This window comes from Kribbella italica (assembly GCF_014205135.1).
GTDB lineage: Bacteria > Actinomycetota > Actinomycetes > Propionibacteriales > Kribbellaceae > Kribbella > Kribbella italica.
The window spans coordinates 8,104,987-8,162,024 of the sequence record NZ_JACHMY010000001.1 but is presented as its reverse complement, the minus strand read 5'-3'; the positions used below and the strand labels follow the sequence as shown (position 1 = coordinate 8,162,024).

Genomic DNA, 57,038 nt, shown 5'->3' with positions numbered 1-57,038 from the left:
GGCCGCCCGGTCGGCGTGGTCGCGAACCAGCCGATGCAGTTCGCCGGCACGCTCGACATCGACGCGTCGGAGAAGGCGGCCCGGTTCGTCCGCACCTGCGACGCGTTCAACGTGCCGATCCTGACCTTCGTCGACGTACCCGGCTTCCTGCCCGGCACCGACCAGGAGTGGAACGGCATCATCCGCCGCGGCGCGAAGCTGATCTACGCGTACGCCGAGGCGACCGTGCCGATGATCACCGTGATCACCCGCAAGGCGTACGGCGGCGCGTACGACGTGATGGGCTCCAAGCACCTCGGCGCCGACATGAACATCGCCTGGCCGACCGCCCAGATCGCGGTGATGGGCGCGCAGGGCGCCGTCAACATCCTGCACCGCCGCGAACTGGCCGCCGCCGAGGACCTCGAGTCGCGCCGCCAGCAACTGATCACCGAGTACGAGGACCACCTCGCCAACCCGTACATCGCGGCCGAACGCGGCTATATCGACGCGGTGATCAAGCCGAGCGAGACCCGCGCCGAGATCGTCCGCGCGCTCCGCCTGCTCCGCACCAAACGCGACACCCTGCCCCCGAAGAAGCACGGCAACATCCCCCTGTGACGGGAGCCTCGAGATGACCGACAACACCGCTGCCGCCCCAGTCCTCCACGTGGTGAAGGGCGACCCTACCCCCGAGGAACTGGCCGCCCTCGTCGCCGTGGTCGCCGCCCGCGCCGCCGCGCCGGCCGCCGCCGACACCGAACGAGCCAGCGACTGGGCGACGTACTGGCGCCACGCCAAACGCCCCCTCCACCCCGGCCCGGGCCAGTGGCGGGCGTCCGCCCACCCGTAACTGCAACTACTTGGTCGGCTCCGGCCGCCGGCCTCAGCCCCGACCGCCGGGCTCGTCCTTGCCTCTGGGCAAGCGATCAGCCGGGCGCCCGCCGGGCTTCGTCTGATCGTTGCCGGAGGCACCCTGCGTGGGGCCGGCCACAGGCGCGATCCCACGGTCGAACACCAGACCACCGAAGTCCGCCATCTGCGCGAAGAACTGCTCCCCCGTACGAACCTTCTCGATCGCCCCCGCGGCGATCTCCTGCCCCCGCTGCCGACCGGCCGTGCGAGCGGTCGGTAAGTCTCCAAGGCTCGCAAACCCATCGGCGAGGGCCCGGCCGAGGTCCGTCCGGAGGGCGGCCTTCCGCCGAGGATCCTGCACCAGCTCGGGCAGCCGGGTCTGGTCGATGATCAGCCGCGCCAACGCCTCCGGCCGGCGCGACGCCGATTCGCGAGCACCGGCCCGCAGTACGTCGATCGCCCGCAGCTCCTCGAACTCGGCCGCGAGCTCAGCGGAGAACATGCCGACCGCACTCGTCCACCCCGGATAGGACGGCAGCAGCGGCTCCGGTCCCGCCGCCACACCCCGGGCCAGCGGCCCAGCAAGCTCGGCCGGCAGGACCCGGTCGACCAGGCCGGGCATCTCCACCTGCGTGAGCGCCTCGATGAAGCCCTCCTCCGCCGGGTCCTGCTCCTCGCGGTCGAGGTCTCGGATCCGGTCCGCCAAGGTCCAGTCCGCCGGTGCGGTCAGGTGCCCGAACTCGTGGGCGGCGGTCTTGATCCCACGCCAGCACACCTGCGCGAACTTCGGGTCGGACAGCGCCCGCGGGCCTTCGGCGTACAGGCGTCGCAGTGGTTCCACGACCAGCGGACGGCTGAGCAGCAACCGCCCGTCCGCGGTCGCCTGACCTCTGACGCTCTGCTCGCGATCGGCCGGCAGGTAGTCGATCCGGCCGTTCCACAGGGTCGCCTCGGCCCGGTGGTTGCTGACCACGTCGGCCGCGATCCGATCCCACAGGCCGTCGAAGTCGGGGACCTCACTGGCCGGATCGCGGCGCATCACTGCCGCTCGATCCGCTCCAGCACCCTCAGCAGCACCGCGTTCATCTCCAGCGCGGCGTCCCGTTCGCCGTCGGTCGGCGCAGCGGCCGCGATCCCGGCGACCTCGGCGATCCCGGCCTCGACGTGGGCGCGCTGCCCGTCAGCCGGACCGGCGGGAAGCCGCCTGGCCCGCAGCATCGCCTCGAACGCCCGGCCGACCGTCTCGCTGTCCGGCGCGGTCGCCTCCAGCAGCATGCGTTCGGTGGCCTCCAGGTACCGCTGGGCCTTGGCCGGGTCGTCGTCCACCGTCGCCACCAGCCCACGCAACCGCTCCACACCGGCTTTGAAGGCAGGTACGTCGTCAGCCGCGCCGACGACCTCGGCCCGCTCGGCGTAGAACTCCTCGAATCGCATGCGAGCAGGATTCCACTCCGCGCGGTCAACGGCCACCAGGTGGCGCGTGAACGCTCATCCGTCAACACTGGGGGTATGGCCAAGTACGAGGTGAATCCGGCGGCGGTCGAGTACGCGCGGAAGTTGATCGAGGGTCGGCAGTACGTGCTGGACAGCGACTGGGGTGCGTCGCAGCCTGATGCCGAGGCGCAGAACGACTACCTGAGCGGGCACGGGTGGGACGAGTACGGCGCGTGGCACCTCGGCTTGACCGACGGCGCCAACGACGAGACCAAGGCCCGGCATGCCTTTGTCTACGGGGACTTCCGGCGGGTGCACCGGACCGGGCTGATCGCGTGCGTGTACCGGGCGGCAGAATGGCGGCACAAGGACGTGGAGCTCGCGGCACACGAACTGCTGCAGCTTCTTGACGCGAAGGCTGGGATCAAGTGAAGCGGCTGGTCGGGTGTTTGGTGGCAGGAGTCGTGCTGGCAGGGCTGATGGGCTCACCGGCGTCGGCGACCGAGCTTGGGGGCTCCGGGCAAGCAACTCTCGGACGAGCGGGCCTTGGGCAACTGACCGGACTGGTGGCGGACCGGATCGAGGTCGGGGACCTGGTCGCGGCGTCGAAGTTCGGGACGGACAAGCCGATCGACGACCCGGCGCGCGAGCAGGTCGTGCTCGACCAGGCCCGCGCGTCGGCGATCCAGCTCGGGATCGACCCGGAGGAGACGGTCGTGTTCTTCCGCGACCAGGTCGAGGCGAGCAAGGTCGTGCAGCGTGGGCTGTTCGCGCGCTGGACCGCCCACCCCGACGAGGCGCCGACGACCCGCCCGGACCTCAACGAGATCCGGGCGACCCTCGACCGGCTGACCACCGACCTGCTGCAGGCGCTCCGCAGTACGACGTACGTCCGCCACGCGGGCCTGCGCTGCGCGGTCGACCTCACCACCAGCAGCATCCTTACCGTCGCCGAGCACCGCCTGGATCACCTGCACACACAGGCTTTCCGGGGCGCTGTCGCCGACGTCTGCCGCTAGATCCGGCGGAAGCGCACCAACGGATAGACCGGAACACCCGGACCACCGCGAACCGGTCCCTCGAAGGTCGTCGCGCCGTCGAGCACCAGCCCGTGCTCGGCACCGCGCGCGACCAGGTGCGAGAGCGCGTCCCCCGAGCGAGCCTCCTTCGGCGACCGCCCATCGGCGTACCGGCTCGCATCGGACTTCTCCGTCGTGGTGATGAACACTCCACCCGGCCGCAACACCCGCGCCGCCTCGGCAATCACCCCTTCGGTGTCGTCGAGCAGATGCAGCAACCAGATCGCCACCACCGCATCACACCGCCGATCCGCCACCGGCAACCGCCCGGCATCAGCCGCCGCCACATGCCCCGGCAACCGGTACCGCGCATGCTTCAGCATTGCGGTCGACAGGTCGACCCCGTGCACAAGATTGCCCAGAGCAACAAGCTCGGCCCCGACCAGCCCAGTGCCCACAGCAAGTTCCAGTACGCGCAGCGAGGAGGCGGAGCCGAACTCGCCCGGCGCGGAGGAGGCGGAGCCGAACTCGCCCGGCGCGGAGGAGGCGGAGCCGAACTCGCCCGGCGCGGAGGAGGCGGAGCCGAACTCGCCCGGCGCGGAGGAGGCGGAGCCGAACTCGCCCGGCGCGGAGGAGGCGGAGCCGAACTCGCCCGGCGCGGAGGAGGCGGAGCCCAACTCGCTCGGCGCGGAGGAGGCGGAGCCGAACTCCCCGGGGGCGCCGCCCCTTTCCTCCCCCTCCGGGCCGAGGTCGCCGGAGGCGACGAGGCCGGTCGGTCGGAGCAACCGGTGGACCGCTTCGGCGGCGGCTTGGGCTCGCGCTTCCCCGCCGCGGGTCTCGTCGTAGATCGCCGCTTCCGCTTCGTCGTACGCGAAGTGGGGCGGCTGCCACAGGGACGGCCACGGGATGCCCACGTCCGCCAGCATGCGGCGGAGCAGTGGGAGGGAGAGGCCTACGACGTTGTGGTAGTCGCCCTCGATGCCCGTGACGAACGGGCCACCGATGCCGTCGACGGTGAAGGAGCCGGCGACGACCAAGGGCTCGCCGGTGGCGACGTACGCGTCGATCTCGTCGTCGGTGAGGTCGGCGAAGTACACCTTGGTGGAGGCGAGCTCGCGGAGTTCCTGCTTGCTGTTGGTGTCGAACAGGCAGTGCCCGGTGTGCAGTACGCCGCTCCGCCCGCGCATCGACCGCAGGCGTTCGCGCGCGATCTCCGGCGTACCGGGCTTGCCGTAGGCAACACCGTCGATCTCCAGCACCGAGTCGCAGCCGAGGACCGTCGCGTGGTCGTCCAGCGTCGCGACGACCGCGCGGGCCTTCAAGCAGGCCAGCAGGCGGGCGAGCTCGCCAGGGTTCTCGGCGGTGACGTTGTCCTCGTCGACGCCCGAGACGATGACCTCCGGCTCGACCCCGGCGTTGCGCAGCGTCTTCAGCCGCGCCGGCGACTGCGAGGCGAGAACGAACCGCGGCCGCGGAGCCACCGGTTCCCTCGCATCATCCTCAGCACCGCGACGCGCATCCATCGGCGCGCTCACAGGCGGGCGAGGGCGCGACGCAGCGGGTCGAGCCCGATCGAGCCGAGGTCGAGGGCCTCGCGGTGGAAGCCGCGCAGGTCGAACGAAGCCCCACGCCGCGCGCGGACCTCCTCGCGGGCCTGCAGCCAGATCCGCTCACCCACCTTGTACGACGGCGCCTGCCCCGGCCAGCCCAGGTACCGGTTCAGCTCCGCGCGCAGGAACTCGGTCTCCATCCGCGAGTACGCGCGCAGGAACTCGAACCCGAGCTCCGCGTTCCACCGCTCCCCCGGCCGGAACCCGAGCGGGTTGTCGCGCGGGATCTCCAGCTCCAGGTGCATGCCGATGTCGACGATCACCCGCGCCGCGCGGAACCCCTGCGCGTCGAGCATCCCGAGCCGGGCGCCCGGCTCCTCCAGGTACCCGAGCTCTTCCATCAGCCGCTCGGCGTACAGCGCCCAGCCCTCGCCGTGCCCGGAGACCCAGCAGCCGATCCGCTGCCAGCGGTTCAGCGTCTCGCCGCGCAGCATCGTCTGCGCGACCTGCAGGTGATGCCCGGGCACGCCCTCGTGGTAGACCGTGGTGACCTCGCGCCACGTGGCGAAGTCCTCGATGCCGTTCGGCACCGCCCACCACATCCGGCCCGGTCGCGTGGTCAGGTCCTCGCTCGGCCCGGTGTAGTAGATCGACCCGTCGGAGGTCGGCGCGATCATGCACTCGATCGTCCTGATCGCGTCCGGGATGTCGAAGTGCTCGCCGGCGAGCTCGTTGACGGCGGCGTCGGCGAGCTGCTGCATCCAGTCCCGGAACGCCTCCTTGCCGTGGATCTTGCGGGCCGGGTCGTTGTCGAGCAGCTCGGCGGCCGCGTTGATGCTCCGGTCGCCGCCGTTCAGCGAGGCCGCGATGGTCTGCATCTCGGCGTCGATCCGGGCCAGCTCCTGCCAGCCCCAGGCGTAGGTCTCGTCGAGATCGACGGCAGCACCGAGGAAGTTGCGTGAGGCAAGCTCGTAGATCTCCCGGCCAACCGCGTCCCGAGCCCGTCCCCGCGGCGCCACCTCGGCGGTCACCCACTGCCCGAACTGGTCGTACGCCTTGCGCGCCGACCCGGCCGCCGCCTCGACCGAAGCCTTCACCGGTCCTTCCGGCGCCCGCGCGGCCAGCCCGGCGAAGAAGTCGTCGCCCTCGGCACCGGTCCAGCTGGCGATCCGGGTGGCCAGGTCGTTCAGCTGCCGTACGGCGGACACGCGGCCCTGGCCGGCCTGGTCGAGCACGGTGTCGCGATACCCGTCGAGCGTCGTACCGACCTGGTTGAGCCGGATCGCGATCCGCTCCCAGTCCGACTCCGACGCGGTCGGCATCAGGTCGAACACCTGCCGGATCTCGGCCGGGATCGAGGTCAGCGCGTTCAGCTGCGACTGCGGTACGCCGGCCTCGAGGTTCTCCACCTCGAGCCCGAGCCGTTCCACGAACGCGTCCTGGGCGACCTCTTCGCGCGGGCTGCCCGGCGCGATCGCGCGCGCCTCGGCCAGCGCCCGCCGGTGCAGCTCGAGCAGGCCCTCGAACCCGTTCGGCGAGAAGTCCGGCAGTTCGTGGTCGTGGCCCTCGACTCCCATGAAGGTCGCCGCGGTCGGCATCAGCTCGAGATACTGCTCGAGGAACCGTTCGGAAACCTGGTCGATCGGGCTGTTCGGTGTGGTCGCGTCCGTCACGCCACGACCCTACCTGCCGCCGCACCACCGATCCCGCCCATTTCCCGGCGCTGTGTGGGTAGCCTCAAGCACTTCCACTCTCGACAGGACGTCCGATGCCTCAGTACCTCGACGGTGTTCGGCTGCTGCACCACCAGGAGCCGCAGTCCACTACCGACGCCACCTTGACCTTCGCCGTCGGCGCCCGCGACGAGACGCTGCCCACGGTGGGCGTCGCGCACGCGCTGGAGCACCTGGTGATGAACACGATCCGCCGGCTGCCGATCCGGATCGACGCGACGGTCTCGACGACCACCACCACCTTCGAAGCCTCCGGTACGCCGGAGCGCGTCGGCGAGTTCCTCACCGGCATCTGCGCGGCGCTGTCCGCCCCGCCGGTCGAGCGGCTGGAGGTGGAGGCCGGCGTACTCGCTGCTGAGGACGGGTGGGTCACCCATCCGATGGCCGCGCTGCTCTACTACGTCCGGTACGGCGCCCGCGGCGCGGGGCTCGACTGGCTCGACGGGCCTGGGCCGGACGGGATCACGGCCGAGCAGGTGAACGCGTTCGCCCAGAAGTGGTTCACCGCCGACAACGCAGTACTGCAGGTGACCGGACCGGTCCCGGCCGACTTGAAGCTCCCACTGCCCGCCAGGGCTGAGTCGGCGAGCGCCGAGGCCGCCAGGCCGCAGGCCGGCACTCGGCCGCGGCACGGGCACTACCCCGCCCGGCAGTTCCCCGGCCCGTCAGTAGTCGGCTACGGCATCCCCGGTGCCGCCGTACTGCTCTCGCTGCCCGACGGTGACCCGGCCCGCATCGCCTCGCTGGCGACCGACGTCCTGCAGCAGCGCATCGAGGAGAGCGCCCGACACGGCGGCGGCCACAGCTACGTGGTCGACTGCGACTCCGTGCACCAGCCCGACGGCACGACCGACTGGGTCCTGTACGCCGAGGCCCGCGAGGGCACCGAGGAGGCGGTCGCCCTGGCAGTCGTCGAGGCGCTGACCGACCTGGCAGCCAACGGCCCGTCGGAGGACGAGCTCCGGCTCGCGCTGGACCGGTTCGAGGAGCAGACGGCGACCAGCGACGCCGACCTGGCCGCCGAGTTCGCAGTACTGCGCCGGGAGCTGTTCGACGAGCCGGTGGGCGAGCCGCTCGACCCTGAGCGGGTGCGGGCGGTGCGGCCGGAGGACCTGGCCGCCGTACTGCGTGCTGCGCTGCCGACGGCCATCGGGTACGCCGAGGAGGATGCGGTCGAGCAGTGGACCAAGCACGGGTTCACCGAGGTGTCGCTCTGCCCGGTCGGCGGAGAACTGCCTGCTGGGGAGGAGTTCCGGCCGCCGCGAGTGGCGCGGCTCTTCGTGCGGGAGGCGCGGGAGCAGAAGCTCGTGCTGACTCCGGACGAGCTGGCGGTGCGCGATGAGGACGGCGTGCACCACGTGCCGTGGGACGAGGTCGTCGGCGTGATGCGGGCGGGCGACGGGACGTCGGTGGTGTTCGGGGCGAACGGGTGCGTGCTCCCGGTGTCCGGGGATCTCTACCGCGGCGGCAAGAAGGCCGTCGCCGAGCTGGAACGCCGGGTCGACCGGTCCCTGTGGTTCAAGGAGTCCCGCTTCAAGGCCGAGGAGGACTAGGGCTCCAGGGCGCTGGACGGGTCAGGCCTCCAGCCCGTCCGGCGCGGTCTGCTTCCAGGAGTCGAGCACGATGTCGTACAGTTCGTCGGTGCCCTCCAGCGCCGACAGCCGGGCCCGGACCCACGCCGAGCCGGCCTCGTGCGGCGGGACCCAGAACTTCTCCGGCTCGGCCGCGATCAGCTCGTCGCGCTCCAGCCGGGGACAGCGGACCGCGAACGACGTCTGGTCGTCCGGCACGGTCAGGAACATCCGCCCACCGACGTCGAAGGTCGGGTGGTTCCACCGCTGCTTCTCCACCGTCCCCGGCAACGACAGAGCGATCCGTCGTACGTCCTCCGCATCCAGCACCTTGCAAGCCCTCCCAAGCAGAACAGTCCCCTCACACCGCGAGGGGACCATCCTGCCGTACGGAGGGGACACTCAGCGGGTCTTGCTCGGGCCCGGGATGAGCAGGGCGACCACAGCGCCCACGGCAACCACCGCGGCGCCGACCCAGACCGCCGGGACCAGCCCGTCGACGAACTGGGCTGGCGACTCGTACCCACCGGCCGAGGCGAACACCGACGCCAGCACCGCGACGCCCATCGCCACGCCGACCTCGCGGACGGTGTTGTTGGTGCCCGAGGCCACTCCCCGGTCGTTCTCGGCCGCGGCACCCATCACCACGCTCGCCGTCGGCGCGAAGGTCAATCCCATCCCGACCCCGGCCAGCACGAACGGTACGACGTACGAGCCGTACACCACGTCCACCGTCGTCACCACAGCCATCCACCCGAGCGCCACAGCCAGCAGCGCCTGCCCGCTGGCGATCAGGACCCGCGCACCGACCCGGTCCACGATCAGCCCGGCGATCGGCGCGACCACCATCGGCGCCGCGGTCCACGGCAGCGTCCGCAGCCCCGAGTCCAGCGGTGAGTAGCCCTGGACGACCTGGAAGAACTGCGCCAGCAGGAAGACCGCCCCGAACACCCCGAGCGAGAAGGTGAACGACGTCGCGTTGACCACGCTGATCGCCCGGATCCGGAACAGCCGCAGCGGCAGCATCGGCGCCGGCGTCCGCCCTTCCCAGACCAGGAAGGCGATCAGCAGGGCAGCGCCACCGACGAGCCCGCCGAGCACCGGTCCGGACGTCCATCCGTCGTCGGCGCCGTGCACAACACCCCAGACGACGCCCAGCAGACCGGCCGCCGACAGCACCAGCCCGACCGGGTCGAACCGGCGGCTACCGCCGTACGACTCCGTCAGCACGCGCGCCACGAAGGGCAGCACGAGGACGCCGATCGGCACGTTCAGCCAGAAGATCCACTGCCAGTTGAGCCCGTCGACGACCGCGCCGCCGACCACCGGTCCGACGGCGACGCCGAGACCGGAGATGCCACCCCAGATGCCGATCGCGGCGCTCCGCTTGTCCGCCGGTACGGCGGCCGACAGCAGCGTGAGCGACAGGGGCATCACAGCCGCCGCACCGACCCCCTGGATCGCGCGGGCGCCGATCAGCATCCACGGCTCGGTCGCGAGCGCACAAGCCGCCGAGGCGACGGTGAACAGGGCCAGCCCGGCCAGGAAGATCCGCCGGCGGCCGAGCCGGTCCCCGATCGCCGAGGCGGTCAGCAGGAGCGCGGCGAAGGACAGCGTGTAGGCGTTCACGAACCACTGCAGGTCGGTCAGCGAGGCGCCCAGGTCGTTCTTGATCACCGGCAGCGCCGTGGTGACCACCAGGTTGTCCAGCGTGACCATGAAGACGGGAATGCCCACCACAGCCAGCACGGTGCCGAGCGAGCGGCTCGCTCGGACCTCGGGCTCGAGGACGGTCGATGTCATAGCGCATCCTTAGTTGTTATCGACTGATAACAAGCACTGTATGCATTGACTGATAACATTGCAACCATGACCAGAACCAGGCTGACCGCGGCCGAGCGCGGCGAAGAGGTGCTGCAGGCGGCGATCATCGCGTTCGGCGAGTCCGGGTACGCCGGGACGAAGACCGACGAGATCGCCCGGCTCGCGGGCGTCTCCCAGCCCTACGTGATCCGCCTGTTCGGCACCAAGCAGCAGCTGTTCCTGGCCACGCTGGAGCGGGTCTGCGACCAGATCGAGCAGGCGTTCCGGACGGCCGCGGCCGAGCGGGCCGACCTGGAGTCGCTCGGGGACGCGTTCAACAAGCTGCTCGAGAAGCGGGAGCTGCTGGTCGTGCTGCTGCACGGGTTCGCCGCGAGCGCCGAGCCGGCGATCGGCGAGGCCTCCCGGACGCGCTTCGGCCAGATCTACCGGACGGTTCGCGACCTCACCGGCGCGACGCCGGAGGAGACCCGCGAGTTCATGGCGACCGGCATGCTGCTGACGGTGATGGCCGCCATGCAGGTCGTCGGCCCGAACCCGGTCGCCTGCACGTGGGCGACCGACCTGCTGGAGAACCTCTAGTCGTTCACCGACTGCCCCGAGGCGAACCAGACCGCCGCTGTCGCAGCCGCGAGCGCGGCGACGGTGACGACCAGCGAGCCAGGCACGTCAGCACCACGCACGACCGATGCCCCGACCGCGACCAGCGGCGCGAGCAGTACGGCGATGCTTGCCGGGAGCAACCACCTGCGGAGGGACCGCGGCCCGACCGTCGCGTACGACGGCAGCTGCGCCGCGTACGCCGACGCCAGGTGCAGCAGGAGCAGCCCGAGCGCGGTGACCACGGTCGACCAGCCGACGTCCCCCGGCGCCCTGAGCAACCACCCGGCCAGTACGACGACCAGGAACAGCAATCCGGCCGCAGAGTCCGGCAACACCAAACAGGCCAGCAGCAAAGGGATTCCCGCGACCCAGATCGCGTCCATCTGGTCCCACGGCTGCAATGCCGGCACCACGAGAGCGACCACTCCGCCCACCGCAATCAGCAGCCGAGCAATCAACGGCCCCCGGCCGAAGGCGCGCAGCTCCCCCAGCCACCGAGTCAACCGATCCGCGATGCTCATGAGCGCATCCTCGGCGCCGCGGCTACTCGGGCTGCATCCCGCAGTACCTCGTCCAACGTGCCCGCACCTCGCCAGCGAACAGTCGGCACACCCAGGTCCCCAAGACGGTCCAACTCGCGACGTCTCTCAAGTAGTCGCAGGCGCCACGCCAGCGGCCACGTCTGCGAGTCGTGCTGATCCAGGTCGATCACATCCGCCACGTCCTCCGGCAGCGTGTCGACAGCGATCACCGTGCACCCCGAGTGCACCAGCGTCACGACGTACCCGAGCACAGCCGGCCGCAGCAGCGGGCTGAGCACCAGCACCAGGCTGTCCGCCCGAATCCGGTGCCGCCGAGCCAACGCATGCTCGTCCTGCTGACGCCCCTTCTGGCCGGCGTGCACCAGCACGTCAAGGATGCGCCGCAGGTGCGCCCGCCCACTACCGGCCCGCACACCACCAACCGTCGTACCGGTGTCGACCAACCGCACCCGGTCCCCGTGCCGCAGGTAGTGCTCAGCAATCGACGCAGCAGCCCGCACAGCCGTGTCCAGGCTGCTGGAACGCCCGTCGATCCCCTCACTGATGCCGACCTCACCACCGGTGTCCAGCAGGATGACGACCTCGGTGTCCCGGTCCGACCAGGTCGACGTCACGTGCAGCTCGCGCGTGCGCGCCGACACCGACCAGTTGATCCGCCGCAGCCGGTCACCGGTCCGGAACGGCCGCACACCCGACAGCTCGGTCCCCTCACCCGGCCGCCGAGACCTGTGCAGGCCGACCAGCCCAGCAGGACGCGGTACGGCGTCAACAGCCTCGAAGCCCTCCCGCAGCGGCAGCGTAGTGACACTCTGCGCCGCCGCATCCGGCAGCTGCACGCGGTACGCCCCCAGGTCCGACGTGGCGATCACCTGAGGCCGCTCCAGTCGCCGCAGTCCCCACCGCTCGGACCGTACGCCGACCTCCACCGACACAGTCCCGTCAGCCGCCGACTCGGCCACAGCCGCCTGCGGCGGGTCGTACCGGAACCACTGCGTCCGTGGCACCGCGGCAACGACCAGGTCGATGTCCGGGTCGACAGCGCCCGGCACCAGCACCCGGTACGTCGTCGCCTGCCCCTCGAACAGCACCTCCGCGTCCAGCTCGGTCACCACCTGCGGAACCGTCCGCGGCCGGAAGAAGCGTCCCCAGACCGCGACGAAGGCCAGCGGCAACCCGAGCACGGCCAGGTCCGGCCGCCGGGCGACGACCGCGACCACCAGCAGTCCGGCGGCCACGCAGACCACCCGGACCTGCGCGTGGGTCGGCCGCCAGGTCACTGCCGGGCGCCCACGACAGTCGGCGGCGCCGGCACCTGCGCGAGCACAGCCCGTACGACGCTCGCACCGGTCACGTCGTGCAGCCACAGCTCCGGCCGCACGGTGATCCGGTGGGCCAGTGCAGCCACGGCGACAGCCTTCACGTCCTCCGGTACGACGTAGTCGCGGCCCTGGATGACGGCGTACGACCTGGCGGTCAGCAGCAGCGCCAGCGAGCCACGCGGCGACGCACCGACGAGCACCTGCGAGTCCCGCCGGGTAGCGGCGGCCAGCTCCACGCAGTACCGGCCGACGGTGTCGTCGACGGTCACTGTCTCGACAGCACGCTGTGCGGCGAGCAGACCGGCCGCGTCGGTGACCGGCTCGACGTACTGGTCCTCCTGGCGGCGTGCCATCCGGCGCTGGAGGACCTGCCACTCCTCGTCGGCGCTGGGATAGCCGAAGCCGATCCGCAGCATGAAGCGGTCGAGCTGGGCCTCCGGCAACGGGTAGGTGCCCTCGTACTCGACCGGGTTCGCCGTGGCCAGCACGTGGAACGGCACCGGCAGCGGGAAGGTCTGGCCCTCGACGGTGACCTGGTGCTCCTGCATCGACTCCAGCAGCGCGGCCTGGGTCTTCGGGGGCGTCCGGTTGATCTCGTCGGCGAGCAGCAGGCCGGTGAAGATCGGCCCGGGCCGGAAGACGAACTCGCCGTTCTTCTGGTCGTACACGAACGCGCCGGTGACGTCGGACGGCAGCAGGTCCGGCGTGAACTGGACCCGCCGGAACTCCAGCCCGAGCGCCTGCGCGAACGACCGCGCGGCCAGCGTCTTGGCCAGGCCCGGGTAGTCCTCCAGCAGGACGTGCCCACCGGCCAGGATCCCGGCCAGCACCAGCTCCAGCGCCTCGCCCTTGCCGACCACGGCCTCGCCGACCCGCTCCAGCACCCGCCGGCTCAGCGCCGACACGTCGTCGGGGGTCAGCCCGGCTCCGGGGCCCGTACCTGGAGCTTCTACGGAGTCAGTCACAGTTCCTCACAACTTCTCGATGGTCTGGACAGCCTGCTCGAGCTCGGCGAACGACGCCGTCGCCGCCTCGGTCCCGGTGATCAGGGTCCACACCTGGTCGCCGACCAGCGCGCGGGCGCGGTCCGGCTCCAGGTGCGGGTCGATGCCGTGCCGGTTCACCAGCCGGTCGGTGGTCAGCTCCAGCAGCATCGGCCGGATCCGCCGGGTGAAGGTCATCGACCCCTCACCGACCCGCCGCTGCCGCGAGGACTCCTGCACCCAGGTGGCCAGGAACTGCGTCCGGTTGTCGTTGCTGCGGCTCCGCAGCTCGGCCCACTTCTCGTCGAACCGCGACGGCCAGGTGGTCTCGACGATCTGCGGGAACACCAGCCGCACCGCCACCGACACGAACCCGACGGCCAGCGCCAGCCCGACGAACCACATCGGCCGGGGCGCCATGCCGGCGATCCCGAAGGCCGCGATCAGCAGCAGCACGGCAACGACACAGATCAGCAGGTGCCCCAGGAGGACCCTGTTCAGCGCCCGGGCCCGATCAACCGGGCGGCGCTTGGCGGGCGGTGGGCTGGTGGGAGTCGTCTCCTCGGTGGGCCACGTGCTCATCGCGCCGCCACCGCAGCAGCCAGCTCTTCCCGCAGGTTGACCAGTGCTGCTCTTGCTTGGGTACGGGCCTCTTCGGTCGAGCCGTGGGTCGAGTAGCGCGCCTCCCGGTACAGCTGGGCCAGCCGGAGCAGCTCCGGCTCGGAGATCCCGCCCACGCCGAGCACCCGTACGGTGAACTCGGCCGGCGTCTCCGACGGCTCCCGCGCGACCCCCGCCGAAGCAGCGGCCTCCTCCAGGGCGACCCAGCACGCGATCACCGCGTCGGTCGCCGTACCGGAGTCCATCGCCGACAGACCGGACTCCACCGCCTCGGCAAGCCGGTCCACCTTCACCCGCTCCCAGTCCGTGTCGCCGTCCTCGGCCTGCGGCAGCTCCACCTTCCGCAAGATCCGGTAGACCAGCCGCAGCAGGAACAGCACGAGCAGCACCCCAGCGGCGTACACCAAGGCCATCCACAGCGCCTTGAGCCAGTCCGGGAACTCGATCGGCTTCACTTCCTTGGGCGACGGCGTCGGAGCAGCAGTCTGCTCCGGCACCGACTGGGTCACGCTGATCGTCGGCGGAGTCCGCGGAGCCGCCGTCCGCGTGCTCTCACTCAGCGGCTGCACGCTCCCGCCGGCCGACGCGAACACCACCAGCACGACGGCCGCAACCCCCAGGACGAGGGCAGCAGCCACTGCCACCACACTGCGTCGCGTCGGCTGCATCCGGGAAGAGTAGCTCTGAATCAGAACCCCGTGTCGAGCCAGGGGAGGCGCTTTCCGAGGAATGCGCGCGAAGTTGCAGCAAGTGCCCCTTCGGTCCGCTCCTCGACCAGTCCGGCCGCGCCCAGCAGCTCCAGCGAGGGCCTGCCGAGGTACACCGCGCCCAGCTCCCGTACGTCGACCAGTACGTCGGCCGGCCGGTCCGTCGGCTCACAGGTCGCCCCACCGGGCCCACCGGCCAGGTGCCACTGCCCGGCGTTCCACGGCAGGAACTCGTCGGTGACACCGAGCACCATGTCGATCTCCTCGGCGTACGTGCGGCTTGCGAGCGCCTTGCCGACGTCAGCCAGCCGCACCCACAGACCGTCCGCGGTGACCGGCTTCGGCGCCCGCGGGTCGACCAGCAGCGCCAGCAGCGGGTCGTCGGACGGCAACTGCTCGTACGTCGTCTCGCTGAGCAGGTCCTGGTTCAGCAGGAACTGCCAGAGCGCCGCATGCGAGGGCAGGTCGCGCGCATGGACCCGGGACACGTCGACGAAGCCCTTCGTCGTACGGCGGGTGCGGAAGGACGCGTACCCGGTCACGTCGCCGTCCACCGACGCGAGCACACAGCGCAGCGGGGAGGCGCCGCTCGTACTGGTCACGACGTTCTCGCCGCCGACGTAGTCCTCCCACCGCTCGTCGAACTGGAACATCCCGGGCCGGCCGAGCGCCTCGTCGTTGTGGATCTTGGTCGTGACCGGCCGAGCCTCGACCGGATCGGCGTACCGGATCCGGACGTTCTCGACGCCCTTCACGGGCCGCAGCGCGCGGGAAGCCTTCGGCACGGTGATGCTCTGATGGTCCGACCCTAGGCCGTAGCCGAAGCGCCCGTAGATCACCGGCTCGCTGGCAGTCAGCACGGCGACCGGCTCGACGCCGGTCTCGTGCAGCTCGGTCAACTGGGCCCGCATCAGATCCCTCAAGATCCCGCGGCGAGTGTGGGTCGGACTGACACACACCATGCTGACCCCCGCCACCGGCACCTGCCCACCCGGCACGGTCATCACCATCCCGAACGATGCCGTGTGCCCCGTCAACTCGTCGCCCTCCCGAGCCACGAAGCTCCGCGCCGGGTCCCACATCTTCTGCTCGGCCGCCAGCTGCGCATCACTCCAAGGCTCAGCAAACCCCAAGTTCAACAGCCGAACCAGCTCGCCCCACTCACCGTCGTACCGCCCGATCACGTTGGTCATGGCCCCCTGCCTACCAGAACCATCCGTCCACCGCCCCCGGGTTTCAGGGGCGGTGGACGGGGGGCCGGGACGTGTCCCCACTACGTCCCAGCCCTGCTGGTGGTCAGAGGGTGATGGTCCAGTTCGTGAGAGTGCCGGTGTCGCCTGGGCCGTTGTCTCCGATGCGGAGGGTCCAGGTGCCGACCGCGTTCTCCGTGGTGGGGACCGAGTAGGTCTTGCTCGCAGGCAGCGGGTGGCAGGTGTTGCCGCCGTACCGCTGCAGGTAGTACCAGCGGCCGGTCGGCGAGACCAGGCTGATGTTGAGGTCCTCCAGGCAGGTGTGGCTGCCCTCGACGGTCACCTTGACCGGGCTGGCCGCCCGGCCGGTCGCCGTCGAGCGGACTGCGCTTACGACGGTCTGGTAGTCGCGGATCGGGTAGTCGGTGCCGTTGCTGAACGTCCGGCCCCCACTGCTCCCGGGCTGCGTCCGCGCCGACACAGCTGCACTCGCCGGCGACTTGTTGCCCGCAGCGTCCTTCGCCTGAACGGTGAACGAGTACGCCGTGTCAGCGCTCAGCCCGCTGACCGTGGCCGAGGTGCCGGCGACAGAGGTGGCCAGTGTGCTGCCGTTGTAGACGTCGTACCCAGTGACCCCGACGTTGTCGCCGGCAGCATCCCAGGCGAGTGACACCGAGTTGCTCGTCGTACCGGTCGACCGGACATTGCCCGGCGCGGTCGGCGCCTCGGTGTCGTCCGGGTCGCCCGGTCCGCCGTCGCCGATGAGCAGCGTCAGGTTCCCCTTGGCCAGCGCCTCGTTGACGGGCTGGAAGATCGAGTTGTCGTCGTTCGACACGCAGCTGGAGTTGCCACCGGAGTGCAGCCCGACGGCCTTGTCGCCGCGCAGCCAGGCACCGCCGGAGTCGCCGCCCTGCGAGCAGCCGTCGGTGGTGGTCAGCCCGTCGATCACCACGTTGCCGTAGTCGATCGACTGGTTGACCGCACGTACCTTCCCGCACTCGAACTTCGGCGCGGTGTTGCCCGAGTGGCAGACCGTGTCCCCGACGATCGCCTCGGCCGAACCGGTGACGGTGACCGCGGGCTGGCCCCACGTGTTCACCTCCGGCGAGATGTTCCACCCGGGATCGGTCACCGCGACGACACCCATGTCACCCTCGCGGGCGTTGACGCTGCGGCTCCCACCGACGTTCGACGTCCCGAGCTTGTTCTGCTGGCTGATCGCGCCGTACGCCGCCTGGTTGGCGTCGTTGGTGCAGTGCCCGGCGGTCAGGAAGTGCTTGTTGCCCTGGGCATCGGTCGCCGGAAAGCCCACCGAGCAGTAGGTCTCGGACCCCGGCCACCACGGATCACCCGGGTGCACGTCCCCGGCCTGCTGCCGGAAGTCGGACTTGGTCTGCACGACCTGTACGCCGTCGCCGAGCCCGTTCAGCGCGCCGTACGCGCCACGCACCTTGACGACCACCTTGTTGGACACCGGATCGATGCCCCAGCTCTGCAACCCCGCGGGCCGGTCGGCCCGCACGATCTTGTCGACTGTGGCGAGCAGATCATCCAGCTGCCGCTGACTACGCGCCACCAGCTCCGGCGAACCACCTGCCTGCCGAACCCGATCAGCGGCAGCCGCGCCGGTCACCGCAACATGCAGCTTCCCGTCGTCCGCGATCCACCGTCCCGCCAGATCAGATGCCTTGGGCAACCGCTCCGACACCTGCTGCGGGCTGACGCCCTGCGGACCCACCGGCGACGGCTGAGCCGCCTTCGCCGGCCCACCGATCGCGATGAGGCCGGCCACCAGGCCCACCACCGCCGCCGAGCCGATCACCGCTGTCCTGCGTCGTTTCATGGGGTTTGCTCCTTGTTCATCCGGGAGGGGTGGCCCGACCCTAGGAGCGAACGGCAACGACGAACATCGCCCAGATCCCTTTCACACTTAACAAACTGCGGCTCAACGCTTCACAGCTGAGGGCCCCAGCGGAAGCCGTAGCGGCCGGGGCCGAAGTTGAGGGCTACGCCGTGCACCGCGGGACCGGGATCGACCGCACGGACCTGCTCGGCGTCGTCGTCGAGCTGCGAGTACTGCTCGCACCAAGCCGGCGGGTGCTCGAAGGAGATCTCCAGGACGTACTCACGCACCGGCAGCCGGAACTTGCGCTCGTAGTTGTCGGCCGGCGGGTACGGCGGGGAGTTCACCAGCTCGTGCTCGGTGATCACGGTTTCGCCCTTGCGAAGCGGGCGGTCGAACAGCAGCTCGGCGACCAGCAGGCCGTCGGCCGGGCGCGAGACGACGCGGCCGAGGTGGCAGTGCCTGAGCGGGCGGATCGCCGGCAGCGGCCGGTCGTGCTCGTCGAGGTGCATGATCACGACCCAGCGGTCCGGGCCGTCCGCCTCGGCGCGGAGTACCTGGCGTGAGTGGTACGCCAGCTCACCACCTTCCGCCCCGACGTACACGCGGTCGTGCTGGCTGATGCGGGTCAGCCGCTCGTCCCAGCGGATGTCGACCTCGCTGACCGCGTCCTCGACCGGGTCGGGCTCGGCCCAGTACGCCGCCACCTCCGACGACGGCACCGTGCTCAGCCAGCGACCACGGCGACGCGGCGGGCCGAGTGAGGACGACAGCGTGCCGGCCGGGACCTCCAGCACGGACTCCAGCAGCGCGACGGCGACCAGCGAGTCCCGTCGCTCGGGCCGCGAGCGGCCGGACTGCCAGTAGCTCAGCGTTGCGAGGCTGACCGTCACGCCCTGCGCGCGGAGCCGATCGCGAATCCGCTCCAGCCCGAGCCCCCGTGCGCGAATCGCGGCCCGCAGCACGGTCGCGAACTCGTCCGACGCCACCTCCGACCGATCCGGCACAGCGCCTCCTAGGTCTCCATCGGAGGCTAGCCCGCGGCCACCGCTGCAGGGAAGCGTCGGCCCGACCTCGACCGGAGGGTGACCGGATTAACAGTTAACAGGCGGCGGCACCACGATTCCGCGCCGTACCGCGGAAATTTCCCGCCCTTCCGGGAAAGTCTGACCCGTCAACCTCTGGACTGATGAAAACCGTTTTCATATACTCGATCCATGGCCGCCCACCGGAAGACCCCGTTGTCCTTGCTCGTAGGGCTCTCGACGACCCTCCGCGGGCCAGTCCTCGATGCCGTGATCGACGCGACCACCGTCGCGATCGTGGTCGACCAGGACGAGCTGCGCAGCCGCGGCGTCCTGACCTGGCAGGTCGTCGACGCCGGCGGCCGGCTCGACGCGGGTGAGTTCACCGTCGACGACGACTGCGGCGCCTGCCAGCTGATCGAGTCACTGCTCCCGCTCCTGGAGACGCTCGTCGCGCGCGGCCACTGGCAACACCTGGTGCTCGCGACCCCGCCCGCGATGGAGGCGCGGCCGCTCGCCAGTGCGCTCGTCGCGACGATGCCGGAGATCGAGGTCGACACCGTGACGTGCGTCGTCGACGCCGTACTGCTCGTCGAACAACTCTCCGGCGACGAGCTCCTCGACGAACGCGGCCTCGCCCTCGGCCCGCCCGACCGGCGGAACGTGGCCGAGCTGACCGCACGGCAGATCGAGTACGCCGACATCTGCGTCCTCGCGAACGCGCATCGCAGCCAGGCGCCCGAACGCCTGCAGAACCTCCTGCTCCACCTCAACCCGCGGACGACAGTCGTAGCCGCCGACCCCGCCGGCGTACCGGCCGCGCCGGTGGCTCGGACGGGCTGGTTCGATTTCGCCGCCGCCGAGGCCTGGGCCGGCGACCTCGCCGAGAGCGATCGCCTCCAACCCAGCGGCGACGGCGTCACCACCGTGCTGTGGCGCTCCACCCGCCCACTCCACCCGGCCCGCCTCAACGACGCCCTCGAAGACATCGTCAACGGCGTGGTGCGCAGCCGAGGCGTCGTCTGGCTCGCCAACCGCCCCACCCAACGAGTCCGCTGGGAATCCGCCGGCTACAGCGCCTCCCTGGGCACCCTCGGCGAGTGGTCCGACACCAACCACCTGGCCGAATGCACAGTCGTAGCCACCGGCGTAGGCCTCGACCCCGCCCGCCTCCAGTCAGTCCTCGACGCCTGCCTCCTCACCGAGTCCGAACTGGCCACCCTCGACTGGCAGTCCCTGGAAGACCCCTTCGCCGGGGTCCTCCCCTAGCCCTTCACCGTGGCGAGATGCTCGGCAGCGACGCCCTGCAGGTGGTCGATGTCCGAAGACACCGTCGCATACGTATACCCCTGCGCAAGCCGAGCCTTCGCCGACGCCCCGTCCGGGTTGTGGATGCCGGCGGCAACGCCCGCCGCGGCGGCGACCTCGGCGATGTGCCGGATCGCGGCCTCGAACTCGTCGGCCACGTCCGGATCACCGGGGAACTTGCCGCCGATCGCCAAGCACAGATCCGACGGCCCGACATAGATCCCGTCCAGCCCCGGAGTCGCGCAGATCGCCTCGACGTTCGCCAGCCCGGACGCGGTCTCGATCATCGCCAGTACGACGGTCGCCGCGTCCGACTCGGCCGGCACCGGCCCGATCCGCAGCCCGGCGCGCGTCGGCCCGTAGGAACGGATCCCACTCGGCGGGTACTTGGCCGCCCGTACGGCGTACGCCGCGTCCTCACCGCTGTCCACCAGCGGAACGATCACCCCGGCCGCCCCCGCGTCGAGCGCCCGCCCGATCGGCGTCGCGTTGTTCGCCTCCACCCGCACCAGCCCAACCGTCGCGCCGCCGGCCGCGTCGATCGCCATCAACCCGTCGAGAATCCCCCGCGTGCTCAGCAGCCCGTGCTGACCGTCCAGCACCACGTAGTCGTACCCCACCCGCGCAATCCGTTCGGTGGACGGCGGCGCGTCGAGCACCACCCAGTAGCCGACCAGTTGTTCCCGGGCACGAAGACGAGCAGCAAAGTTGGTCACCCGACTGTTCTACCCGAAACAACCCAGCCCCTACCCGATCAGCGGCAACCGCTCCACGTGCGCGCCCAGCATCTCCCGATCAGCCGCATCCAGCGGCTCCCGGCCCGTTGCCTTCAGCACGTACGTCGTGGTGTCCCACCCGATCACGTCCCACGCGTCCGGCCCGAACAGCCCGTCCAGCGTCCGCGCGGTCACCTGCAGCGCCTCCGGATCCGGCTCCGGCGCATCCGGCAGGTCGGCGATCAGGTCCAGATGATGCACCGTCGCCTCGAGAATCAGCGTCGCCACGAAATCCTTGGCCGCCAGCACATGCCCCTGCGTCGCGACCCGCTTCCCCTTCTCCACCAGCCCGAACGCCGCCGCCCGCACCGCCGCCTCGGACAGCTCCCGCCAGTGCCCGACCAGTCCGACCGAGGGCCGTTCGTACGCCGAGGCAACCACCCGTACGAACGTCGTCTCCCCGTCGGCGCCCGGCGGAAAGTCCTTCCAGTACGACACGAAGTCCCGGTCCGGCTCGTCCACCGACGGCGTCGCGAACGCCGCGAGCGCCCGCTCCGCGTCGTACAGCAGATGCACGAGCAGCGGCCCGACCGCCATCCCCGGGCACCGCGTCGGCCGCGCGAAGTCCTCGTCGGTCAGCCCTTGGACGACCTCGGTCACCCGGCCGTACGCCCGCCCCAACGTCGTAGCCGGCCACAACGGCAACGCCCCACGCTCAGGAGCCCTCATACCTCCGAGCGTAAAACCGCTACACCCCCAAACCAACCTCCGGCACAATTCCGGCCATGCCCGGTACCGAGGCCCTCCTCCACCAACTCGTCGCCGACGCCGGCCTGCCGCCGGTCACCACCGCCACTCCCCTCACCGGCCACGGCTTCGACCACGAGATCCTGCACGCCGTACTGGACGACGGCCAAGAGGTGGTCCTCCGCCACCGCGCAGGAACCCCACCGCTCGACCAACTCACCGAGTTCCTCAGAGCCCACAACATCCCAACCCCCGCCCTGCTGGCCGCAACCAACGACGCGACCCTCCACGCGTTCGCCCCCGGCGAGATGCTCCTCACCCTTATCGACCACAACCGGATGACCGACACCACCTGGCACTCAGTCGGTACGACGTTCCGCCAACTCCACGCCGTCCGCTTCCCCAAAGCCCTGACCGGCGCCTTCGGCAACGGCACCTTCGACCTGCACTTCACCGACCCGGTCCGCACCCAGCACAAGCTCCTCGACGAAGCCGCTCTCGACCTCGTCTCCGACCACCTGCCGCGGCTCCACGCAACCATCGACCAGTACGCCGACCAGCTCCGCGCAACCCCGACAGCCCTGCTCCACCGCGACGTCTACCCCGCCAACGTGATCGTCGGCCCCGACCGCACACTGCTGATCGACTGGGACTCACCCCAGGTCGGCGACCCCGGCATCGAGATCGCCGCCCTCGAGGAGCACGTCTATCTGCTCGGCGCCGAAGTCCCGCCGGCCTTCTACTCGGCGTACGGACCTCGCCCGGCGACCACCGCGCTGCACCGCCTCACCGGCGCGATCGGCTGGCTGGCCGAAGGCTGGCTCGACGACTGGATCGCCGGCGACGACCCCAACCGCAGCTCCAAGGCCAGGAGCTGGCGCGACGGCCTGCAGGCCTACCTCACGGAGCAACTGCCCACGCTCTAGACCGGCGGCACCCCGTGCCGCTTCGTGCTGAAGTGCCGGTCCTTGGTCTGCGCCGCCGCCAGCCGCGCGATCAGTTCCTCGCGCAGGTTCTCCGGCTCGACGATCGCGTCGATCACCAGGTCCGCGGCCAGCCGCAGGATGTCGATGTCGGTCTCGTACTCCTCGCGCAGCTTCGCGACGTACTCGACCCGCTCGGTCTCCTCGGCGATCTCCTGGATCTTGTTGTAGTACACGGCGTTGATCGCCGCCTCCGGCCCCATCACCGCGATCTTCGCCGTCGGCAGCGCGATGCACGCGTCCGGCGAGAACCCCGGCCCGCACATCGCGTACAGCCCTGCCCCGTAGGCCTTCCGGACGATCACCGACACCGTCGGCACGGTCGCCTCGGACACCGCGGTGATCATCTTCGCGCCGTGCCGGATGATCCCGGCCCGCTCGACCTCGGACCCGATCATGAACCCCGGCACGTCGCACAGGTACACCAGCGGCACGTTGAACGCGTCGCACAGCCAGATGAACCGGGCCGCCTTGTCGGCGGAGTCGACGAACAGCACGCCACCCTTGACCGCCGGCTGGTTCGCGACGATCCCGACCACCTGCCCGGCGAGCAGCCCGAACCCGGTCACGAGCTCCGGCGCGTACGCCGGCTTGAGCTCGAAGAACGTGTCGGCGTCGAGCAGCGCGTCGATCACGTCGTGAATGTCGAACCCGACCGACTCCTCGGCCGGCACCAGGTCGCGGGTGAAGTCGCGGCCCGGCGCCGAGGCGTCGTACGACGGCGGCCGGACCTGCCACGAACCGGGCAGGTAGGAAAAGTACTGCTTGGCCAGCTCGATCGCCTCGGCGTCGTCGCTCGCGAGCAGATCGCCGCAGCCGGAGACCGACGTGTGCATCCGGGCGCCGCCCATCTCCTCGAGCGTCACCTTCTCGCCGACGACCATCTCGGCCATCCGCGGTGAGCCGAGGTACATCGAGGCGTTGCCGTCGACCATGATCACCAGGTCGCAGAACGCCGGGATGTACGCGCCACCGGCCGCCGACGGCCCGAACAGGCAGCAGATCTGCGGCACCTTGCCGGACAGCGCGACCTGGTTGTGGAAGATCCGGCCCGCGCCGCGCCGGCCCGGGAACAGGTCGACCTGGTCGGTGATCCGGGCCCCCGCGGAGTCGATCAGCCAGAAGATCGGCAGCTCGTCGCGCAGCGCGACCTCGGTGATCCGGACGATCTTCTCGACCGTGCGCGCACCCCACGACCCGGCCTTCACAGTCGGGTCGTTCGCGACCAGCAGCGCCGGCCGGCCGTCGACGAGCGCCCGCCCGGTGACCACGCCGTCCGCGGGCAGGCCCGGGTTGAGCGCGTTCGCCAGCTGCGCGTCCTCGACGAAGCTGCCCTCGTCGACGAGCAGCGCGATCCGGTCGCGCACGTACAGCTTGTTCTGACTCGCCAGCTTGGCGGCAGCCTTCTCGGGCGGAGCCAGCGTCGCCTCACGCGCGACCTTGACCTCGGTCCAGTGATCCCTGCTCATGCGGTCATCCTGTCACTCGACCGGGAGACCAAGGCCGCGGGCGATCAGCATCCGCTGCACCTCCGACGTGCCCTCGCCGATCTCCAGGATCTTGGCGTCGCGGTAGAACCGCGTCACCGGGTACTCCTCCATGAAGCCGTACCCACCGAACACCTGCGTCGCGATCCGCGTCGCGGTCACCGCCGCCTCGCTCGAGTACAGCTTCGCGACCGCCGCCGCCTGCTTGAACTCCTGGTACGGCGCTCCGGCGTCCTTGAGCGCAGCCGCGCGATAAACGAGCAGCTCCGCCGCGTCCGCCATCACCTTCAGGTCGGAGATCTGGAACGCCACGCCCTGCTTCTGCCCGATCGGTACGCCGAACGTCTTGCGCTCCCCGGCGTACTGGACCGACATCTCCAGGCAGGCCTTGATGCAGCCCAGCGCGACCGCGCCGATCGCGACCCGGCCGTCGTCCAGCGTCGCCAGGAACTGCGCGAACCCGCGCCCGCGCTCGCCGAGCAGGTTCTCCCGCGGCACCCGGCAGCCCGCGAACGACAGCGGGTGGGTGTCGGAGGCGTGCCAGCCGAGCTTGTCGTACTGCGCCTCGGCGACGAACCCCGGCGTACCGGTCGGGACGATGAGCGTGGAGATCTCCGGCCGCCCGTCGGGACGGTCGCCGGTCCGCGCGGTGACCGTGACCAGCGACGTGATCGCCGAGCCGGAGTTGGTGATGAACTGCTTCGACCCGTCGATCACCCACTCGTCGCCGTCCAGCACCGCGCGGGTCTTGGTCGCGCCGGCGTCCGAGCCCGACTCCGGCTCGGTCAGCCCGAACCCGGCCAGCGTGCGCCCGGCGACCAGGTCCGGCAGCCAGGTCTGCTTCTGCTCGTCGGTGCCGTAGGTCAGGATCGGGTTGATCCCGAGCCCGACCGCGGCCTCGAGCGTGATGCCCATCGACTGGTCGGCGCGGGAGATCTCCTCGATCGCCACGCACAGGCTGGTGAAATCGCCGCCGGCGCCGCCGTACTGCTCCGGCGCGGTCAGCCCGAACAGGCCGAGCTGGCCCATCTTCTGCACGGTCTCGACCGGGAAGTGGTGCTTGCGGTCCCACTCGGCGGCGTACGGCGTGATCTCGGCCTGCGCGAAGTCGCGCACGCTGGCGCGGAACTCGCGGTGCTCCTCGGACAACTCGAACGACATCTCTGCTCCCGACTGCTGGTTGACGCTTACGTAAACGTAAAGCACGATGCCGTAGGTGCACAATATTCCGGTGAGTGCCGAGTCAGGGTCCTGGACGATCACCGAGCTGGCGTCGGAGTACGACGTCACGCTGCGCACGATCCGTTTCTACGAGGACCGTGGGCTACTCACCCCCGAACGCCGCGGCACGGCCCGCGTCTACCACCCCCGCGACCGCGTCCGGCTGGCCCTCATCCTGCGCGGCAAGCGCCTCGGCTTCTCGCTCGACGAGATCGCCACCATCGTCGACATGTACGACGCCGAGCCTGGCGAGGAGGGCCAGCTCGTCTACCTCCTGCAGCAGATCGCCATCCGCCGGGCCGACCTCGAGCAACGCCGCCGCGACCTCGACCAGACCCTGGACGACCTCTCCGAGGTAGCCCGCCGCTGCCAGGCCGACCTCGACAAGCTCCGCAGCGCCTGATCAGGTCTGCAGATACATCCCCGGCACGATGCGTGACTCCGCCGCACGCTCGACCAGCAGAGTCACCCGATCGCCGGCGTACTCGCTGACGAACTCAACCGCGAGCACTCGTACCGGCCTGTCGTTGTAGGTGAGCAGGGTCGCCTGCGGAGTGAGGACCCCACCGAACAGCCGCCCCGACACCAGCACGCCATCCCGGGCCGCGATGTCGAACACAGCCTCGACCAGGAACACCACCGGGCCGTCCTTCGCGTCCTCGGGCGACCAACCCGGCGGATACTTTCGCGGGAACCCAGGCTCCTTCGCGGGCTCGTGCTCCAGACCGGTCAGCTCGTAGTTTCCGCACCGACGGCAGGCGAACCCGTCGCCGAACATCAGCCCGTCTTCACCGCCGTACATGTCCTCCAAGCACTCATGCGCCAGTTCGTCCCCGCAGCACGGGTCGCTCCCACCGTGGGCGTAGCACGCGACCGCATCACGCTCCGGACACGAATACGCGTAGTCGCAGCAGTACTTCACACCCCGACGCTATCCAGGCAACGGGGCACTCAGATGGCGACTTCGACGCCGTGCTTGGCGAAGAACTCCGGGTCGGGCTTGGCGACGCCGAGGTCGTAGGAGTAGCAGCTCACGTCGAACAGGTCGTCGTACCCGAGCACCGTCCGCATGTGAGCACCCCGGTAGCACTCCTGATTCGTCGCCAGGTGAACGCCGTAGTCGCCGCGCCCGGCGAGCATCGGCAGCTCGTCGATCCACGTCCGGTGCAGGAACTCGCGGGCGCGCTCCCCGACGTACGGCTCCATCGCCGCGTACCACCCTCCGGGCAGGTCCTGCAGGACGCCGTCGGCGTCCAGCAGCACGTGGCGGATCTCGGGCTCAGATCGCATCCTCATAGGTCCTCAAGGTCTGGACGAAGAGCCGGCGCTGGTCGTCGGTGAGGGGCTCGAGGGCCTGGCGCCAGGCGTGGGCGCTGCGGGCGAGCCAGTTGTCGATGGCGGCGCGGTGGGTGTCGGCGAGGGTGACGATCGCGCGGCGGCGGTCGTCGGGGTGTTCGCGGCGTTCGAGGATGCCCTGGCGGGTCAGGTCGCCGACCATCAGGCTGACCGTCGCCGGTGTGACCTCCAGGCGTTCGGCCAGGTCGTTGACGCCCAGCGGGCCGTCGAACAGCAGGTACGCGAACAGCGACAGGTGCCGTGGCGCCAGATTCATCCCCGCGAGCTCGTCGGGGATCTTCATCCGCTTCGCCCGGCCGACCAGCCGCGGCATCAGCAGCAACAACGTCCGAATACTCTCGTCGACGCTTGACATACCTTTGTCCTCAAAACTATTTTGCTTGCAAAGCTAACACTCCTGCCACCGTGAGGGTATCTCCGTGAGCGACTTCAACCGCCCGGTCATCGATGAGTTCCGCGCCAACCGAGGGCGAGTGGGCGGCCCGTTCGAGGGCGCGCCGCTGATCCTGCTGACCACCACCGGCGCCCGCTCGGGGCGGCCGCACACCACTCCTGCCGTGTACGCCGCTGACGCCGGCCGCCTGATCGTGTTCGCCACCAACGCCGGCAGCCCGTCCGCGCCCGCCTGGCTGCACAACCTGCGCGCCCACCCGACCGTCACCGTCGAACTCGGCACCGCCCGCTGCGAAGCCACCGCCACCGAACTCACCGGCTCCGAACGCGACCGCCTGTACGCCGAGCAGGCGCGCCGCAACCCCGCGTTCCAGGCCTATCAGGACGGCACGTCGCGCCGCATCCAGGTCGTCGCCCTCGTCCCGACCCGCCTGGACGCCGCGGCCCTCCAACTCCGCGAGATCCACAACGGCCTCCGCCGGCAACTCGCGACCCTCCGCGCCGCCGTCGACGGCGGCCTCGAACTACCGGAGAACCTCGACGACCTCCAGCGCAACTGCCTCACCTTCTGCAGCGCCCTGCACGCCCACCACACCCACGAGAACGGCGTCTTCCCCACCCTCGCCGCCGACTTCCCGCACCTCGAGCCCGCGATCGACCAGCTCCGCGCGGACCACGAGGCCGTCGCGGCCCTCAACACCGCCTTGATCGCCACCGCCCAGAACCTCGGCGCGGCCCCCACCGAAACCCTCCGCGCCCAGCTCCACACCCTGACCGAGGCCCTCGAGTCCCACTACCTCCGCGAGGAGATCGAACTCGCCTATCGCCCGGACGCGCCGATGCCGGTCTCGTCCAGCGCGTAGACCACGGCCGCGCGACCTCAGGTCAACCGACGACGCCAGCTGATGGGACCCACTGAGATCCGCTGAGCCGAAGAACCGTCCCACTCCACCGGCAGATCCTGCGCGAGCAACGCAGCCCGGATCCGCTCACCCACCGCCTGGTCCTGCTCAGCGACCCGCCCCTGCTCCGGGTCGAGCGTCCCGTACGCCAGATAGAGCTGCGCCGGCTCCTCAGCCAACCGCTCCGCATCCTGCTGGTGAAAGAACACGTACCCACTCGACGGCCGATCCGCCGGCCGCTCGTCGTCGATCTCCGACACACCGCAGTTCTGGCAACATGTGAAGTTCATCCGGGCCACCACACCGTTCGCCTCCAGCTCAGCAAACGCCGCCGCCACCCGATCGGCATCCGTGTACGCCGGCCACGAACCCTGCTCAGCAAGCCGAGCCTGCCACACGTCCTCCACCAGCAGCGTCAACTGCTCGTCGTCCAGCGGCACCTCGTCGTCATCCCGAAAGTCGCGCGCATACTCCAGCACGTCGGCCCGACTCAAGAACCCCGGCCGAACCCAAAGCTCGACCTGCTCCCGCAGATCAGCAACCTGCTGAGCAGCATCAGAAGGTGCCTCAGCCGGCGGCGGTACGGCGACCGGCGCCGGTTCCGGTTCCGCAGCGGCGGCTGCTCGCTGGTCGTCCGTGGCGTTCGGGCGGCGCTTGAACTTGTCGAAGATCCCCACGGGCAAACAGTAGGCCCTCGGTCAGACAGTCAGCGCTGCAGTCCGGAGCGCCTCGTCGTACCGGTGAAGAGCCAAAGCGGCCAGGCGCGGGTCGGCGCCGAGCGGCTGGGTGGCGACGGCACCCGCCTGTGCGGCAAGACCGGCGACCCGGTCAGCAAAGAAGCCAGGCGCGAGCAGGTAAGTGGCAACAGCAACCCGCCCGGACGTCCGAGCCAGTACGGCGCCCAACCGCTCCCCGGCGCCCGAGACACAGCCGACCTCAACCGGTCGATCGACCACCGCCGCCAACTCCGCAGCAACCCTGGAGCAGGCAAGCAGAGCCCGATGGTCGGAGGATCCCGCCGCCGCCAACACGACGCTGTCGACCCCACGAAGCCGATCGGCGAAGCGGCGTCGCCCGTCGCCCAGTGCGTCGGCGACGCTGCCGGTCGTACGGTCGCCGCCACCAGCCAGACCCTCGATCAGCCGGTCGGCGAGGATTTGGGCGAGGACTGGGTGCGGTCCCAGCGGACCCGCCGCGCTGACCTGGTGCGGACGGCGGTGGGCTTCGGCCTGCACGTCGGTGCTGACGTGGTAGCCGGAGCTGAGAAGCAGCGGGACGATCACCGTCTGGTTGCTGTCGGCAACCACCCGGTCGACCAGCGACGGGAGCGCCGGCCTGTCGACGTCGACGAAGCCGAGGGAGACCGGAAGCCCCGGGCGCTGGCGCGCGATCTCGCGGGTCAGCGCATGGATCACCCGGATGCCGCGCGGGTCCGCGGTGCCGTGTGCGGCGGCGATGAGGTCGGTCATCGGCAGCCTCCGAGGGTCGGTACTTGGGGCCTAGGGTCGGCGCCGAAGCGGTTCAGAGCAGGCGACAACGAGCAGCCACGAACCGACTGGCCAGTGCCATGCGGCCCGATCACGTCGGGACCGCCGCAGGTTCCACTGCCAACCGATAACCACGTCGTACAACAGTCCGGACGAGCTCAGGCCGGCCCACAGCCGTGCGCAAACGGTTGACGGTGACCTCCACCGCATGGACGTCCTCGGCGCCGGGGAGGACGGCGAGCAGCTCCGGGCGGGAGACGACATCTCCGCCCGCGTCGACCAAGGCGGAGAGGACCGCCCGGGGACCAGGGCCGAGCGGGAGGACCACGCCGTCCAGTACGGCGGCCCCGCCTCGGATGACGAGTTGGCCGAAGGTGGTTTCGATGGAGCGGGCGTTGTCGTCGGTGAGGCGGTCGGTGACGCTGCGGATCAGCGCGCCCAGGCGGTACCGGTCGGGGACCAGCGGATCGAGGCCCAGGGCAACGAACGGCCCCGCGGTGACCGGGCCGACGCAGGCGTTGAGGACTCGACCGGTACGGAGTACGGCAACCAGAGCGTCGTACTGGGCATGCAGCGCGGCCGCATCCAGCAAGGCCTGAGCGGCCGGCGCCGAGGTGTGGACCACGGCGTCGACCGCTCCGCCGATGATCTGGCCGAGGACTCGCTCGACGACCGCCGGGTCCGGCGCCGGGCCCCAGCGGTACACCTCCAGCCCGCGCACCGACGCGCCGGCCTGCCGCAAGGTGTCCTGCAGGCCGGGGTCCGACAGACCGTGCAGCTGTACGACGATCTTGCGGCCGACGACCCCCTGGTCGCGCAGCCACTCGACGACCTCGGCGGTGGTCTCCGAGCGGGCCGACCAGTGTTCGACCAACCCAGCGGCCCGGATCGCCCCACGCGCCTTCGGCCCGCGCGCCAGCAGCCGCGACTGTTCCAGCGTGCCGAGCAGGTCCGCCGCCAGCCCGGCGGTGTCGGCCGCCTCGACCCACCCTCGGAAGCCGACCGCGGTGGTCACCACCACGTCGTCGGGCGGGTTCGCGATCACCCGCCGGGTCGCCTCGATCAGGGCGTGGTCGTCCGGCGCGGGCACGATCTGCAGCGTCGGCGCGTGCAGGACCTTCGCACCGCGCCGCTCGAACGACGCGATCAGGTCGTCGGCCCGCCGGTGCGCCGTGACCGCGATCGTGCAGCCACTGAGCGGCCCCGGCTTAGCCTTCACCGAGACCACCACGGACAGCATCCCCCAGCAAAGCCGGCTGAGGCTCACCGGGCACTCCCACCCCAGCCGCCCCCAAGCCCACCAGCACCTGCCCGTCCACGACCTCCACCGCGTACGCCGCAACAGCGACCGCCGGATCGTCCAGACACACCCCGGTCCGCAGATCGAAGACCTGCTTGAACATCGGCGACGCGACCGTCGGCACCTCGCCCCGGCTCCCGACGATCCCCCGCGACAGCACGTTCGCCCCGCTGAACGGGTCGGTGTTGGCCAGCGCGTACACGTCGCCGGCGTAGGTCCGGAACAGCGCGACCTGCCGGTCGCCGACCAGGGCGGCGACGCCGCGCTCGGGCAGCAGGTCCTCGTAGGCGCACACCGCCACGGCGGCGGTGGTCGTCGGAACGGTCATCGGCGTACCTCCAATCGCGGGCCGGCCAGCAGCACCGGCTCGAGTTCTCCCCGTTCGGACGGCGTCGCCGGCCGGGGCTGACTGCGTTCCACCACGTACCGCAGATCGGCGTCCGGCTGGTCCGGCGCGTTCACGAACGACACGAACCGCGCCAGCTTCGCCGGGTCGTCCAGCGTCGCCCGCCACTCGTCGACGTACGAGTCCACGTGCGCGTCCATCGCCGCGTCGAGATCGGCACCGATCCCCAGGCTGTCGTTCAGTACGACGTCGCACACGTGCTCCAGCCCGCCGTCGATCTCGTTGATCCAGACGGCCGTGCGCTGCAACCGGTCGCCGGTGCGGATGTAGTACATCAGGAACCGGTCGATGGCCCGCAGCAACTGGTCGTCGGTCAGGTCGGACGCGAGCAGCTGCGCGTGCCGCGGCGTCATCCCGCCGTTGCCGCCGACGTACAGGTTCCAGCCGGACTCGGTCGCGATCACCCCGACGTCCTTGCCGCGGGCCTCCGCGCACTCGCGCGCGCACCCGGAGACGCCGAGCTTGAGCTTGTGCGGCGACCGCAGCCCGCGGTACCGCAGCTCCAGCGCGATCGCCATCCCGACCGAGTCCTGTACGCCGTACCGGCACCACGTCGAGCCCACGCACGACTTCACGGTCCGCAACGCCTTGCCGTACGCGTGCCCGGACTCGAACCCGGCGTCCACGAGCCGCGCCCAGATCGCCGGCAGCTGCTCGATCCGCGCGCCGAACAGGTCGACCCGCTGCCCGCCGGTGATCTTCGTGTACAGCCCGAAGTCGCGTGCGACCTCGCCGATCGCGATCAGTCCCTCCGGCGTCACCTCGCCGCCGGGGATCCGCGGGACGACCGAGTACGTGCCGTCCTTCTGGATGTTGGCCATCACGTGGTCGTTGGTGTCCTGCAGCGTCGCGCGTTCGCCCTCGAGCACGTGCCCGCCCGGATCGAGGCTGGCCAGGATCGACGCGACCACCGGCTTGCAGATGTCGCAGCCGCGCCCGGTTCCGTGCCGTTCGACGATCTCGCTGAACGTCCGCAGCCCGGTCACCCGGACGACGTCGAACAGCTCGGCCCGCGACAGCGCGAAGTGCTCGCAGAGCGCCTTGCTGACCTCGACACCGGCCGCGGCCAGCTCGGTGTTCAGCAGGTTCTTCACGATCGGCAGGCACGAGCCACAGCTGGTCCCCGCGCGAGTGCGAGAGCACAGCGACTTCAGATCACCGCACCCCTCGTCCCGGACGGCGCACCGAATGGTGCCTGCAGCAACGTTGTTGCACGAGCAGACCGGCGCGTCGTCCGGCAGCTCCAGCTTGACCGGCTGCGCGCCCTCGGGCAGCAGGTACGACGCCGGGTCGCCCCCGAGTTCGCGGCCGACCATCGGACGCAGTGCCGCGTACGCCGACGCGTCGCCGACCAGGATCCCGCCGAGCAGCGTCCGCGCGTCGTCGGACAGCACGAGCTTCTTGTACACGCCCGCGACCGGGTCGGCGTACACGATGTCGAGCGCGCCCTCGGTCGCCCCGAACGCGTCTCCGAAGCTCGCCACGTCGACGCCGAGCAGCTTCAACTTGGTCGACGAGTCCGCACCTGGGAAGGTCGCCGCACCACCGAGCAACCGGTCGGCGACGATCTCGGCCATCGCGTAGCCCGGCGCGACCAGACCCCAGACGCGCCCCTCGATGCAGGCCACCTCGCCGATCGCCCAGACCCCCGGCACCGACGTACGGCACGAGTCGTCGACCACCACACCACCACGCTCACCAACAGCCAGCCCCGCTGCCCGAGCCAGCTCGTCCCGCGGCCGTACGCCGGTCGCAAACACCACCACATCAGCCGGCAGATCAGGGCCCTCGGCAACAGCCATCGCCCGCGCCGACCCCTGCGAGGTGAGCTTGACCCGCGTCGTCTGCGTCGACGTACGGACCCCGACATCAAGCCCGCGAATCAGCCGAGCCAGCGCACTACCGCCACCCTCGTCCACCTGCAAAGGCATCAACCGCGGCGCAAACTCCACCACTTCGGTGACAGCACCAAGCGCTCGCAAGGCGCCCGCTGCTTCGAGCCCGAGCAAACCACCGCCGACCACGACCCCGTGGACCGGCCGAGTCTCGCGGGCCGCCTGGCCACCAAGTCCCAGCCGGAGCGGCGTCTCTCCCCGCGGTTCACGCTCCGTCCGCAGGCGCTCCACGTACGTCCGCAGCGCGGCGACATCGTCGATCGTCCGATACACGAAGCACCCTTGCGCATCACTGTTCTTCACCGGCGGCACAAACGCGCTCGACCCCGTCGCCAGCACCAGCTCGTCGTACGCGATCACCTCGTCCCGCGTCGTCCGGACCGTCTTTCCCCCGACATCCAGCGACGCAACCACCACGCCCTTGCGCAGGGTGACCGCCGGATCGTCCCAGAGCTCGGGCTCGCCGAGACTGAGGTCGTGCGGGTCGCGGCCGGAGAAGTAGCTGGTCAGCGCGACCCGGTCGTACGGCAGCCGCGGCTCCTCGGCGAGCACCGTGACCCGCCACTCGACGCTCGTGTCGCGCGAGCGCAGCGCCTCGACCAGCCGGTGCGCGACCATGCCGCCGCCGACGACCACCAGGTGTTTCGCCTTGCCGAGCTCTGTCATCGTTGCCCTCCTGGTCGGGACGGGATCGGCCTCACCACGCCGAAGCCGCTCGAGAAGCTCACCCACCGAACCGGTGCAACTGCCGCACCCGGTGGTCGCTCTGGTCCGTGCCGCGATGCCGTCGACACTGTCGGCACCGGCCTTCCACGCCGCCTCGATCACGGCCCGCGTCACCCCGTTGCACCGGCAGACGGGCTTCGCCTGCCGCGGCGCCTCTGTTGCCTCCAGCAACATCTCCGGCACGACCGCCGTACGCCGGTCCGCCAGCAGGACCAACTCGGCCGCGACCTCCGGCGCGTTCACCGCCACGGCAGCCCGTACGACGCCGTCGACCAGCACGGCTCGCACATACCGCTCACCATCAGCCAGCCGTACGACGTGCCCGTCGGCCTCGCGATCGCCGAGGACCATCACATCCAGCCCACCGGCCGTCAGCCGCAGCACCTCCGGCGCCAACTCGCGCACCGGCCGCTCGTTCAGCACGTCAGCCAGCACCTCGGCCTGATCCCACGCCGCACCGACCGTCCCGCTCACCACACCGTCGACCTCGGCGCAGTCCCCGATCGCATGCACCCGGGGATCCGCCGTCGTCAGCGACGCGTCGACAACGATCCCGCCCGCCACCGCAAGCCCAGCCGCCTCGGCCAACTCGACCCGCGGCCGAACCCCACAGGCACTCACCAACAGGTCACCGAAAACCGTCTGCCCGCTCGCGAGCTCCAGAGCCCGGAACCGCCCGTCTTGCGTCTCAGTCACCTGCACTCGGGCCTGCAGGATCGCCTCGATCCCCAGCCGCCGAACCATCCGCGTGATCTGCCGCCCGGCCGTCGCCCGCACCCGCTTGTCGAGCAACGTCTCTCCGTCGTGCACCAGCGTCACCGCCAGCCCCCGCTCCCGCAGGGCACACGCCGTCTCGACGCCCAGCACTCCACCACCCAGCACGACGACCCGCCGAGCCCCCACCGCGGCCTCGACCAACCGCCGAGCATCACCCACCGTCCGCAACGTGTTCCCACCGACGGGCGCGGCCCCGGTCGCGAACACCAGGTGGTCGTAGGCGTGCTCGACCCCAACGCTGTCCACGACAACCCGACGACCACGGTCGACGCTCACGGCAGCCCGAAACTCTCCCTCCACCAGAGGTTCCGAAGCCCGCCCAGCGACGTACTCCGTCAACCGATGCCGCTGGTAGTACGGCTCGTCGCCCAGCACCGTGACCTCGTGTGACCCCAGCAGCTCCGCCAGCCGGGTCGCGGCCATCCCCGCGCCGACGATCACGACCTTCATGCCGGCACCTCGGCCCGTCCGACAGCCGTCGCCTCGACCGCGCACGCCTTGAACTCCGGCATCTTCGAGACCGGGTCGAGCGCGTCGTTCGTCAGCTCGTTGACACCAAGGAAGTGGAACGGAACGAAGATCGTGTCCGGCCGCACGTCGAGCGTCACCCGCGCCGGGCACACCAGAGAGCCACGCGCAGTGCGGAGCCGGATCAGCCCACCGTCGGCAACCCCGAGCGAAGCCGCCACCCGCGGATGGATCTCCGCGAACACCTCCGGCTCCGCCTCGAGCAACTCCGGCACCCGCCGCGTCTGCGCACCACTCTGGTAGTGCTCGAGCAACCGCCCGGTCACCAGGTACAGCGGCGCGTCCGCCCGCAGATCATCAGCAACCGCCTGATGCTCGACGGCAACGATCCGAGCCAGACCAGAAGGCGTACCGAAAGAATCGGCGAACAACCGCGGCGTCCCCGGATGACCGGAAGCCGGCACCGGCCAGTACAACACCTCCCCGGCATCCAGCCGCTCCCACGAGATCCCCGAGTAGTCCGCCACCCCACCAGCACTCGCCCGCCGCAGCTCCTCGAACACCTCCTCAGGCGACACAGGGAACGAAGCCGAGCACCCCAACCGCGCAGCCAGCCCAGCGAACACCGCCAGATCACTCCGCGCAGTACCAGGCGGCGCCACCGCAGCACGCCGCCGCAGTACCCGGCCCTCCAGCGACGTCATCGTGCCGTCCTCCTCGGCCCACTGCGTCACCGGGAACACCACGTCCGCCAGCAGCGCCGTCTCGGACGGTACGACGTCCGCAACCACCAGCAGATCCAGCGAAGCCAGCCGCTCCCGCACCGACGCCAGCCGTGGAGCGGACACCAGCAGGTTGCTCCCATGCACCAGCAGCGCCCGCGGCCCACCATCCGTCCCCAGTGCGTTGACCAGCTCAACAGCACTCTTGCCAGGCCCCGGCAACGACGAGGGGTCAACACCCCACACTCCAGCCACGTGGGCCCGAGCAGCAGGATCAGCAATGCTCCGGTACCCCGGCAGCTGGTCCGCCTTCTGCCCGTGCTCCCGCCCACCCTGCCCGTTGCCCTGCCCGGTGATGGACCCGTAGCCACTACCAACCCGTCCAGGCAGCCCTAGCGCCAGTGCCAGGTTGATGCAGGCCGTGACCGTGTCCGTCCCCTTGCTGTGCTGCTCGGCCCCGCGCCCAGTCAGCACGAAAGCCCCAGCACCCCCATGCACCGGCGCAGCAGCCGCCAGCACCCGCGCAGCCTGCCGGATCAGTCCAGCCGGTACGCCGGTCACCCGCTCAGCCCGCTCGGGCCACCACGCCGCCGTCGACCGGTACAGCGCCTCCGCCCCTGAGGTCCGAGCAGCCAGGTAAGACGTGTCCGCCAGCCCCTCCTGCAACACCACATGAGTCAGCGCCAGCACCAGCGCCAAGTCGCTCCCCGGCGTCGCCTGCAGGTGGAGCCCGAGCTGCGCAGTGGCCGAACGACGCGGGTCGACGACCAGAAGCCCACCCGCGTCGCGCGCTGCCGCCAGATGCGCGACGGCCGGCGGCATCGTGTCGGCCAGATTGCTCCCCACCAGCAGGATCGCCCCGGCACCCCCGAGGTCCGTCAACGGAAACGGCAGCCCCCGATCGACCCCGAGCGAGCGGTTGACCGCCGCGGCCGCCGACGACATGCAGAACCGCCCGTTGTAGTCCACGTTCGCCGTCCGCAAGGCCACCCGGGCGAACTTGCCCAGCGCGTAGGCCTTCTCGTTGGTCAGCCCACCACCGCCGAACACGGCCACGGAGTCGTCGCCGTACGACGCCTGCAACGCCTTGATCCGCTCGGCGACCACGTCGAGTGCGTGGTCCCAGGTCGTCTCCACCAGCACGCCGTCCGCGTCCCGCACCAGCGGAGCCGTCAACCGGTCCGGCGCAGTCAGCACCGCCGCCGACGTCCAGCCCTTCCGGCACAGCCCGCCGCGGTTGGTCGGGAACTCCCGCGGCGTCACCGTCACCGTCACCGGCGTCGGCGTCAGCGTCGGTGTCAAAGTCATCGCGCACTGCAGCGCGCAGTACGGGCAGTGGGTGGCCGTCACACGCGCACCCCGCTGAGTGGGCCACTCCTGCGCAGGTAGCAGAAGTACGTGACGACCAGGCAGACGACGTAGAACCCGCAGAAGCAGTACAGCGCCGGCACCAGCGATCCGTACGCGCCGCTCGACATCGCGAAGCCTCGCGGTACCAGGAACCCGCCGTACGCGCCGATCGCCGAGGCGATCCCGATGCACGCCGCCGCCTCGCGCCGGGCCCGGACCAGGTCGACGCCGCCGTCCAGGTCGCGGGTCGTCGAGCGGAACACCGCCGGAATCATCCGGTACGTCGAACCGTTGCCCGCGCCGCTGGCCACGAACAGCACCAGGAAGCTGATCAGGAACCCGGCGAAGCTGCCCGCGTTCAGCGAGACGATCGCGGACAGGATGCCGACGCCCATCACCACGAACGCGCAGACCGTCACCCAGGCACCGCCGACCAGGTCGGCGAGCTTGCCGCCGAACGGCCGTGACACCGAGCCGACCAGCGCGCCGAGGAACGCGAGCTGCACCCCGGCGATGTCCGGGAAGGTGGTCTTGATCAGCAGCGGGAAGGCCGCCGAGAACCCGATGAACGAGCCGAACGTCCCGATGTAGAGGAACGAGATCACCCAGGTGTGCGGCCGCTTCGCCGCGGTGATCGAGGCCCGGAACGACGAGGTCGCGGCGGACAGGTTGTCCATCGTCTTCCAGGCCAGCACCGCGGCCAGCCCGATCAGCGGCAGCCAGATCAGCCCGGCCCGCTCCAGCGAGAGCCCGGCGCCGATCACGATCACCGCCGGTACGACGAGCTGCACGACCGCGACTCCGAGGTTGCCGCCGGCGGCGTTCAGACCGAGCGCGAACCCCTTGTCCCGCTCGGGGAAGAAGAAGGAGATGTTGGTCATCGAGCTGGCGAAGTTGCCGCCACCGGCACCCGCGGTCGCCGCGACCAGCGCCAGCACCCAGAACGGCGTGTCCGGCCGGCTCACGAAGTACGCCAGGCCGCAGGTCGGGATCAGCAGCAGGAGCGCGGACACGATCGTCCAGTTCCGGCCGCCGAACTTCGGGACGGCGAACGTGTACGGCAGGCGCAGCGTCGCTCCGACCAGGCTCGGCAGCGCGACCAGCCAGAACATCTGGTCGGTGCTGTAGCCGAACCCGGCGGCCGGCAGCGACACCACGACGATGCTCCACAGCTGCCAGACCGAGAAGCCCAGGAACTCGGCGAAGATCGACGGCCACAGGTTGCGCCGGGCCACCCGGCGTCCCTTCCCGGCCCAGAACGCGGCGTCCTCGGGGTCCCAGACGTCGATCCAGCGCCCGCGCCGCGGCGCCTCGACGGTACCGACCGCGCCGGCGCGTTCGCGCAGGGTGACCGTGTCCGGTCGTGCCTCGAGCGTCATCGTTCGTCTCCGATCATCCGACCTCACTGATTAGGCCAGGACGCTATGACCGGGGTGTTTCCGAGCGGTCATCTCGTTGTTACGCCGCCGAAACGGCCTCCGCACACTGCCCGGCGGGTGGTGAGAGATGTCAGCCCCACCGCTGGGTACTGTGCCGGTCAGACAGCTGGCGGCAGACCGATGAGGGGAACCACGGTGAACCAGCAGGACAGCACCGACCACCACGCCGAGCACGCGGCGCCGCGCAAGAGCGGGCGGTGGATCTGGCGGGCGGCGATCGCCGCCGTCCTGGTGGCCTGGCTGCTGGTCGGGTCGCTCGGTGGACCCACGGTCGGCCGGCTCAGCGAGGTGCAGGAGAACGACAACGCGAACTTCCTGCCCAAGCAGGCCGAGTCGACGCTGGTCGCCGACCAGTCCGCCAAGTTCGTCGACTCCACCGCGCTGCCGTACTTCGTGCTGATCGAGCGCGACAGCGGGATCACACCGGAGGACCTGGCCAGGACCAACGCTTTCCTGGCCGAGATCCCGAAGGTTGACCTCGGCAACGGCAAGACGATCGGCGAGTACCTGGCCGCGCCGGTGAAGACGGTGATCCCGTCCGAGGACAAGCAGGCGCTGCTGGTCACCGTCGAGCTGGACGGCGACCGTGCCGACGAGGTCGTCAAGGAAGGCGAGACCGTGCTGTTCGCGGTTGCCGACAAGCTGCGGGGTGAGATCAAGGAGTCGCTGACGCCGACCGGGCTGCAGGTCTACGTGACCGGGCCGGGCGGGGTGTTCGCCGACTTCGTGGTGGCCTTCGGCGGGATCGACGGGATCCTGCTCGGTGTCGCGCTGGTGGTCGTCTTCGTCATCCTGCTGATCGTCTACCGCAGTCCGGTGCTGCCGATCGCCGTCCTGCTGACCGCCGTCTTCGGGCTCGCGCTGGCCGCGCTGGTCGTCTACCCGCTGGCCGAGGCCGACGTGATCGAGCTGAACGGCCAGAGCCAGGGCATCCTGTTCATCCTCGTCGTCGGTGCCGCGACCGACTACTCGCTGCTGCTGGTCTCCCGGTACAAGGAGGAGCTGCACGACTTCGAGAACAAGTACGACGCGATGAAGGTCGCGTGGCGGGCCTCGATCGAGCCGATCGCCGCCAGTGCCGCGACCGTCATCCTCGGTCTGCTCTGCCTGCTGCTGTCCGAGCTCGGCAGCACCAAGGGCCTCGGCCCGGTCGGTGCCATCGGCATCGCCGGCGCGCTGATCTCGGCGATGACCTTCCTGCCCGCGCTGCTGCTGGCCTTCGGCCGGCGGATCTTCTGGCCGTCGATCCCGCGGGTCGACCACGTGCACGCCCGCGACCAGGTCGGCGGCCGCAAGCTGTGGGGCCGCGTGTCCGGGCTGGTCGGCCGCAGCCCGCGCAAGGTGTGGGCACTGAGCGCGCTCGCGCTGCTGATCTGCGGCGCGTTCCTGCCGACGTTCAAGGCCTCCGGCATCTCCCAGGAGGAGCTGTTCCTGGACAAGGTCGAGTCGGTCACCGGCCAGGAGGAACTGGCCAAGCACTTCGACGCCGGCGCCGGTACGCCGGTGCAGATCCTCACACCGGAGGACCAGGCGGCCAAGGTCGTCGAGACCGCGATGAAGGTCGACGGCGTCGGGACCGCCTCGGCGTCGGTCGCACCTGGCATGCCGCCGAAGGTTGTCGAGGGCAAGGTTCTCGTCCAGGCGACGCTGAAGGTCGCCGCCGACTCCCCCGAGGCGACCAAGGTGGTCGAGCACCTGCGCACCGAGCTGGACACCGTCAGCCCGGACATCCTGGTCGGCGGCACCACCGCGATCAACCTCGACGTCCTCGACTCCAGCGAACGCGACCTGAAGGTGATCATCCCGACCATCCTGGCGGTGATCTTTGTCGTCCTGATGCTGCTGCTCCGGTCGGTCGCCGCCGCGCTGCTGCTGGTGATCTGCAACGTGCTGTCGTTCGGCGCGACCGTCGGAGTCAGCGCGCTGTTCTTCAACCACGTGTTCGACTTCCCCGGCGCCGACCCGTCGATCCCGCTCTACGCGTTCGTCTTCCTGGTGGCCCTGGGCATCGACTACTCGATCTTCTTGATGACCCGGGTCCGGGAGGAGTCGATCGAGCAAGGCACCAGACCGGGAATCCTGGTCGCCCTGGCCGTCACCGGTGGCGTGATCACGTCGGCCGGCGTCGTCCTGGCGGCCACCTTCTCGGCGCTCGCGGTCCTGCCGATCCTGTTCCTGGTCCAGATCGCGTTCATGGTCGCGTTCGGCGTCCTGCTCGACACGACCGTGGTCCGCTCGCTGCTCGTCCCGGCGCTGTCCCACGACATCGGCCGCCGCATCTGGTGGCCCAGCAAGCTGGCCAAGGCCGAGCAGCCGGAGCAAGCTTGACCCCATGGAGACCTTCGAAGCCGTGATCCAGGACGCCGGAGGCGGCGGCGCGTACGTCGAGATCCCCACTGACGTGCTCACCGCCCTCGGCGGCGGCGCCCGGATCCCCGTCCAGGCGACCTTCGACGCTGTCCCGTACCAGGGCTCGATCGTCTCCATGGGCGGCTGCCAGGCGCTCGGCGTCCTCAAGGGCATCCGTACGACGCTGTCCAAGTCCCCCGGCGACACGGTGACCGTCACGCTCACCCGCGACACGGCCGAACGCACCGTCGAGGTCCCGTCCGACCTCGCCGCCGCACTCGCGGAGGCCGGTCTGCGGGAACCCTTCGACCGCCTGAGCTACTCCCACCGCCGCGAGCACGTGACCGCCGTACAGGACGCCAAGAAGCCGGAGACCCGCGGACGCCGGATCGCGAAGACCCTGGACCTGCTGCGCGACTGACTGTCGATCTGGCCCGTGGCCGTTCGTGTAGGGGTAAACCTACGAGAACGAGGTGATGGTCATGGAGGTCTTGCTGAGCGGGCTGGGGATTCCGGAGTCGCCGCGGTGGCACGACGGGCGGTTGTGGTTCGCGCACTGGATCGAGAACCAGATCGTTGCCGTCGACCTGGACGGCACGGTGGAGACGATCGACGCGCCCGTCGAGCGGCTGATGGGATGGTCGATCGACTGGCTGCCCGACGGCCGGCTGGTGACGACGGGTGACAAGCTGCGGCGGCGGGAAGCCGACGGGACGTTCACCGTGCTGTCCGAGCAGGGCGGGAACGAGATCGTGGTGGACGGCCAGGGCAACATCTACCTGAACGGTGCCGACTTCGACTTCGCCGGCGGGGAGGCCCCGAAGCCGGGGTACATCAAGCTGGTGACGCCGGGCGGTGAGATCCGGGAGGTTGCCGGTGACATCCAGTTCCCGAACGGGATGGTGATCACGCCGGACGGGAGGACGCTGGTGATCTCGGAGTCGTTCGCGGGGCGGCTGACCGCATTCGACGTCGAGGCGGACGGTGGGCTGAGCAACCGGCGGGTGTTTGCCGACGGCCTCGGTCCGGACGGGATCTGCCTGGACGCCGAAGGCGCGATCTGGGTCTCCACCGGCGGTTCCGGCGTCTTACGGGTGGCCAAGGGTGGAGAGATCCTGCAGCGGGTCGACCTGCCCGAGGAGCGGGCGCCGTTCGCGATCGCGCTCGGTGGCACCACGCTGTTCGTGCTCACCGCCGAGTGGCACGCCGACGAGCCGATCACCGACAACCTCGACCGGCTCACCAACGGCCCGCGCACCGGAGAGGTGCTCACGCTGCAGGTCGACGTACCGGGTGCCGGGCGCCCCTGACAACCGTCCGGCGCCCGGATCAGACCGCTGGGCGGTGTCGGGTCGCTCGTGGGCTCAACCTTCGCTACTGTCCGGGTGAACGGGGGTCGACCGGGAGCGAGGAGCCCATGGCAGACACCACGTCAACACCGCACCGCTTCAACCTGCCCACCAAGAACCTGCCCGCGCCACAGGTGCGGGACCTGCCCGAACCACCGACGAACACCTGGCGGATCGTCGGCCCGGGCATGGTCGGCGCCGGCGTCGGACTGGCCTCCGGAGAGTTCATCCTCTGGCCGTACATCTCGTCGCAGGTCGGCCTGGTCTTCCTCTGGGGCGCCGTCGTCGGCGTCGCGATCCAGTGGTTCCTGAACATGGAGATCGAGCGGTACACGCTGGCCACTGGTGAGACAGCGTTGACCGGCTTCAACCGGTACGGCAAGCACTGGGGCCTGTTCTTCGCGATCATGACGTACTTCGCGAACCTCTGGCCCGGCTGGGCCACCAGCTCCGCGTCGATGCTGACCTACCTGTTCGGCGCGGGCGACCCACGCTGGATCGCGATCGGGATCCTGGTCGTGATCGGCCTGATCCTGACGCTGGCGCCGGTGGTCTACGTGATGCTGGAACGGCTGATCTTCGTCAAGATCGCGGCGGTCGCGCTGCTCGTCGTCCTGGCGCTGATCTTCGCGATCCGCGGCAAGACCTACAGCGCGCTCGGCGACGCCGTCACCGCGCCGCAGTTCCCGGTCGACCAGCTCGGCTTCGCGCTGATGATGGGCGCGATCGCGTACGCCGGGGCCGGCGGCGGGCAGAACCTGTGCCAGAGCAACTGGATCCGGGACAAGGGCTTCGGGATGGGCCTGCACGTCCCCCGGCTGACCTCACCGGTGACCGGTGAGAAGGCCGCCGATCCGCACGCCAACGGCTACACCTTCCCGCCGAACGACGAGAACCTGGCCCGCTGGAAGCGCTGGTGGAAGTTCGCCAACCTCGAGCAGGCGCTGACCTTCGTGCTGATCACCGTGCTGACGATCCTGTTCACCTCGATGCTGGCGCACGCGACCCTGTTCGGCGACGCGTCGGTCAAGAACAACATCAGCTTCCTGAAGATCGAGGGCGTCAACCTGCAGGCCCTGGTCGGCGGCTGGTTCGGCTACCTGTTCTGGGCGATCGGCGCGTTCAGCCTGTTCGCGGCGGCGGCCGGCATCGTCGACTACACCTCGCGGCTGGCCTCGGACATGATCAAGGCCCGCTACCTGCGCGAGTCCGCGGTGACCGAGTCCAAGCTGTACTTCTGGCTGGTCTGGGGCCTGGTTGCCTTCGGCATCCTCGTGCTGCTGGCCGGGCTCGACCAGCCGCTGGTGCTGCTGGTGATCTCCGCCTGCACCGCCGGCACGATGATGTTCGTCTACTCCGGCCTGCTGTGGTGGATGAACTCCCGGGCCCTGCCCGCCCCGATCCGGATCAGCGCGATCCGGACGGCGGTCCTGGCCTTCGCCTTCCTGGCCTTCGGCGCGCTGGCCGTGTTCACGATCATCGACCAGGTGAAGAAGAACTTCTGAGTATGCCGACGCACCGGATTCCGCCAGGCCCCGGCCAGGAGTCGGTCTGGGACTACCCGCGCCCACCGGCCCTCGACCTGTCCACCGAGCACGTGGTCCTCACCCTCGGCGGACAGATCGTGGCGGACGCCCGTACGTCGTACCGGGTGCTCGAGACGAGCCATCCGCCGACCTACTACCTCCCGCGGGACGCCTTCGCCCCCGGCGTGCTCCAGGACGCCGACGGCACGTCGTACTGCGAGTGGAAAGGCGTCGCCTCCTACCTGGATCTCACCGCGGGCGGCGTCACCGCACGCCGGAAGGCCTGGTTCTACCCCGATCCGAGCCCGCGGTACGCGGTGCTCCTGGACCACGTCGCGCTCTACCCAGCCGCACTGGACTCCTGCACGGTCGACGGCGAGCAGGTCCTCGCCCAACCCGGCGACTTCTACGGCGGCTGGATCACGTCCCGCGTCGTCGGCCCCTTCAAGGGCGAACCCGGAACGCGGTTCTGGTGAACGGCGACAGGAGGGTGAGGTGTGTCCGGACCGAGGACACTGAACAAGTGGGAGTTCGCGGACGCGATGGCCGCGGGGATCTCCGCCCGTCCGGACCTGACTTACCTGTACCTGATGTACGAGGCAGGTGGGACGGTGTCGATCAAGTGGGAGGCACCGAGCGGGGACCGGAAGGAGCAGTTCCGCATCGTCGGTGAGGACGGCGACGCCTGTCCGCACTGCGCGGTGCTGATCGCTGTCGATCGGCTGGCCGTGGCGTTGCCCTTGGACGACGGGCGGGTGCGGCGGATCCACGCTGAGTACGAGTCGACCGTCCGGGACGGGACGCTGCCGTGCCCGGCGTTCGGGCGCTCGCCCGAGCTGGACACAGGATCCGGCTGGATGGCGCTGGTTCCCGGCTTCCCGGAGTGGATGGCCGAGGTCCACTACGGCCACGGCGATCCACACACGGCGGCCGACTGCGCCGACCATCGCGCATGGTCCGGGCCGAAGCCCGAGGGCTGGGCGGCTCTCGAGGAGTGGGTGGATCTCGAGATCAACCGCCCGGCCGGTGAGCTTTCCGTCGAGGACTACATCCGGCGGATGAGGCTGACAGCGGCGCTCTCCGAAGCCGAGACGCTGCACGCGTCGTACGAGACCGGTGGGAACGTCGCCGACCTCGACGCTGCGATCGACGGCTTCGAGAAGGCGGTCGGACTGGCGGGAGAGGCGGACACTCGCAGCGCGGCGCTGAACGGGCTGGGGACTTCGCTGTGGTCGCGTGCGGAGCGGACCGCGCGGGTCGACGTACTGGATCAGGCGATCGACGCGTTCCGGCAGGCGTCGGCCGCGCTGGAGCACGGCGCCGGGCTGTCGTCCGCCGTCCAGTTGATCCCCGCGTTCCAGTCCAACCTCGCGGGTGCGCTGCGCTTCCGCTGGCGTTTGACCGGTGCCGAGCAGGACTTGACCGAATCGATCGCCGCGGTCCGCACCGCTCTGGCCGCAACGCATCCGAACGACGAACGGCGCCCGAACCGGCTGTCGAACCTCGGCGAAGGTCTGCTCTCGCGGCACCACCAGCTCGGCGACTCGTCCGCCCTGACCGAGGCGATCGAGGTCTTCCAGCAAGCACTCGACACCGCCCGCCCCCGCAGCGACGCCCGCGCCTTCGCCGGCGCGAACCTCGCCGAAGCCCTGCGCCGCCAGTACCTGTCGAGCCGCTCCCGCGACCCAGCCGTCGTCGACCGCGCGATCGAGCTGGCCCGCGCCACCCTCGCCGCAACCCCACCGGACCGCCTGCTGCACCCACGCTTCCAGTCCAACCTCGCGGTCCTGCTGATCACCCGCTACCACGCGACCCACAGTCCCGCCGACCTCACCGAAGCCACCAACCGCGCCGAACAGGCGGTCGCCGCAACCCCACCAGCCCACCCGAACCGCGTAGAACGCCTCTCGGTCCTGATCGGCATCAAACAAGCCCAGGTCATCCGCACGTCGGGCCTGCTCCACGCGGACCTCCGCCGTACACCCACCACACGTGGACTCTTGGCCCGACGGTTCGGAAGGGCCAGACAACGTCGCCAGCTCGACGAATTCGTCGCGGCAACAGCCGAGGCCGTAGCGGCAGGTCCGAGCGGCTACCGGCGCTCGGAAGCTCTCCTGACGCACGGCGCCGCGCTCGCCTTCCAGAGCGAGCAGACCAACGACCGCAGGGCCGGCGCCGCAGCTCTCACCGTCCTGAGGCAGCTCGCCGCCGACCAGACCGCGACGGTCCGCAGCCGGATCGAAGCAGCCACCCGCGCCGCCTTCAGCTTGCTTGCCCAAAGCAACAATACCGACCTCGCCGGCGCGGCCGAGTCGCTCCGCCTCGCGGTCGAGCTGCTCCCCCAGACCGCCCCACGCCGACTCCCGTACGCCGACCGCGAGCACCAGCTGGCGGGTTTCTCCGGCCTGGCCGGCCACGCCGCCGCCTGTGAGATCGCCCTCGGCCGCCCCGACCGCGCGGTCGAACTGCTGGAGACCGGCCGCGGCGTACTGCTCGGCCAAGCACTCGACGCCCGCACCGAGGTCACCGATCTCCACGAACAACATCCCGAGCTCGCTGCCCGGTTCGAGCACCTGCGGACGGCGCTCGACCGGCCGGAAGGCACCGGGTTCCTCACCACCCAAACCGACGAGCCCACACTGTCCGGCGAGGACCGCCACGCCCTGGCCGACGAGTGGGACCAACTGATCGACACGATCCGGGAGCAGGCCGGCTTCGAGGACTTCCTCCGACCTCCGAAGATCGACGAACTCCTGGCGATCGCCGGCACCCAAGGCCCGGTCGTGATCGTCAACACCAGCGTCCTCCGCTGCGACGCCCTGATCCTCACCAACGGCACGGTCCAACTCGTCGAGCTCCCCGCCTTGCACTACGCCGACCTCACCGACCGCGCCGAGGCCTTCCGCACGGCCATCCTCCGCAAAGACGACGAGGAGGTCCAGAAAACCCTTGCCTGGCTGGAGAACTCCGTCACCCGACCAGTCCTCGACACTCTGGATCGTCCAACGCGCCTGTGGTGGATTCCGACCGGCCCGTTGACCACCCTTCCCTTGCACGCCGCAGGTTCACCCGGCGGACCGAGCGTGCTCGACCTCGTCGTCTCGTCATACGCGCCGACCGTGTGCAGCCTCGCCGACGCCCGTCGTACGGGCCGAGGTGCTGACCAGGCACCGCTGATCGTGAGCGTCCCCGCGGCACCCGGTACGCCGCCGCTACCGCGGGTGCGTGACGAGACGGCCGAGCTGAGCACGCGATTCCCTGCCGCACGCGTCCTCACCGACGGCCAAGCGACCAGGCAGCGCGTTCTGGACGCATTGCCGCAGCACCGATCGGTCCACTTCGCCTGCCACGCGGTCAGCGCGGCCGACGGCGCCGCGACCGGTCAACTGCTGCTGCACGACCACCAGAGCGATCCACTCACCGTCGCGGACCTCGCCCGGCTCAGGCTCGGCGACGCGGAGACCGCCTACCTCTCCGCCTGCGACACCAGCGTGTCCCGCGGCGATCTGACCGACGAGGCGCTGCACATCACCGGGGCGTTCCAGATGGCCGGCTTCCGGCACGTGATCGGCACGCTCTGGGCCGTCGGCGACGCAACGGCCCGGACGGTCGCCGACCAGTTCTACGCGGCCGTGCGGACCGAGGACCCGGCCGTCGCGCTGCACACCGCCGTACAGGCTGTCCGTACGGCGTACCCCACGCGACCGGCGGTGTGGGCGCCGTTCGTCCACGCCGGCGCCTGACAGGGGAAGATGAACCCCGTGACCGAACCCGAGGACCCCGCCCGCGCCAGCCCAGAATTCAGCGACTCAGGTGCCAGCGACTCGGGGCCCGGCGATCCGCGCGGAGCCGTCGAGCTGCTGCTCGGCGCGCTCGCGGGATCGGCGCTGCTGCCGTTCGTCCAGGCGATGGCGACCAAGGCCGGGGAGGACGTGTACGGCAAGATCCGCGACAGGCTCTCCCGGCGGCACCGCAAGCAGGCGAAGGCGGCGCTGGAGACGAAGGGCTCGGTGATCATCGCCGACGACGAGACCCGCCTGGTCCTGCAGCTTCCGTCGACGACGACCGAGTCCATGGCCGCCCGCCTTGGCACCGTTCGCGTTCCAGCGACCCGCGACGGTTGGCTCCTGGTCCGCTGGGACCCGATGGCCGGCGAGTGGCAGACCCACCGGTGCGATCCGCCGACGACGGACTACACCATCAAGGTCGGAGAAGACCAGAAATAAGGTGCTCCCCGCCCACCGGCCGTCACCACCTCAGTCACCCCCCAACACCAAACAAGTACCGGCCCCCGATCGGGTGCCGGTACTTGAAGGAGTCAGCGCGTCGAGGCCGGCACCTGAGCGGGTTGCTCAGTCCTTGATCTCGCAGATCGCCGCGCCCGCGGCGACCGTGGCGCCGACCTCGGCCGACAAGCCGGTGATCGTCCCCGCCTTGTGGGCGTTCAGCGGCTGCTCCATCTTCATCGCCTCCAGGACGACGACCAGGTCGCCCTCGGCCACCGTCGCGCCTTCCTCGACGGCGAGCTTGACGATCGTGCCCTGCATCGGCGACGTCAGCGAGTCCCCGGAGGCCGCCGACTTCCCGCTGCCACCGGCCCGCTTGGCCGGCTTCTTCTTCGCCCCGGCGCCGCTCCCTGCGACCGCCGAAGCACCGAGCCCGGCGGGCAGCACGACCTCGAGCCGCTTGCCGCCGACCTCGACCGTGACCTTCTCCCGCTCACCCTCGTCGGCGGTCCCCGCAGGGCCGTCGTACGGCGTGAGCTGGTTGTCGTACTCGGTCTCGATCCAGCGCGTGTGCACCGCGAACCCGTCGTCGCCGACGAACGCCGGGTCGCTCACGACGGCCGCGTGGAACGGGATCACCGTCGGCATGCCCTCGACGACGAACTCCTTCAGCGCGCGTCGCGACCGCTCCAGCGCCTGTGTGCGGTCCCGCCCGGTGACGATCAGCTTGGCCACCAGCGAGTCGAACGACCCCGGGACGGTCTCGCCCTCGTCGTACCCACCGTCGAGCCGGACGCCCGGACCGGACGGCGGGTGCCAGCGGGTCAGCGTGCCCGGCGCCGGCAGGAAGCCCCGGCCACCGTCCTCGGCGTTGATCCGGAACTCGATCGAGTGCCCGGACACCGCCGGGTCGTCGTACCCGAGCTCCTCGCCGTCGGCGATCCGGAACATCTCGCGAACCAGGTCCAGCCCGGTGACCTCCTCGGAGACCGGGTGCTCGACCTGCAGCCGGGTGTTCACCTCGAGGAACGAGATCAGCCCGTCCTGCCCGACCAGGAACTCGCACGTGCCGGCGCCGACGTACCCGGCCTCGCGCAGGATCGCCTTGGACGACGTGTAGAGCGTCTCCAGTTGCGCGTCGGTGAGGAACGGCGCGGGCGCCTCCTCGACCAGCTTCTGGTACCGGCGCTGCAGCGAGCAATCCCGGGTCGACACCACGACAACGTTGCCGTGGGCATCGGCCAGGCACTGGGTCTCGACGTGCCGCGGCTTGTCCAGGTACCGCTCGACGAAGCACTCGCCGCGGCCGAACGCGCTGATCGCCTCACGGGTCGCGGACTCGAACAGCTCCGGGACCTCCTCCAGCGACCGGGCCACCTTCATCCCGCGGCCGCCACCGCCGTACGCCGCCTTGATCGCGATCGGCAGCCCGAACTCCTGCGCGAAGGCGACCACCTCGTCGGCGCCGGCGACCGGGTTCGGCGTCCCGGGAACCTGCGGGGCGCCGACCTTCTCGGCGATGTGCCGCGCCTTGACCTTGTCGCCGAGCGAGTCGATCGCCGACGGCGGCGGGCCGATCCAGATCAGCCCGGCGTCGATCACGGCCTGCGCGAACTCGGCGTTCTCGGCCAGGAAGCCGTACCCGGGGTGCACCGCGTCCGCGCCGGAGCGGGCCGCGACGTCCAGGATCTTGGCGATGTTCAGGTACGAGTCGGCCGGCGTGGCGCCGTCCAGTGAGTACGCCTCGTCGGCCAGCCGGACGAACAGCGCGTCGCGGTCCGGTTCGGCGTACACGGCGACGCTGCCCAGCCCGGCGTCGGCGGCAGCACGCACGACCCGGACGGCGATCTCGCCCCGGTTGGCGACCAGAACCTTCGTGATCTTGTTGCTGTTCGGCACAGCGCAGCTCCTCTCGGCGTCGCCTGAGTGTAGGACGAAGTTACTCACCGGGAGGGCGGTTTGTGGGTCACACCACGGCAGGAGGCCGCTCGAAGAAGGACTCCAGCACGACGACTGTCTGAGTGCTGGTCACGCCGTCCACTTGGTGGAGGGCCCGCAGGGTCTGCTGGAGCTCCTCGGTGGTCCCTGCGCGTACCTTCACCAGCACCGATGCCGGGCCCGCGATGACGTGTGCCTCCTCGACTGCCCCGATCGCTTCCAGCGCGGCCCGTTTGTCGCCCATCCACGCGTCGGCGTCCAGCAGGACATAGGCCAGGACGCCGCGTCCGAGGGCCGCCGGGTCCACCTCGATCGTCGTCCGCCGGATCACGCCGGAAGCCTTCAGCTTCCGCACCCGCTCGTGCGCGGCGCCCGCGGACAGGCCGACCGCTTCGCCCAGTACGGCGTACGGCTGCGTCGCGTCCTCCTGCAGCAACCCGAGCAATCGCCGGTCGACATCATCTACAGCCATCGAAGCCCCTTGCCGAATCTGATCTGGTCGATTAGAACTTTAGCAGGAGGTCATTCAATGAAAGCCGAACTAGTCACCCTGGACGACCGGTTCTCCGCGATCGCCGGCGACGAGTACCTGGAACGCCTGTACGACGCCGGCCGCTGGCTCGAGGGGCCCGTCTACATCCCGGCCTGGCGGTCGCTGGTGTTCAGCGACATCCCCAACGACCGGCTGCTGCGCTGGGACGAGGAGTCGGGCCAGGTCAGCGTCTTCCGGGCGCCGTCCGGCAACGTCAACGGCAACACCCTCGACACCCACGGCCGGCTGATCAGCTGCTCGCAGGGCAACCGCCAGGTCGTCCGCACCGAGTACGACGGCTCGCTGACGGTCCTCGCTTCCCATCTCGGCGGCAGCAGGCTGAACAGCCCGAACGACGTCGTGGTGAAGCGCGACGGGTCGATCTGGTTCACCGACCCGCCGTACGGCATCACCTCGAACTACGAGGGCCACCGCGCCGAGCAGGAGGTCGGCGGCTGCCACGTCTACCGGATCTCGCCCGACGGCGAGCTGACCGTCGTCGCCGACGACTTCGTCCGGCCGAACGGGCTGGCGTTCTCCCGGGACGAGACCCAGCTGTACGTCGTGGACACCCCGGAGAAGCACATCCGCCGGTTCGACGTGAAGGACGACGGGCTGACCGGCGGCGAGGTGTTCGCGCCCTGCACGGCCGGAAGGTTCGACGGGATCCGGCTCGACGCCGAGGGCCGGGTCTGGGCCGCCACCCACGAGGGCGTGCACGTGTTCGACGCGGACGGCACACTGCTCGGCAAGCTGCTGCTGCCCGACGTCGTGTCCAACCTGTGCTTCGGCGGCCCGAAGCGCAACCGGCTGTTCGTCACGGCGACGACGTCGGTCTGGTCCTGGCTGATCACGACGGACGGCGCGCGTCCGCCGTACGATCACGGGTGACCACGCTGTCACCTGATCGATCGTGAGGAGTGCGGATGTCCCTGCTCGAGCCGCTGGCCGGAACTGTTCCCGCTGTCTGGGAGAAGCTCGACGATCGGTGGAACGGTCCGCTGGGGGACAAACACCTCGAGCGGCTGTGGACCGGTGGGCGCTGGCTGGAGGGACCGGTCTACTCCCCGCAGGGCCGGTACGTGCTGTTCAGCGACATCCCGAACAACCGGATCCTGCGCTGGGACGAGACGTCGTACCAGGTGTCGGCGTACCGCGAGCCGGCCGGCAACACGAACGGCCACACCCGCGATCAGGAAGGCCGCCTGGTCAGCTGCGAGCACGGCAACCGGCGCGTCACCCGGACCGAGCACGACGGGTCCGTCCGGGTCCTTGCCGACGGCTACGAAGGGCACCGGTTGAACAGCCCGAACGACGTGGTGGTCCGGCCGGACGGCTCGGTGTGGTTCACCGACCCGGCGTACGGGATCGACAGTGACTACGAAGGCCACCGGGCCGAGATCGAGACCGAGGGCTGCCACGTCTACCGGATCGCTCCGGACGGCGCGATCACCAAGGTCGCCGACGACTTCAACCGGCCGAACGGCCTGGTCTTCTCGGCCGACGGCTCGAAGCTGTACATCTCCGACACCGAGGAAGCCACCATCCGGGTCTTCGACGTCACCGGCGACGGTACGGCGCTGTCCGGCGGCGAGGTGTTCGCCGAGTGCGGCAACGGCGCCTTCGACGGCATCCGCCTCGACACCGCCGGCCGCGTCTGGGGCGCGGCCGCCGACGGCGTCCACGTCTCCGACTCCGACGGCACCCTGCTCGGCAAGCTGCTCGTCCCCGAGATCGTCTCCAACCTCTGCTTCGGCGGCGCCAAGCGCAACCGCCTGTTCCTGACCGCGACGACGTCGCTCTACTCCCTCTACGTCAACACCAACGGCGGCCCCGAGGCCTACGACCCGCGCGGTTAACAGGTGATTCTCAGGGTTTGGTTGTAGGTTCCCTGCAGCGTTGGCCCGTTCCAGGTGAGGAGTGCGATGTCCAAGAAGACCCATGAGCAGCAGCTCGCCGCGCGGAAGGCGCAGCGGCAGGCGGAGCGGGCAGCCGAGCGGGCCAAGCAGCGGCGGATGGTCGGGATCACCATCGCGGCGATCGTGTCCGTGGTGGTGGTGATCGTCGGCGTCGTCCTGATCGCGGCGAACACCAGCGATCAGGAGACCCCGGTCGCGGGTGACACCTCGACGCCCTCCGAGGCCGCGCCGGGCAACAAGCCGGTGTCGATCCCGACCGCGCTCGCGGCACCGCTGAAGCGGCCGGCCGCGCTGCCGGCCGAGGTCGACTGCAGCTACACCAAGGGCGGTCCGGCGGCCAAGAAGGTGAACGCGCCCGCCAACGGCAAGGTCAAGGCCGGCGGTACGACGGACGTCACGCTGAAGACCAGCGTCGGCGACCTCGGGCTCACCCTGGACAGCGCGCTCGCGCCCTGCACGGTGAACAGCTTCGTCAGCCTGGTCAACCAGAAATACTTCGACAACACCGTCTGCCACCGGCTCACCGTCGGCGAGGGCCTGCAGGTCCTGCAGTGCGGCGACCCGGGCGGCGACGGTCGCGGCGGCCCCGGCTACAGCTTCAAGGACGAGGTCTTCCCCGAGCTGAAGTACGGCCGCGGCACGCTCGCGATGGCCAACTCCGGCCCGAACACCAACGGCAGCCAGTTCTTCATCGTGTACGGCGACGGCTCCGGCCTGGACCCGGCGTACACCGCCTTCGGCACCCTCGACGCCAACGGCCTGAAGGCCGTCGACAAGGTCGCCAACGCCGGCGTCGTCCCGAGCGAGAACGGCGGCCCCGGCGATGGCAAGCCGGCAACCGAGGTCAAGATCACCGCGGCCACCACGGCGTCCAAGAACTAGCGCGGACAGAACGAAGCCCCTGGGCCCGTCGAGCGACGGACCCAGGGGCTTCGACCGTCAGGCCAGCTTCTTGTAGCGGCTGCGGGGCCAGGCCAGGAGCGAGTCGATCTGGACCATGCCGGCCTGCTCGAGGAGCTGGACCGGGCCTTCGGCGAAGTGGAACAGGCCGGTGGCCGGGTCGCGGACCTCGGACCAGGCGCGGGCCGAGTAGGCCTTCATCACCTTGGTGTAGCGCGCGTCGTGCGCGACCGAGTCCAGGATCAGCAGGTTCTTGAACCAGATCGCGTTGAAGCGGGTCGGCTGCTTCCACAGCCGGTCCTCGCTGCCGTAGAAGGCCAGCGACGCGTTCGCGAGCGCCTTCGCCTCGGTCAGGTACCGCTTCTGCCCGGTCGCCTTGTACAGCAGGGTTCCGGCGCCCAGCATCACGCCCTGGTTGTAACTCCACTGGGTCTTCTCGACCGTTCCGGCCAGGTCGATGTGGTCCCAGTACAGGCCGTTCGGCGCGAGCATGCAGGTCCGTGCCCACTCGTACATCTTCTGGGCCCAGGTCAGGTACGACCTGTCCTTGGTGAGCAGGTAGAGGTGCGCGCCGAGCTCGGCGCCCGGCCCGTTCGAGATCGTGTTCCGGTCCTGGCTCCAAGGCGCCTGGGTCCAGTAGACGCCGCCCGCGCACGGGTGCGTCGGGTCGTTGTCCCAGCCGTGCACGACGAGCCCGAAGATCTCCTTGGCCCGGTTCAGCGACGAGCGGTCACCAGTCCGCTGGTAGTGCTGGATCAGGTGCAGCCCGATCCACTCGTTGTCGTCGTAGAACTTGTCACCCCCTTGGCCGAGCGGCGGCCGCAGGTAGGAGTCGTAGCCCTTCGGCGTCGTACCGGCGTTCCAGTACGGCTTGTAGCCTTCGAGCCGGCGCTCCGCCTCCGCAGCCGCCTTCCGGCCCGAGCCCGGGATGCCGGCGAGGTTCTCGGCCGCGACCGCACCCTGCGAGTACGGCCAGATGTAGGAGTACGGGTTCTGCTGCTCGTTCGGATACTCCTCCAGCAGCAGAACCGGCCCGGCGCCGAAGTACTTGTTCAACGCCTGGTACGACGTGTTGGCGCGCGCCGCGGCGCTGCCGGGATGTCCGCCCGTCTGCTCGCCGGCCGGGGCGGCCTCGGCGCCGGGCGCGTGCAGGGCGCCGACCACCGCCACCGCCACCAGTCCGGCGAAGGCCTTAGTTGATATACCAATTCTTCTGCGCATCGAGCACTCCTTCAGGGGCGGCTGCGACTGACATCGATGTCACGTTCTAACCGGCCGAGCAGCGCAGCGTCAAGAGTTCGTTCTTGGTATATCCACTACCGAAGACGAACCAGGCGGACTTCAGACGCAGGTTCGCCCTGACCTGATCACCCGTGAACGCGCGCGTCCCGGCGGCACCGGTCGCGACCACGCGGGTCACCCGACCGCCGCCCGGTCCGAGCCCGGTCCGACGGCTGATCGAGACGCCCTTCAGCTTGCCGACGCCGAAGGCGGCCTGCATCTGCGCCGCCGTCCGCGTCGTCGACCAGGTGACGTTCGGGTTCTTGTTGCCCGGGTACGCGTCCCAGCTGTCGACCTTGGCCAGTTGGTACCCGACCGTGCCGGCCGTCGTCGCGCCGCCGTTCGAGGAGGAGAACTCCGCGATGATCGGCGTGTTCCGGTACAGCCGGATCTGCCCGGCAGTGGCCGCGATCGCCGCGTTGGTCGACGCCTTCTCCGACGAGTAGCCGCCGTACACCTGGCAGGAGATCGTGTCGCACAGGTCGTACACCCTGCTCCCGGCGCGCTTGCGGTGGTACGCCGCATAGGTGCGCGCGGCAACGGACTGCGCCTGCAGCGCGGCCGGTCGCCAACTGGTGATCGCCTCGCGCGGGACGACGCCGCGCAGGTAGGTCTCCAGTGGCAGGACGTTGACCGTGTCCAGGTGCGCGCCGCCGACGTCGGCGGCTCTCAGTGCCCCGCGGTACTTGACCTGGGCGCCGCTCGGCAGCACCAGCCCAATCACGGCCGGCCCCTCGAACTGCGCCGTACCGCTCAACGTGCGCCACAAGGACCAGATCCGCTTCTTCGCATCGAACGAACGGACCCGCGTGCCGTGCTCACCGTGCGGGTCGATCGACCACTGGTTCCGATTGGTTGCTACAGGCAACGTGTAGACCTTGTTGGTCTTCAGGTCGCGCAGCTTCAGGCCGCTGACCGAGTGGACCCGGACGCCGTCGGTGCTGTCCGCGGTGATCCGGATCCGGACCGCGCCGGTGGCCTTGCCGACCGCCGTCCCGGGGTAGTAGAAGTCGAGGATCTGCTTCACGTTCTTGCCGGCCAGGGCCGCGCCCTGCGCGCCGTACTGCGACATGCCGCGGCCGTGGCCGAAGCCGCGACCGGTGATCGTCTGGGTCGCCTCGGCCTCGGGCGGTACGGCGCCCTGGTGGGCGACCGCGAATCCGCTCGGCAGAGTCGACGCCACCAGCGCGACGACAATCATGCGTTTCACGAGATGTAGACCTTCTGCGTCCGGGTGCTCGCGGTGAGCTTGCCGTGCTGGAACCGTTGCTGCTGGCCACCGTTGACCTTGTACATCCCCGACGTCGGCAGGCCGAGACGCGAACCCTCCGCGCCGAGCGCGCCGTACTTGCGGGAGATCAGCCCGGCGACCGGGAACATGCCAGTCTTCGGCGACCAGTAGAGCGCGCCGTTGCGGAACGGCTGCTTCCGGCTGCCACTGACCCGGCCGTTGCGCTGCTCACCGGTCGGCATCCCGAGGAAACCGTCCGGCCCGATCTTGCGGAACTGCGCCTTGAAGCCACCGCGGACGGACCACGCGCCGGTGCGCGCCGACCAGTAGATGTCCAGGGCACCGAAGTACGTCGCCCGCCCAGACCTCGTCGGATGCTCGCCCCAGAACGGCTGCCCGATCGCCCGGTACCCGCCGTGCTGCTGCGCGCGCCGGTAGATCTCGGTCGACACGCTCTTGCCCATCAGCGCGTTGACTCGTTGCTTCAGCCACCCGATCTTGGAGTACAGGTTCTTGCCCGGGCACGCGGTCGCCTTGGTGTCGCGGTGACCGGAGACCGTGCCGAGCTTGCTGCCGTCGAGGATCACCGTGGCCAGCGGGGAGCGGTAGTTCGCGTCCAGCTTCCAGGCGACGATCCGGGCCGTCATCTCCATCATCTGGGCGCTCGGCGCGACCTTGTCGAAGTTGCCGATCAGCGAGACCCCGAAGGAGTTCGCGTTGAACGACCCGGTGTGCGCGCCGAGCACCGGCAGCTGCATGCCGCCGTACCGGCCCTCCCACGCGCGGCCGAACTTGTCGACCAGGAAGTTGTAGCCGAGATCGCACCAGCCGCGGCTCTTCACGTGGTACGCGTACATGCCGCGGATCATCGCCGGGACCTGCGCGCTGGTGTAGTTGTTGGTGTCCGCGGTGTGGTGCACGAACGCGGCCTGCACGGTGCTCGTGTACTTCGGCTTCGCGCAGGCGGCACCGTTGTGCGACCGCAGCTTCTCGTCGGCACCCCAGCCGGGCCGCCCGACGATCCGCGGCATGCCGTACGGCGCGCGGCTGGCCTCGGGCTGGATCGGCTGCTCCGGCGTGGCCGGCGTGGCCGGCGGATCGTTGTCGGCGGCCCGGAACCCCGGCTGGATCAGGATCACCTTCGCGTCCGGCATCGTCGTACCGTCGGTGGTGGTCACGGACGCCTCGACACCGTCGGCCGTCCCGACCCAGATCGGCTCGGTCCCGGATCGTTGCTTGCCCTCGGCACCGTCCGGACCATGGTCGTCCTCGACCGTCAGCCGCTCCCAGGCCGCCCAGGTGCCGTTGC

Annotated in this window: 53 protein-coding genes (2 of these 53 only partly in view); 20 read left to right on the top strand and 33 right to left on the bottom strand. The window is 70.2% G+C overall.

The features are described 5' to 3' along the window. Both HDA39_RS38320 and HDA39_RS38315 read left to right on the top strand, forming a co-directional pair. Nucleotides 1-600: the 3' portion of an acyl-CoA carboxylase subunit beta gene (locus HDA39_RS38320; RefSeq protein WP_184803717.1), read on the top strand. The gene continues 978 nt to the left of window position 1, outside the view; the window shows 600 of its 1,578 coding nt (coding positions 979-1,578); its start codon lies beyond the left edge, outside the window; it ends in the stop codon at nt 598-600. 13 nt (nt 601-613) lie between these two features. Then, entirely contained in the window at nt 614-832 is a 219-nt protein-coding gene (locus HDA39_RS38315; RefSeq protein WP_184803716.1) for an acyl-CoA carboxylase subunit epsilon, read from the top strand. Nucleotides 833-865: 33 nt separating this feature from the next. Here the strand turns inward: HDA39_RS38315 and HDA39_RS38310 are convergent, their stop codons facing one another. Then, complete coding sequence (locus HDA39_RS38310; RefSeq protein ID WP_184803714.1) at nt 866-1,873, bottom strand: hypothetical protein; 1,008 nt, start codon at nt 1,871-1,873, stop codon at nt 866-868. Then, a complete protein-coding gene (locus HDA39_RS38305; protein WP_184803712.1) occupies nt 1,873-2,268 on the bottom strand; it encodes a hypothetical protein in 396 nt (131 codons plus the stop codon). Before HDA39_RS38305 ends, HDA39_RS38310 begins: the two co-directional genes overlap by 1 nt. A 75-nt stretch (nt 2,269-2,343) precedes the next feature. Here HDA39_RS38305 and HDA39_RS38300 point away from each other — a divergent pair, with 75 nt between their 5' ends. Beyond that, nucleotides 2,344-2,700, top strand: coding sequence for a hypothetical protein (locus HDA39_RS38300; protein WP_184803711.1), 357 nt, complete (start codon nt 2,344-2,346; stop codon nt 2,698-2,700). Further along, nucleotides 2,697-3,287 (top strand): gamma subclass chorismate mutase AroQ, encoded by a 591-nt coding sequence (aroQ, locus tag HDA39_RS38295; protein ID WP_202893248.1) that lies wholly within the window; start codon nt 2,697-2,699, stop codon nt 3,285-3,287. The genes HDA39_RS38300 and aroQ overlap by 4 nt, the downstream gene beginning before the upstream one ends. On the opposite strand, the gene HDA39_RS43985 is transcribed toward aroQ, so the two are convergent. Then, nucleotides 3,284-4,768, bottom strand: coding sequence for a Maf family nucleotide pyrophosphatase (locus tag HDA39_RS43985; protein WP_337926068.1), 1,485 nt, complete (start codon nt 4,766-4,768; stop codon nt 3,284-3,286). The genes aroQ and HDA39_RS43985 overlap by 4 nt on opposite strands. Nucleotides 4,769-4,818: 50 nt before the next feature. Beyond that, complete coding sequence (locus tag HDA39_RS38280) at nt 4,819-6,510, bottom strand: DUF885 domain-containing protein (RefSeq protein ID WP_337926067.1); 1,692 nt, start codon at nt 6,508-6,510, stop codon at nt 4,819-4,821. 95 nt (nt 6,511-6,605) lie between these two features. Here HDA39_RS38280 and HDA39_RS38275 point away from each other — a divergent pair, with 95 nt between their 5' ends. Continuing rightward, complete coding sequence (locus HDA39_RS38275) at nt 6,606-8,123, top strand: insulinase family protein (RefSeq protein ID WP_184803710.1); 1,518 nt, start codon at nt 6,606-6,608, stop codon at nt 8,121-8,123. Between the two features lie 21 nt (nt 8,124-8,144). On the opposite strand, the gene HDA39_RS38270 is transcribed toward HDA39_RS38275, so the two are convergent. Further along, on the bottom strand, nt 8,145-8,471 hold the full coding sequence (locus HDA39_RS38270) for an MmcQ/YjbR family DNA-binding protein (protein WP_337926066.1): 327 nt from the start codon (nt 8,469-8,471) through the stop codon (nt 8,145-8,147). Nucleotides 8,472-8,543: 72 nt separating this feature from the next. Then, nucleotides 8,544-9,944, bottom strand: a complete 1,401-nt coding sequence (locus tag HDA39_RS38265; RefSeq protein ID WP_184803708.1) for an MFS transporter — start codon at nt 9,942-9,944, stop codon at nt 8,544-8,546. Between the two features lie 66 nt (nt 9,945-10,010). Here HDA39_RS38265 and HDA39_RS38260 point away from each other — a divergent pair, with 66 nt between their 5' ends. Then, on the top strand, nt 10,011-10,544 hold the full coding sequence (locus tag HDA39_RS38260; protein WP_184803707.1) for a TetR/AcrR family transcriptional regulator: 534 nt from the start codon (nt 10,011-10,013) through the stop codon (nt 10,542-10,544). Here the strand turns inward: HDA39_RS38260 and HDA39_RS38255 are convergent. The 8 genes from HDA39_RS38255 to HDA39_RS38220 all read right to left on the bottom strand — a co-directional run bounded on the left by HDA39_RS38255 (nt 10,541) and on the right by HDA39_RS38220 (nt 18,777). Further along, nucleotides 10,541-11,086 (bottom strand): hypothetical protein, encoded by a 546-nt coding sequence (locus HDA39_RS38255; protein WP_184803706.1) that lies wholly within the window; start codon nt 11,084-11,086, stop codon nt 10,541-10,543. The two genes, HDA39_RS38260 and HDA39_RS38255, sit on opposite strands and share 4 nt — an antisense overlap. After that, nucleotides 11,083-12,384 carry a DUF58 domain-containing protein gene (locus HDA39_RS38250; RefSeq protein WP_184803705.1) on the bottom strand — a complete coding sequence of 434 codons (1,302 nt, stop codon included), beginning with the start codon at nt 12,382-12,384 and terminating at the stop codon, nt 11,083-11,085. Before HDA39_RS38250 ends, HDA39_RS38255 begins: the two co-directional genes overlap by 4 nt. Beyond that, entirely contained in the window at nt 12,381-13,391 is a 1,011-nt protein-coding gene (locus tag HDA39_RS38245; RefSeq protein WP_337926065.1) for an AAA family ATPase, read from the bottom strand. The genes HDA39_RS38250 and HDA39_RS38245 overlap by 4 nt, the downstream gene beginning before the upstream one ends. A 6-nt stretch (nt 13,392-13,397) precedes the next feature. Further along, nucleotides 13,398-13,991, bottom strand: coding sequence for a hypothetical protein (locus HDA39_RS38240; RefSeq protein WP_184803703.1), 594 nt, complete (start codon nt 13,989-13,991; stop codon nt 13,398-13,400). After that, on the bottom strand, nt 13,988-14,698 hold the full coding sequence (locus HDA39_RS38235) for a DUF4129 domain-containing protein (RefSeq protein ID WP_184803701.1): 711 nt from the start codon (nt 14,696-14,698) through the stop codon (nt 13,988-13,990). The genes HDA39_RS38240 and HDA39_RS38235 overlap by 4 nt, the downstream gene beginning before the upstream one ends. 20 nt (nt 14,699-14,718) lie before the next feature. After that, entirely contained in the window at nt 14,719-15,930 is a 1,212-nt protein-coding gene (locus HDA39_RS38230) for a GNAT family N-acetyltransferase (protein ID WP_184803699.1), read from the bottom strand. A 103-nt stretch (nt 15,931-16,033) separates the two neighbouring features. Beyond that, on the bottom strand, nt 16,034-17,770 hold the full coding sequence (locus HDA39_RS38225) for a proprotein convertase P-domain-containing protein (protein WP_202893247.1): 1,737 nt from the start codon (nt 17,768-17,770) through the stop codon (nt 16,034-16,036). Nucleotides 17,771-17,880: 110 nt separating this feature from the next. After that, nucleotides 17,881-18,777: an XRE family transcriptional regulator gene (locus tag HDA39_RS38220; protein ID WP_337926064.1), complete on the bottom strand. Its 897-nt coding sequence runs from the start codon at nt 18,775-18,777 to the stop codon at nt 17,881-17,883. A gap of 210 nt (nt 18,778-18,987) precedes the next feature. Here HDA39_RS38220 and HDA39_RS38215 point away from each other — a divergent pair, with 210 nt between their 5' ends. Next, the gene (locus tag HDA39_RS38215; RefSeq protein ID WP_184803697.1) at nt 18,988-20,064 is read left to right on the top strand and encodes a CobW family GTP-binding protein; all 1,077 of its coding nucleotides are present in this window, start codon (nt 18,988-18,990) and stop codon (nt 20,062-20,064) included. Here the strand turns inward: HDA39_RS38215 and HDA39_RS38210 are convergent. Next, the gene (locus HDA39_RS38210; protein WP_184803695.1) at nt 20,061-20,819 is read right to left on the bottom strand and encodes an aldolase/citrate lyase family protein; all 759 of its coding nucleotides are present in this window, start codon (nt 20,817-20,819) and stop codon (nt 20,061-20,063) included. The two genes, HDA39_RS38215 and HDA39_RS38210, sit on opposite strands and share 4 nt — an antisense overlap. A gap of 30 nt (nt 20,820-20,849) precedes the next feature. Beyond that, on the bottom strand, nt 20,850-21,548 hold the full coding sequence (locus HDA39_RS38205) for a maleylpyruvate isomerase N-terminal domain-containing protein (RefSeq protein WP_184803693.1): 699 nt from the start codon (nt 21,546-21,548) through the stop codon (nt 20,850-20,852). A gap of 56 nt (nt 21,549-21,604) precedes the next feature. Here HDA39_RS38205 and HDA39_RS38200 point away from each other — a divergent pair, with 56 nt between their 5' ends. Then, the gene (locus HDA39_RS38200; protein WP_184803691.1) at nt 21,605-22,492 is read left to right on the top strand and encodes an aminoglycoside phosphotransferase/choline kinase family protein; all 888 of its coding nucleotides are present in this window, start codon (nt 21,605-21,607) and stop codon (nt 22,490-22,492) included. Here the strand turns inward: HDA39_RS38200 and HDA39_RS38195 are convergent. Both HDA39_RS38195 and HDA39_RS38190 read right to left on the bottom strand, forming a co-directional pair. Beyond that, nucleotides 22,489-24,018: an acyl-CoA carboxylase subunit beta gene (locus HDA39_RS38195; RefSeq protein WP_184803689.1), complete on the bottom strand. Its 1,530-nt coding sequence runs from the start codon at nt 24,016-24,018 to the stop codon at nt 22,489-22,491. The two genes, HDA39_RS38200 and HDA39_RS38195, sit on opposite strands and share 4 nt — an antisense overlap. A 12-nt stretch (nt 24,019-24,030) precedes the next feature. Continuing rightward, nucleotides 24,031-25,197, bottom strand: a complete 1,167-nt coding sequence (locus HDA39_RS38190; RefSeq protein WP_184803687.1) for an acyl-CoA dehydrogenase family protein — start codon at nt 25,195-25,197, stop codon at nt 24,031-24,033. 70 nt (nt 25,198-25,267) lie between these two features. On the opposite strand from HDA39_RS38190, the gene HDA39_RS38185 reads away from it, so the two are divergent. Next, nucleotides 25,268-25,660: a MerR family transcriptional regulator gene (locus HDA39_RS38185; RefSeq protein ID WP_184803685.1), complete on the top strand. Its 393-nt coding sequence runs from the start codon at nt 25,268-25,270 to the stop codon at nt 25,658-25,660. Here the strand turns inward: HDA39_RS38185 and HDA39_RS38180 are convergent, their stop codons facing one another. The 3 genes from HDA39_RS38180 to HDA39_RS38170 form a co-directional block, all read right to left on the bottom strand. After that, complete coding sequence (locus HDA39_RS38180; RefSeq protein WP_184803683.1) at nt 25,661-26,059, bottom strand: hypothetical protein; 399 nt, start codon at nt 26,057-26,059, stop codon at nt 25,661-25,663. It lies immediately after the preceding gene. Between the two features lie 149 nt (nt 26,060-26,208). After that, entirely contained in the window at nt 26,209-26,547 is a 339-nt protein-coding gene (locus tag HDA39_RS38175) for an HAD family hydrolase (protein WP_238356259.1), read from the bottom strand. Further along, nucleotides 26,537-26,968 carry a MarR family winged helix-turn-helix transcriptional regulator gene (locus HDA39_RS38170; RefSeq protein WP_184803682.1) on the bottom strand — a complete coding sequence of 144 codons (432 nt, stop codon included), beginning with the start codon at nt 26,966-26,968 and terminating at the stop codon, nt 26,537-26,539. The genes HDA39_RS38175 and HDA39_RS38170 overlap by 11 nt, the downstream gene beginning before the upstream one ends. A 64-nt stretch (nt 26,969-27,032) precedes the next feature. On the opposite strand from HDA39_RS38170, the gene HDA39_RS43980 reads away from it, so the two are divergent. Further along, nucleotides 27,033-27,869 (top strand): nitroreductase/quinone reductase family protein, encoded by an 837-nt coding sequence (locus HDA39_RS43980; protein WP_184803680.1) that lies wholly within the window; start codon nt 27,033-27,035, stop codon nt 27,867-27,869. Nucleotides 27,870-27,886: 17 nt separating this feature from the next. On the opposite strand, the gene HDA39_RS38160 is transcribed toward HDA39_RS43980, so the two are convergent. The 7 genes from HDA39_RS38160 to HDA39_RS38130 all read right to left on the bottom strand — a co-directional run bounded on the left by HDA39_RS38160 (nt 27,887) and on the right by HDA39_RS38130 (nt 38,418). Then, on the bottom strand, nt 27,887-28,585 hold the full coding sequence (locus HDA39_RS38160; protein ID WP_184803678.1) for a DUF6891 domain-containing protein: 699 nt from the start codon (nt 28,583-28,585) through the stop codon (nt 27,887-27,889). 21 nt (nt 28,586-28,606) lie between these two features. Next, complete coding sequence (locus tag HDA39_RS38155; RefSeq protein ID WP_184803677.1) at nt 28,607-29,377, bottom strand: sirohydrochlorin chelatase; 771 nt, start codon at nt 29,375-29,377, stop codon at nt 28,607-28,609. Nucleotides 29,378-29,486: 109 nt separating this feature from the next. After that, nucleotides 29,487-30,614 (bottom strand): uroporphyrinogen-III synthase, encoded by a 1,128-nt coding sequence (locus tag HDA39_RS38150; protein ID WP_337926063.1) that lies wholly within the window; start codon nt 30,612-30,614, stop codon nt 29,487-29,489. After that, nucleotides 30,604-31,023, bottom strand: a complete 420-nt coding sequence (gene nirD, locus HDA39_RS38145; protein ID WP_184803675.1) for a nitrite reductase small subunit NirD — start codon at nt 31,021-31,023, stop codon at nt 30,604-30,606. The genes HDA39_RS38150 and nirD overlap by 11 nt, the downstream gene beginning before the upstream one ends. Next, the gene (gene nirB, locus HDA39_RS38140; RefSeq protein WP_184803673.1) at nt 31,020-34,949 is read right to left on the bottom strand and encodes a nitrite reductase large subunit NirB; all 3,930 of its coding nucleotides are present in this window, start codon (nt 34,947-34,949) and stop codon (nt 31,020-31,022) included. Before nirB ends, nirD begins: the two co-directional genes overlap by 4 nt. Further along, the gene (locus HDA39_RS38135) at nt 34,946-37,039 is read right to left on the bottom strand and encodes a molybdopterin-dependent oxidoreductase (protein WP_184803671.1); all 2,094 of its coding nucleotides are present in this window, start codon (nt 37,037-37,039) and stop codon (nt 34,946-34,948) included. The genes nirB and HDA39_RS38135 overlap by 4 nt, the downstream gene beginning before the upstream one ends. Next, nucleotides 37,036-38,418: an MFS transporter gene (locus tag HDA39_RS38130; protein WP_184803669.1), complete on the bottom strand. Its 1,383-nt coding sequence runs from the start codon at nt 38,416-38,418 to the stop codon at nt 37,036-37,038. The genes HDA39_RS38135 and HDA39_RS38130 overlap by 4 nt, the downstream gene beginning before the upstream one ends. Nucleotides 38,419-38,613: 195 nt before the next feature. Here HDA39_RS38130 and HDA39_RS38125 point away from each other — a divergent pair, with 195 nt between their 5' ends. From HDA39_RS38125 to HDA39_RS38095, 7 genes are all read left to right on the top strand, one after another. Continuing rightward, a complete protein-coding gene (locus tag HDA39_RS38125) occupies nt 38,614-40,806 on the top strand; it encodes an MMPL family transporter (protein ID WP_337926062.1) in 2,193 nt (730 codons plus the stop codon). Between the two features lie 4 nt (nt 40,807-40,810). Next, nucleotides 40,811-41,248: a YdeI/OmpD-associated family protein gene (locus HDA39_RS38120; RefSeq protein ID WP_184803665.1), complete on the top strand. Its 438-nt coding sequence runs from the start codon at nt 40,811-40,813 to the stop codon at nt 41,246-41,248. A 61-nt stretch (nt 41,249-41,309) separates the two neighbouring features. Further along, nucleotides 41,310-42,137, top strand: a complete 828-nt coding sequence (locus HDA39_RS38115) for an SMP-30/gluconolactonase/LRE family protein (RefSeq protein ID WP_238356258.1) — start codon at nt 41,310-41,312, stop codon at nt 42,135-42,137. Nucleotides 42,138-42,244: 107 nt separating this feature from the next. Continuing rightward, nucleotides 42,245-43,681, top strand: a complete 1,437-nt coding sequence (locus HDA39_RS38110) for an Nramp family divalent metal transporter (RefSeq protein WP_184803661.1) — start codon at nt 42,245-42,247, stop codon at nt 43,679-43,681. A gap of 2 nt (nt 43,682-43,683) precedes the next feature. Next, a complete protein-coding gene (locus HDA39_RS38105) occupies nt 43,684-44,178 on the top strand; it encodes a DUF427 domain-containing protein (RefSeq protein ID WP_184803659.1) in 495 nt (164 codons plus the stop codon). A 21-nt stretch (nt 44,179-44,199) separates the two neighbouring features. Then, on the top strand, nt 44,200-47,445 hold the full coding sequence (locus HDA39_RS38100; RefSeq protein ID WP_184803657.1) for a CHAT domain-containing protein: 3,246 nt from the start codon (nt 44,200-44,202) through the stop codon (nt 47,443-47,445). An 18-nt stretch (nt 47,446-47,463) separates the two neighbouring features. After that, the gene (locus tag HDA39_RS38095; protein WP_184803656.1) at nt 47,464-47,928 is read left to right on the top strand and encodes a hypothetical protein; all 465 of its coding nucleotides are present in this window, start codon (nt 47,464-47,466) and stop codon (nt 47,926-47,928) included. Nucleotides 47,929-48,054: 126 nt separating this feature from the next. On the opposite strand, the gene HDA39_RS38090 is transcribed toward HDA39_RS38095, so the two are convergent. Together HDA39_RS38090 and HDA39_RS38085 are read right to left on the bottom strand one after the other, a co-directional pair. After that, nucleotides 48,055-49,827, bottom strand: coding sequence for an acetyl-CoA carboxylase biotin carboxylase subunit (locus tag HDA39_RS38090; protein ID WP_337926061.1), 1,773 nt, complete (start codon nt 49,825-49,827; stop codon nt 48,055-48,057). Between the two features lie 67 nt (nt 49,828-49,894). Further along, nucleotides 49,895-50,338, bottom strand: a complete 444-nt coding sequence (locus tag HDA39_RS38085) for an Lrp/AsnC family transcriptional regulator (RefSeq protein ID WP_184803654.1) — start codon at nt 50,336-50,338, stop codon at nt 49,895-49,897. Nucleotides 50,339-50,395: 57 nt separating this feature from the next. Between HDA39_RS38085 and HDA39_RS38080 the strand changes: the two genes are divergently transcribed. From HDA39_RS38080 to HDA39_RS38070, 3 genes are all read left to right on the top strand, one after another. Further along, entirely contained in the window at nt 50,396-51,289 is an 894-nt protein-coding gene (locus HDA39_RS38080) for an SMP-30/gluconolactonase/LRE family protein (protein WP_184803652.1), read from the top strand. Between the two features lie 35 nt (nt 51,290-51,324). Continuing rightward, nucleotides 51,325-52,257 (top strand): SMP-30/gluconolactonase/LRE family protein, encoded by a 933-nt coding sequence (locus tag HDA39_RS38075; protein WP_184803650.1) that lies wholly within the window; start codon nt 51,325-51,327, stop codon nt 52,255-52,257. A 66-nt stretch (nt 52,258-52,323) separates the two neighbouring features. Then, nucleotides 52,324-53,199 carry a peptidylprolyl isomerase gene (locus tag HDA39_RS38070; protein WP_184803649.1) on the top strand — a complete coding sequence of 292 codons (876 nt, stop codon included), beginning with the start codon at nt 52,324-52,326 and terminating at the stop codon, nt 53,197-53,199. A gap of 57 nt (nt 53,200-53,256) precedes the next feature. Here the strand turns inward: HDA39_RS38070 and HDA39_RS38065 are convergent, their stop codons facing one another. The 3 genes in view from HDA39_RS38065 to HDA39_RS38055 are tightly spaced (at most 46 nt apart) and all read right to left on the bottom strand, a layout consistent with a single transcriptional unit that may run on beyond the window. Further along, complete coding sequence (locus HDA39_RS38065) at nt 53,257-54,438, bottom strand: glycoside hydrolase family 76 protein (protein WP_184803648.1); 1,182 nt, start codon at nt 54,436-54,438, stop codon at nt 53,257-53,259. Nucleotides 54,439-54,484: 46 nt separating this feature from the next. After that, the gene (locus tag HDA39_RS38060; protein ID WP_184806939.1) at nt 54,485-55,699 is read right to left on the bottom strand and encodes a SpoIID/LytB domain-containing protein; all 1,215 of its coding nucleotides are present in this window, start codon (nt 55,697-55,699) and stop codon (nt 54,485-54,487) included. Between the two features lie 5 nt (nt 55,700-55,704). Continuing rightward, nucleotides 55,705-57,038 carry the 3' portion of an N-acetylmuramoyl-L-alanine amidase gene (locus HDA39_RS38055; RefSeq protein WP_184803647.1) on the bottom strand. 319 nt of this gene lie beyond the right edge of the window, so 1,334 of the gene's 1,653 nt are visible here — the last part of the coding sequence; its start codon lies beyond the right edge, outside the window — the gene reads right to left on this strand; its stop codon occupies nt 55,705-55,707.

Coding starts and splice junctions, on each gene's coding strand:
- HDA39_RS38315 (WP_184803716.1), top strand. CDS start 614: ATGACCGACAACACCGCTGCCGCCCCAGTCCTCCACGTGGTGAAGGGC.
- HDA39_RS38310 (WP_184803714.1), bottom strand. CDS start 1,873: ATGCGCCGCGATCCGGCCAGTGAGGTCCCCGACTTCGACGGCCTGTGG.
- HDA39_RS38305 (WP_184803712.1), bottom strand. CDS start 2,268: ATGCGATTCGAGGAGTTCTACGCCGAGCGGGCCGAGGTCGTCGGCGCG.
- HDA39_RS38300 (WP_184803711.1), top strand. CDS start 2,344: ATGGCCAAGTACGAGGTGAATCCGGCGGCGGTCGAGTACGCGCGGAAG.
- HDA39_RS38275 (WP_184803710.1), top strand. CDS start 6,606: ATGCCTCAGTACCTCGACGGTGTTCGGCTGCTGCACCACCAGGAGCCG.
- HDA39_RS38265 (WP_184803708.1), bottom strand. CDS start 9,944: ATGACATCGACCGTCCTCGAGCCCGAGGTCCGAGCGAGCCGCTCGCTC.
- HDA39_RS38260 (WP_184803707.1), top strand. CDS start 10,011: ATGACCAGAACCAGGCTGACCGCGGCCGAGCGCGGCGAAGAGGTGCTG.
- HDA39_RS38255 (WP_184803706.1), bottom strand. CDS start 11,086: ATGAGCATCGCGGATCGGTTGACTCGGTGGCTGGGGGAGCTGCGCGCC.
- HDA39_RS38240 (WP_184803703.1), bottom strand. CDS start 13,991: ATGAGCACGTGGCCCACCGAGGAGACGACTCCCACCAGCCCACCGCCC.
- HDA39_RS38235 (WP_184803701.1), bottom strand. CDS start 14,698: ATGCAGCCGACGCGACGCAGTGTGGTGGCAGTGGCTGCTGCCCTCGTC.
- HDA39_RS38230 (WP_184803699.1), bottom strand. CDS start 15,930: ATGACCAACGTGATCGGGCGGTACGACGGTGAGTGGGGCGAGCTGGTT.
- HDA39_RS38225 (WP_202893247.1), bottom strand. CDS start 17,770: ATGAAACGACGCAGGACAGCGGTGATCGGCTCGGCGGCGGTGGTGGGC.
- HDA39_RS38215 (WP_184803697.1), top strand. CDS start 18,988: ATGGCCGCCCACCGGAAGACCCCGTTGTCCTTGCTCGTAGGGCTCTCG.
- HDA39_RS38205 (WP_184803693.1), bottom strand. CDS start 21,548: ATGAGGGCTCCTGAGCGTGGGGCGTTGCCGTTGTGGCCGGCTACGACG.
- HDA39_RS38200 (WP_184803691.1), top strand. CDS start 21,605: ATGCCCGGTACCGAGGCCCTCCTCCACCAACTCGTCGCCGACGCCGGC.
- HDA39_RS38195 (WP_184803689.1), bottom strand. CDS start 24,018: ATGAGCAGGGATCACTGGACCGAGGTCAAGGTCGCGCGTGAGGCGACG.
- HDA39_RS38190 (WP_184803687.1), bottom strand. CDS start 25,197: ATGTCGTTCGAGTTGTCCGAGGAGCACCGCGAGTTCCGCGCCAGCGTG.
- HDA39_RS38180 (WP_184803683.1), bottom strand. CDS start 26,059: ATGTACGGCGGTGAAGACGGGCTGATGTTCGGCGACGGGTTCGCCTGC.
- HDA39_RS38175 (WP_238356259.1), bottom strand. CDS start 26,547: ATGCGATCTGAGCCCGAGATCCGCCACGTGCTGCTGGACGCCGACGGC.
- HDA39_RS38170 (WP_184803682.1), bottom strand. CDS start 26,968: ATGTCAAGCGTCGACGAGAGTATTCGGACGTTGTTGCTGCTGATGCCG.
- HDA39_RS38155 (WP_184803677.1), bottom strand. CDS start 29,377: ATGACCGACCTCATCGCCGCCGCACACGGCACCGCGGACCCGCGCGGC.
- nirD (WP_184803675.1), bottom strand. CDS start 31,023: ATGACCGTTCCGACGACCACCGCCGCCGTGGCGGTGTGCGCCTACGAG.
- nirB (WP_184803673.1), bottom strand. CDS start 34,949: ATGAAGGTCGTGATCGTCGGCGCGGGGATGGCCGCGACCCGGCTGGCG.
- HDA39_RS38130 (WP_184803669.1), bottom strand. CDS start 38,418: ATGACGCTCGAGGCACGACCGGACACGGTCACCCTGCGCGAACGCGCC.
- HDA39_RS38120 (WP_184803665.1), top strand. CDS start 40,811: ATGGAGACCTTCGAAGCCGTGATCCAGGACGCCGGAGGCGGCGGCGCG.
- HDA39_RS38115 (WP_238356258.1), top strand. CDS start 41,310: ATGGAGGTCTTGCTGAGCGGGCTGGGGATTCCGGAGTCGCCGCGGTGG.
- HDA39_RS38110 (WP_184803661.1), top strand. CDS start 42,245: ATGGCAGACACCACGTCAACACCGCACCGCTTCAACCTGCCCACCAAG.
- HDA39_RS38105 (WP_184803659.1), top strand. CDS start 43,684: ATGCCGACGCACCGGATTCCGCCAGGCCCCGGCCAGGAGTCGGTCTGG.
- HDA39_RS38085 (WP_184803654.1), bottom strand. CDS start 50,338: ATGGCTGTAGATGATGTCGACCGGCGATTGCTCGGGTTGCTGCAGGAG.
- HDA39_RS38080 (WP_184803652.1), top strand. CDS start 50,396: ATGAAAGCCGAACTAGTCACCCTGGACGACCGGTTCTCCGCGATCGCC.
- HDA39_RS38075 (WP_184803650.1), top strand. CDS start 51,325: ATGTCCCTGCTCGAGCCGCTGGCCGGAACTGTTCCCGCTGTCTGGGAG.
- HDA39_RS38070 (WP_184803649.1), top strand. CDS start 52,324: ATGTCCAAGAAGACCCATGAGCAGCAGCTCGCCGCGCGGAAGGCGCAG.
- HDA39_RS38065 (WP_184803648.1), bottom strand. CDS start 54,438: ATGCGCAGAAGAATTGGTATATCAACTAAGGCCTTCGCCGGACTGGTG.
- HDA39_RS38060 (WP_184806939.1), bottom strand. CDS start 55,699: ATGATTGTCGTCGCGCTGGTGGCGTCGACTCTGCCGAGCGGATTCGCG.